The following is a 57,228-nucleotide window of genomic DNA, read 5'->3' as shown; positions in this document are numbered from 1 at the left end:
GATTTTGCGACGTTTGCTTATTTGGCGGATGTGTTTATTCTTCCGCACGCGCGAGGCAACGGCCTTGGAAAAGCATTGGTACAAGAAATGATTCGCTATCAGCCGATTCAACACGTACGAAAAATTTTATTGGCAACAAAAGATGCTCACGGTTTGTACAGTCAGTACGGATTTAAAGAAGTTAAAAATAAGCAACTGTTTATGCAAATTTTTAAAAAAGGCATGTACGAGCGGGCGCTTTATTCGGAAGAAAATAAAATACTACCTGGAAAAGAGGGATAGGTATGGCTGAAGAGTTACGTAAAAGCGTATTTAATGAAGAGTTGATTACCTACTTGAGCGACGCTTTTTCACGTGAAAGGAGTTCATTTGATCAAAAAGCATTTCATGAGCTGGTTTTTCAACAGGACTGGGAAGACTTAGGGCTGAAAGAGCGCATGAGAAGAATTACGCTTTCCATGCATGAAGTGCTGCCGGCGGATTATGAAGAAGCACTTCATATTTTATATAAAGCAGCTCCAACGGTAGGAGGGCTTCAAGGCACGATTTTTCCAGATTACGTGGAACTATACGGATTAAACGCTTGGGAAGCTTCCATAAAAGCACTCGCGTTTTTTACGCCGTTTTCCACATCAGAATTTGCGGTGCGTCCGTTTTTAATTCAAGATACAAATCGAATGCTTGCGCAAATGATTGAGTGGGCGGGAGATGAAAATCATCATATTCGCCGATTAGCAAGCGAAGGGAGTCGTCCTAGACTTCCATGGGGGCAATCAGTACCTGCGTTAAAGCAGGAGCCGAAGCAAACGCTGCCGATTTTAGAACAGTTAAAATGCGATGAATCGCTATATGTCCGCAAAAGCGTAGCCAATCATTTAAATGATATTTCTTACATAGAGAAAGACTGGATGCTTGATGTGATAAAAAGCTGGTACGGAAAAGACGCTAAAACCGACTGGATTGTTAAACATGCGTGCCGTTCACTGCTGAAAAAAGGAGATCCTGAAGCCCTTTCTCTTTTTGGCTATGGAGATGACCCAGGCGTAATTGTCACAGGCCTTGGCTTACATCCCCATACGATTACAATCGGTGATAGCATCGACTTTTCATTTGAACTATCCGTGGAAAAAAACATGCCGCTTCGCATAGAGTACGGAATTCATTACGTAAAAGCAAAAGGAAACCGCACTCAAAAAGTCTTTATGCTGAAAAATGTTCAAGCAAAAGCAGGCCAAACGCTTACAGTCACAAAAAAGCATGCGTTTAAAGATTTAAGTACACGAAAACATTACAGCGGTACGCATTCGCTTTCTGTTATTGTAAACGGAGTGGTAAAAGCAGAAGCGGATTTTGTGATCGAGTAGCTCTTTCCTGATGGAGAGAGTTTTTTTATATTTCTATGGAAGGAAGCTCTTGCAAAGCATAAAGAAGGTGATGAAACTTAAGTCGATAGGTTGCTGCCGCTTTACTTATCTGCAAAATTGTTCATAAAACATCCATTTAAATTCCTTTTATGGTATATTAATCCTTAAGGAGTGGTAAAGTGAAGAAGTTTATTATGGGCATATCGAGTGCTTTATTAGCAGTATCATTGGTAGCGTGCTCAAACTCTGCTAGCAAAGAAGAGGACGGCTATAGCATTCAAAAAGTGAAAGTTAAGATAACGGATGATTCGAATCTAATTGGAAAAATCGGTATAGAAGATGATAAAGGAAAAATGGTCGACGTAAAACCAAAAGCGCTCTATTATGAATTTAAAATGAAACAGCAGGGCCAGCATAAATTCTATCAAAATGATAAAGACGAAATAGAAGCTAAAATTATACCGAATGAAGATTTAAAGAAAGCATCTATCAATACGGTAGGCGTTAACGTATTTGATGAGAAGCATGATCAATTCGGCACAGGTATGGGAATTGAAGAGTTTAACTATATGAAAAAAGGAAAAGTCGATGTGCACTACGACCTGGGAGCGACTGTTAAAAACAAAGAAATGCCTCTGGTTCCTTCCAATCAGAAATTAAAAGAGCTCCAAGAGGCTGCGAGGCATGGAAAGCTCGTCATCACAAGAAATAACAAAGAAATTGGTCGATATGATTTAGAAACGCTAGAATCTGTAAAGAAATGATTAATAGCTGCATGGAGTATGTGCAGCTAAATTACGGATAGTGCGGGCTCAATGAAGGGCTAAAGTTTATAGCAGTTCATACATAAAAGAGAGGCTGGGCCAAATGTATTTTAGCCGTAGTGGAAAATGAACCATTGATTAACATGTTTGAAGAGTGGTTTGTTTTTTTCTTATGGTGAATATAGTTTGGTGTGTTTCGTTTCTTCTAGTAGTTGATTGGAGGGCAAAGCGAAGACTCCTGCGGGAAAAGCGGGACAGGTGAGACCCCGCAGGAGCGCAAGCGACAAGGAGGCTCATCGGCCGCCCGCGGAAAGCGAAGCCTTGCACGGAAATTAACAGCGGTCGAACAAGAGGTCAGAATTGTTAATCCAGATTATTTGTCTTCAGGTTGAATTAATTTTGTTATGTCTCAATCCTTTTTTATATAAATACACTCATTTGATACACCAAATTAGTCAAAAAGGTTCAGCGCCCCTATCTTGAAGTTATTTCCTTAAACGGTATAATTATTTATGTAACATTTTAAATATTTAAAAAATTTAAAATGTCTAATCAAGGGGATGGGGAGGAGTAAATGTATGAAAAAAACTGTAAAACGAACAGCGGTGCCGGCGATTTTGTCGATTGGATTATTGCTGTCGCCGCTTGGGGTACAAGCTGATATGCCTTATTACGGAAAAGACTATAGTCAGCCGGAAAACATTAAAGCGCTTTATCCAGAAATAAAGGTGAATGAAGCAACGCCGGCATTTACAAAAGGACAAGACGCATTTACGACGCAAGAAGAAATGATGAGCTATGTTCAAAAGCTTGCTCATAAAAGTCCGTATGTAAAACTGAAGATTATCGGTAAATCACAGCAAGGACGAGACATTCCGGCACTGTACTTTTCAAAGGAAAAGAAATTTGCTGATGGAAAGACATCCAAAAAGCCAACGATTTGGCTTCAAAGTCAAATTCACGGAAATGAACCGGCAAGCGGTGAATCCGTACTCGCCGTTGCGACGCGTTTGACAGAAGACTTTGGAAAAGATGTGTTAAATAAAGTGAACATCGTCATTGTACCGCGCATTAATCCAGACGGATCTTATGCATTCAAGCGTCAGCTAGCGAATAATTTAGATGGAAACCGCGACTACATAAAGCTTGAAAGCCCGGAAGTGCAGAGCGTACGAGCTGAATTTAACCGTTTTTCACCAGAAGTCGTGATTGACGCTCATGAATATACGCCATATAGCAGCGGGCTTAAAAATATCGGTAAAGAAGGCGTGTGGAAGTGTCACGACATTTTACTGCAGTCTGGTCGAAACTTAAATATTCCGCAGAATATTCGAGACGTGTCCGATGAGCTGTTTGTGAACAGTACGCTTACAGCCATTGAAAAGCAAGGGTATTCAGGAGAAGTATACTATACGTCTCAAGTGAATAAACAAGGGCAGCTTGAAGTAGAAGAAGGCTCAGTTGAACCGCGAATCGGCCGAAACTCATTAGGTCTGTATCCGTCGTTTTCATTTTTAGTGGAAAGCAGAGGAATCGGCATTGGCCGAGAAGATTTTCCGCGGCGAGTGAGTGCACAAATTGCTACGCAAGAAAAGCTGATTACGCAAACAGCCGCTCACGCCAAACAAATTAAAGCGCTGATTGCAAAAGAAAAAGCGGCGCTTGTCAAAAAAGGCAAAAATGCAAATGACCATGATCCAATTGTGGTGAACAGTGAAAATAAAAAAATACCAAACTCCACGGTAGAAATGGTTGATGTGGAAAGCGCGTCTGTTAAAGAAATTCCTGTGACGTACTACAGTGCAAAGAAAGCAACGCCGACGCTTGTCCGCGAACGCCCCACTGCTTATCTTTTAAAACCAGGACATGAAGAGTTAGCAGCAAAACTGCAGGGACAAGGCGTAAAAGGCTTCAAGTTAACGAAAGAAACGGCTCTTTCAGTAGAAGCGTATTCGGTCAGCAGCCGCATTGAAAATGAAGCCTACGAAAACAAACCAAATGTAGACGTACAAACAATCGTTAAGCCAAAAACAGTAACGTTTCCAAAAGGAAGCTACGTCTTTTTAACATCTCAGCCGCAAAACAATTTATTGTCTCTATCGCTTGAGCCGGAATCCGTGGACAGCTTCACAACGTTTGGGTATTTGCCTTCAGAAGTAGGACAAGAACTTGATGTTTACCGGTTTACGCGTTCCATTGAAAAATCGCCTTTGCAAAAAGAATCCCGTAAATAATGAAAAAGCGTGGAGCCTGGCTTCACGCTTTTTATATTGAGATTTTTAAGAAGAAACCCATTCTCCGCCGTTTACATGAAGCGTTTGCCCTGTGACAAACCGTGAGTCATCGCTTGCGAGATACACGTAGGTCGGAGCAAGTTCAAACGGTTGTCCCTGGCGTTCCATCGGATTGTCTACTTGCGTTACTTGATCAGCTGAAAAGCTTGCTGGAATGAGAGGTGTCCAAATGCGGCCCGGAGCTACTGCGTTTACGCGAATGCCGTCTTTAATCACACTATTGGAAAGCGCTCGAGTGAAACCAACAATGGCTCCTTTGGTTGCCGTGTAGTCAATTAACTGCTCATAGCCTTTATACGTCACAATTGAAGCGGTATTAATAATTGAGCTGCCGGCTTTTAAATGCGGCAGAGCGGCACGCGTCGTGTAAAAGTGCGAGTAAATATTCACTTTAAACGTATGATCAAACTGCTCATCAGTGATATCTAAAAGACTCATCTGCTGAAACTGAACGCCTACGTTATTGCACAAAATATCAAGCTGACCGAACGCTGCTACCGCTTTTTCGACGATGTCTTTACAGTGCTGTTTGTCCCGCACGTCGCCGGGAAGCAGCACACATTTTTGACTGAGTTCTTCAATCCGTTTTTTCGTACGATTCGCGTCTTCATGTTCATCTAAATAAGCAATCGCAACGTCTGCTCCTTCTTTGGCAAAGGCGATGGCAGCGGCAGCTCCGATTCCGCTGTCACCGCCTGTAATGAGAGCAACTTTCCCTTTTAATTTGCCGCTGCCATTGTAATGCGGATTTTCGATAATGGGGCGCGGAACCATCAAACTTTCTAACCCGGGCTGGCGAAGCTGCCGCTGTTCAGGCACCGTAATCGGAACGTCTTCATAGCGCGTAATTTTTCCGTAATTCGGCTGCATCGGATACCCTTGCTTGTCCTGATAAAATTCATTGTTTGGACACATAAAACAACCTCCTCAAAAAGCATTACTCTTTCACTCTATGACATAGATCAATCTCTCATGCATACGTATAAAGAGTGTAGAATGCGAGAAAGAAGGGGAGTTCATGCGATATTACTACAGTGAAGAAGTGAAGCTATTGCTGATGGACGGGTCAAATCAGACGGTGAAAGTAATCTATAACTCGGACCCTCAGCCTCTTATGATGCCGCTTTTAGGACCTCGTCCGCCTTTTTATGTAAACCCGCGCTATGAGAAGTATCTTCCTGTTTTATAGTACAAAGAGCCCTTCTGCATGAAGGGCTTTTACTTTGACATTCTCTTTTATTTTCCGCGCGATTGATCACGTGATTCATGGCGATTTTTTCTTTTTCTAGAGAGGAAATAAATAAAAAAGCCGATTAATACGAGAAACGTGATAAGCAAAATACTGGTAGGAAAGTAAAGAGAGCCTATGTGAATTCCCAAATAATTTAACATCGTTATAACTTCCTTTCTTGATAAAAAATGGTTTATTTTACTAAATACCCTTATAACCTATTAGAAAACGTTTCAGCTCTTTTATACCTTAGTAGGGAATCGACTGGCTCTGGGCGCCAATGACCACGATATGTCCTTGTTTCATCTCTTCTTTATACCGGTTTGCTTCTTGATTAGATAAGCCGAGAGAAGCCATTTTTGAAAGCAGCTCATCTTCTCTTGAAAGAAGCATGTTCACCGCTGTTTCAAAAATACCTTGCTCTGCCATTCTATACTTTTTTGTATGTGTGGCCTCCGTTAATTCGTGAGCCCATTCTTTATCGTAGGCCAGCAGGTAAATATCTTTGCTTGTAAATCCTTTCTTTAAAAAAGAATGGATGACGCAGGTTGCTTCCTCTTGGTTTTGTGCTACTTGAATGTGTTTCATACACCAACCAAACCTCCTCATAAAAGATATTTCTGAAATACATCTTCTACTTCTCATGTAACCTTTGTTTCCAACTTTAAACTTGTTTTCTATGAATTTTCCAAGATAGTAAAAAAGAATGGAAGCATAATAAATTTTAAAAAAGATGTTTGAACTTCAAAACAGAAGGCTAAACGTAGACTATACTAAAAAGTTCCATCAAAAATAGGAGGAGATTAAAATGAATTTACAAGAACAACAAACACAAGGTCAGCCCCAACAAACGCAAGACCGCCAGCCGGGTATCGAAAGTGAGATGAATCCTCTCCCTATTTATGAGGATGACAATTACATTGGTACAGGAAAATTAAAAGGAAAAGTAGCGCTGGTTACTGGAGGAGACAGCGGAATTGGACGAGCTGTATCCATTGCTTATGCGAAAGAAGGAGCAGACGTAGCCATCGTTTATTTAAACGAACATAGCGATGCGGAGGAAACAAAAGCCCGCATTGAAGAAGAAGGTGTAAGATGCCTGCTGATTGCAGGAGACGTAGGAGACGAATCGTTCTGTAATGAAGCGGTAGAAAAAACAGTGAGTGAGCTTGGAAAGCTTGATATCCTTGTGAACAATGCAGGGGAGCAGCACCCAAAAGAAAGCATTAAAGAAATTACGAGTGAACAGCTTGAACGAACGTTCAAAACGAACTTTTATTCATATTTTTATTTTACGAAAAAAGCGCTTGATTATTTAGGAAAAGGCAGTGCGATCATTAATACAACGTCAATTAATCCTTACCGTGGAAATCCTCAGTTGATCGATTATACTGCGACAAAAGGTGCAATCAACGGCTTTACGCGCAGTATGGCGCAAGCGCTTGTCAAAGACGGCATTCGCGTTAATGCTGTCGCGCCGGGACCAATCTGGACACCGCTTATCCCGTCTACTTTCTCAGGTGATAAAGTAGGAGAATTCGGTACAGATACGCCGATGGGCAGACCTGGGCATCCTGTGGAGCACGTAGGCTGCTATGTGCTGCTAGCTTCAAATGATTCATCTTATATGACGGGTCAAACGCTTCATGTCAACGGCGGAGATTTCATGAACACATAATTGCTTCACCTATATAAAGGAGGAGAAAAAGATGGGAGAACGCCAGAAAAGATCTATTTCAAATACACCAAAAAAAAGAGATGAAACGGAACAGCGTGTAACAGATCAAGACGAAACGTTATTTGAACGTTTTAAAGAAGAAGAAACGGTCGATCCTATGCCGTTGGAAGACATAAGACTTGAACAAAAAGAAGAGAAAAATAAAACCAAAACGAAAGATGAATCAGGTTCTGAAAACATTCATCATAGAAAATAAAAAACAGCCTTCTCGGGCTGTTTTTTTTGTTTGTATTCCTATATTAATGAGTGCTAGAAGCAATTACAATTTTTGAATCATCTTCTAATGCTTGAGCAAGATTCGATTTAATTCGTATATGATCAAATTTCAGTCCAAGCTGCATCGCAGTAGTAGCTAGTTCAGGACGAATGCCCGATAAAATTGATTTAACGCCGATTAAATCAAGCGCATTTATCAGCTGAAACAGCTCGTGCGCGACCATTGTATCAATCATCACAACTCCTGACAAATCAATATACAAATGAGCGATTTGCTTCTCTGCACACTGTTTTAACGTGCTTTCTAGGATCATTTTGGCTCTTGCTGTATCAATATCACCGACTAACGGTAAAAGAGCCACGTCTTTTTTAATCACAATAACAGGTGAACTTAATTCATGAATCATTTCTTGCTGAGAGCGGAGGCGGTTTGAGGCATATTCCTGCGCTTCTGTGATGAATTTCAAAATAATAATATCAAATACCCGTACTACTTTTTCATTCCACATATCGATATGCTGCTGAGTGATGTCATCATGAAGTTCTGCAAATCGGCGAATATACTCGCAGTATTGTTTGCGGACGTTCATAAATTCTTTAATAATACTTTGAATGGGGGTTCTGAGATGCTGCTGGTCTTTGGCAACTTTATTTAGCCACGTATTAAAAGATTCAAAAAAGCTTTTTTCATCTTCTATAAAGACGTTGCTAATATATAAGTGAAATTCATAGTTTTGCGCTTTTAAGCGTTGAATGACGTCAGGATCATTAGAGGTATATACGCCTTCAGAAGATTTTTTGTCCAAAGATTCATACCATTCCTCCGTCATAGTTGGTGCACTTTCTAGCAGATAAGAACGTAAAGCGATATCTTTCTTCACTGATATTCTCCTCTCAAACTGATAAAACATGCGCAGGTGCGCAACGTATTTATTATAGCATCTTTTTTATAAAGATGGATATGAAATGTATGTTTATTTTGTGTATTAGGTTTTAAGTAATTGTATATAGGGAAAAATTCTAATAAAAGGGGAAAGAGGGAAAGTATGAATACCGTGACGAGCAATCAGTGGAAATGGTATCAGTTTGATTTAGAAGAAGCCGATGGAATAGCTGATGTCATCAAAGACTATCAGTATCCAAGAGATGAATGGTTTTGCCAGCAGCTTCAAAAGAAAAATTCGAATCATATTCAAGTAGATGTAATAGGAGAAAGTGAGCTGATTTATGGTTCACTCATTTATCATAAGAAGTCGTTTGATCAAAAGGATTACGATTCATTTCATTTTTACGTTACCGAGGAGTTTATTATAACGGCAGGAATCGATTTGAAAATCCTTGAAAACACCAATCATGAACGAATGATTGAACGCATGAAGCAGGCTGCTAACACAGCGGAAAGTTTTTTTATTCTTTTAGGCGAAATTATGAAAAAACACTTAAATGGGTTTGATCAGTTTGAAAGTCATTTCAGAGAGCTTCTGTGGGAAGTGCGCCATAATAATAACATTGACGTGTTAGATGACATTCATAAAGCGCGGTACGATTTGCTTATATGGACAAATTTAATCAGTTCTGTTCGAGAAGTCACCATGGGAATAGAAGAAGCGTTTCATAAAAAAATTAACCAAACGGTCGAATATCAGCGGATGTGCAAAAAAATCGAAATTGGCTTAACGCTGATTGAACAATATCAAAAAGAATTTGACGCGTTAATTAAACTAGAAGAAGTGGTGTCTACTCATCGAGGAAATGAGATTATGAAAGCTTTAACGCTGCTGACAGCAATCAGCACGCCTTTAACGGCTTTTGGAGCCCTTTGGGGAATGAACTTTAAAGGAATGCCCGAGCTTGACTGGAAGTTTGGCTATGTCTATGCGCTTATTTTGATTGTTCTGTCGACCGTGGCCATTTATCTTTATTTACGAATGAAAGGGTGGACGGGGGATCTCTTAAAAGGAAGAAAAAAGAACTCATTTTTTAAATAAGCTTTAATAAAAGAGGTTGAGACATAACGAAATGAATCCAATCAATGCTAGAAGAACCAAAACAGATCAAACTATATTCACCATCACAAAAAAACGAACCACTCACCAACGTGTTTGATGAGTGGTTCGTTTTTCACTTGGGCTAAACTATTTTTGTCTCAGCCTCTTTGTTGTTTTTTACCCTCGCCTCCACGTCGTGGGCTCACCTGAACGAAGGCATCTTGGGAATAAATCGTTTTCTTTTAGCTTTACTTGATTGCCGTTTTCGTCGGTATAGCGACCGGTTTGCGGAACCAATTCTCCGGTTGAAAAGGCGTCATCTACGGGCTTCCACGTCGTTGATTCACGTGTGTGTGGGCAAGGTGTAAAAAGATCATCTTTTTGAAAGAGTTTAATTTCACCTTCCTCACAAATGTAAGCGCCCGATTCTGGTACAGCTTCACTCGTTCGATAAATGTTCTGTACGGTCTTCACACACATCCAACCTTTCTTTTTGATTAGTTGTATTTTAGTGTCCCTGTCGTGGCGTCCATGTACGTGCGGTCTTCTATAATATCCGAGTCGTCTAGCTTTCTAAACGGAGCGCAGTAGCATACAACACCCGTCTCGATTTCGATTTCTTGAAATCCGTACGCACGGCAAAGGTATTCACCAACATCGCTTGGAGCTGGATGCGTATCCAACTCATCTAACGCTTCATTAAACATCGCTAAAAATTCTTTTTTCGAAAATTTCTTCTCATGATGCAGTGTTACTGGGTCTCCAGAATCTGTTCCTTGTGCTAACGCGTAAAAATACATCATCTTCACTCCTTACATATATATAGTCGTGCTTTTTATGAAATGTAGAAACATTGATTGTTAGTAAGTAAATTCCCTTAAATAAACGAAATAAACGCATTTGGAAGAAAACGGTTTCTTCTTTGTCGTTATCTTAGAGAGAATCCAGTGCTATCAGCGTTTGATAGCAAGCTGCTACAGGGTGATAATCGGCTTTAGGAGCCGGGCTTTTTTTCGAGCTGTAGCGTTCGTTTTCCTGATTTAACAGCTGATACCAGCCTCCATATGTGTGATCGATAAAGTGTTTCTGACAGTAGGAGAACAGGGCGTCGTATGCTTTCCAATATCCGCTGTCTCCGGTTTTTACCCCGAGCAGTGAAGCCGCAGAAATGGCTTCGCCCATCACCCAATAGTTTTTATCCCGATCAATGACCTCTTCTTGAGGAGACAGCGCAAAGTAAAGACCTTCGTACTTAGCATCCCAGCCTCGGTTCCAGCCTTTATCAAACAAATACTTTGCACGTTCTGTCATCCAGTTTTCCGAACGGTGCCGATCAAGCCATAAAAGCAGCTTGCTCCATTCAAACTGATGTCCTGGTATAAAGCCATACGGACGAAATTCATCTTTTGTATTGTTTTTATTGTAGTCCCAATCCGGCTGCCAGTCTGTATCATAATGCTCCCAAATCATGCCGCCAGATCGTTCAGCAAGCTGCTGGGTAACGCCTTTTGCAAGCGTGTACGCTCGGTCTACGTATTTTTTATCTCTTGTTGCTTCAAAGGCAGAAAGCATCGCTTCACACATATGCATATTTGCATTTTGGCCGCGATACAAAGAAGAAGCTGACCAAGATGCGTCCCATTCGTCTCGGTAAAAGCCGTGCGCATCTTCCCAAAAGTACTTTTCCATCACGTCATATACCTGTTCAATTGTTTCTTTTGCTTCTGAAATGCCGGCTTGATACGCGATGGAAGAAGCTAAAAGAGCAAAAGCGTGGCCATATGCTTGTTTAGAATCATCTTTTACTTCTCCGTCATCGGCTATTTCAAAAAAATACCCGCCGTGCTCTCTATCATAATGGTTGTTTTGTAGAAAACGAATGCCGTGCTGAGCTGCTTCTTTGCACCAATCCGGCCCGTCTAAAAGAGCTCCTACACTGAAGATATAAATAAAGCGCGCCGTACTTACCAAGTCCTTTGAATGCGTATTGTTGACGGTGCCGTCGTCGTAGTATTCATGGATATATCCGCCGTTTGTTTTGTCAATGCAAGCGGGGTAGTAAAAATGAAGTGTATCAAAAATATGCTGTTTTAATGTGTGAGGTTCTCGAAATGCAGTTGAGGAAAAATCCGTTGCCGTGTTCATTTTATCACCATCTCAATCTATGTTTTTAGTTGTTTTTTACCCTAAGCAGGTGGGAGTAAACGTAAGGGTTTTTTTGCTGTTTCTGCTCTATTATTCTATTTTTGTTGAAAATGTATCAGTTTGGAAACAAGTTTGAAATATTTTGATATACTTTTGACACGATTATCCGGTATTCTAAAGATACGTGCTAGCTGGAACGAACAAATGTACAGAGCCTCTAGACGTCAAATGATTTTATTTAGTGTGGCTAGTTTAAGGTTTAGCTTAAACATCGGATTCTGTTTTCACTTAATCTATTAAACTGGCAACATGTATTTCTATTATATTTTGCAAATGAGGTATAAAAAATGACAGAAGTGAACAAACAAAGATTTTACAAAAAATTAGCGGTAACAGGACTTGCTTTTACTCTTGCAGGCGCAGGAACTCTAGGTCTTCATTCTTTACATTTTACGGGTGAGCCAACTGTCGCAAGCGCAGCGGAAGAAACATACACGACAACGGCGAATTTAAATATCCGAAGCGGTCCATCGACGTCCAACGCGATTATTGCAACGGTCAAACAAGGCACACAGCTAACGGTAGTTGGACAAGCAGCAAGCGGCTGGCTGAAAGTAAGCTATCAAGGCAAAACGGGCTACGTAAGCAGTGAGTATGTTAAAAAGTCAGCGAGTTCAACGACTAAAACTTATGTAACAACCGCAAATTTAAATATTCGAAGCAATCCATCGACATCAAGCGCGATTGTTGTAACGGTCAAACAAGGCACACAGCTAACGTCGACAGAACAAGCAGCGAACGGCTGGCTAAAAGTAAGCTATCAAGGCAAAACAGGCTATGTGAGCACGCAGTACGTAAAGGAATCAACGGGTTCTTCTGAACCGGCTCCGGCTCCAGCTCCGGCGGCTTCTGTCTATGTGGCGACGGCGAATTTAAATGTTCGAACAGCTGCTTCAACTGCTGGTACTGTCATGGCAACACTTAAAGCCGGCACACAGATAGACGTAACGGCTAAAGCAGCAAACGGCTGGCTGAAAATTACGTATCAAGGTAAAGTTGGCTATGTAAGCGGTCAATACGTACGAGCATTAGCTGGCATGAAAGTGGTTTCGAACCCTGAAAGTATCCAAGTTGTTGTGAATAAACAAAACAAGCTTCCGGAAAACTACGTTCCGAAAGATTTAGTATATACAACAATTCCATTTACATTCAAAGAACAAACAGAAAAGAAAAAAATGCGCAGTGAAGCAGCCGCTGCTATTGCACAGTTATTTGCAGGTGCGAAAAAACAAGGCGTTACGCTTCTTGGCGTATCGGCTTACCGTTCACATGCAACGCAAAGCGCGCTTTTTAGTTCGTATGTTCAACGAGACGGTTATGATAAAGCGGCAACTTATAGCGCATTGCCAGGCACGAGTGAACATGAAACGGGTCTTGGAATTGATGTAACAAAAGGAGACGGCACATGTGCTGCTCAAGACTGCTTTGGCGGAACAAAAGAAGCAACTTGGCTCGATGCCCACGCAGCAGAATATGGATTTATTATTCGTTATCCAAAAGGAAAAGATGCGGTAACCGGCTATAAATATGAGCCGTGGCATTTGCGATATGTAGGTAAACCAGTGGCGCAGGCGATTAAGAGTAAAGGAATTACGCTTGAAGAATATTACGGAATTAAGTAGGTTTAAAAAAGAGGCTGGAATAAAAGTAGCTTAGTTGAAGGAAGATCCGAACGGGTTTGATTCTTGATTTAGAATCAAACCCGTTCGGATCTTTTTTATTTTTGTCCATCATGTTTACCCTTCTTATGAAGGAGGGTAGGTAATGATACAAAAGAACTACTGTTTGTACATTTAAAGTTGTGTTTGTGTGCGAAAAGATCTAGTGTATATTTCATACAGAAGTGTAAAGTACAGGGGGCGTTCATCTGTGAAAAAACGAAGGAGATGCATCCTACCATGTTGAAAGATCATGTGTTTGAATTTTATTTTGATCAAATGAATGAGCTGGTTTTTTTAGCGGAAGTAAAGAACCAACATCTTTATTATAAAAAAATGAATAAAGCGGCTGCTAAGCTTGTACGATGCCAAGGAGAAGCGGGCATGCTACTAGAAAGCGTACTCCCTGAGCGGGCGTATCACTCCCTTTACCCTTACTATATGAAAGCGATGGAAACCAAAAAGCCAGTTACCTACAACGACATAAATACCTTCTCAGATGAAGCTGAAGCGTTTGAAACAACGCTTACCCCAATTTTTGATGATGCCGACAATAGTACGCACCTATTAGTAATGAGTAAAAATATCCAAAAGTTAAAAAAAGACTTAGCCCAAAGCTTGGAACAGTATAAGTCGCTTTTTATGAACCATGAAAACGCCATATGTATGATGGATTTAAGCGGTAAAATTGTTCAAGCAAATCCTGCCTGTGAGCAAATGTTCGGATACGCTACCCAGGATATCATCAACAGTTCTTACAGGCAGCTTCTAGAAGAACTGAAGATTGACGCCAGTGCTTTGCCTCTGCATCACATCATATACGACCAAAGCTACAGCAAAGAAATCCAAGCGTGGCACAAAGAAAAAGGAATGATTTATTTATATGTTACAAATGTGCCCATCATAGTGGAAAATGAATGGATTGGTATTTACTTGATTGCTCAGGACGTTACAAAGGAAAAGACAGCTGAAATAAAGCTGGAAAATACGGTGAAAGATTTAGCAAACATGAAGTATGCCCTTGATGAGTCCGCTATCGTAAGCGTCCTGGATCCATATGGAACAATTAGGTATGTCAATGATATGTTCTGTACGATATTTGGCTGTGAAAAAGAAGAGCTAATCGGACAATCATACGAGTTATTTGATGTCAGCTATGATCTTCGGGTTCTTGAAAGTATTGGCCAAGGAAAGGTTTGGAGAGGGCAAGTCAAAAGCATAACAAAAGAAGGCGTCATCGTGTGGAGCCATAAGACCATTGTTCCGCTGACAGATATTCATCACCGAATCTCAAGCTACGTGCTGATTCAAACCGATATTACTGCGCAAAAAAACCTAGAAAATCAGCTGAAATTTAAGGCATTTCATGACAGTTTGACGGGGGTGCCGAATCGAATGATGCTGCAAAAACAAATACAGTCTGCGATCGAGCAAAAGGAAAGGTTTGGCCTGCTGTTTTTAGACTGTGATAATTTTAAAGAAGTGAACGATCAATTTGGTCATGATATTGGCGATGCATTTTTAATTCAGTACACGCATCGTTTAACGTCTTGCATTCGCACATGTGACGAAGTGTATCGCCTCGGAGGCGATGAATTTGTGATCTTGCTTCGGCACATTGAAAGGCGCGAGGAAATACAGCAGATCATGGACCGAATTCACCGAGAGCTTCAAAAAGAATGGAGTATTGAATCCTGCATCTTTACAGCTACATCGACCATTGGAGCCGCTTATTATCCAGAAAACGGAGAATCGTTTCAAGAACTGCTAAAACAGGCGGATCAAGCGCTGTACGAAGGAAAACGGCAGGGGAAAAATAACGTGAATTTCTATAAAAAAACCCAATCTGTAGCCGATTCTATAGATATAGATCAAGAAAGTATTGTCTAATATAGAAAGGGATAAATATGAATAAACATAAATTAATGGTTGTTTTATCAAGCGGAGCAGTGATACTTTCTCTGCTCATACATATCATTCATCGTATTTGGCCGATGGGGATGTCCGGCATGTCTATGGAACATAATTCAACGCCAGGCGAACATGGTAAAGGGTTTGCGGTCGTAGCAGCGGAAGTTCGCAAACTTGCAGAACAATCCAATCAGTCAGCCGAACAAGTAGCAAGGCTCAGTCAGCATATTCAGCAAGAAACGTCTCAAGCCGTAGCATTCATTCAATCAGGAACTGCTAATGTGAAAACCGGTATTTTACTAGCTAACGAAGCGGAAAATGTTTTTAATCGAATCGCCGACGCATCTGCGTACGTTCAAAAACAAATTCAGCAAACGGCTGCTTCCGCACAGCAAATAGCAGCCGGATCTACACAGGTGCTCCATGCCGTCAGCGATATGACCTCTTTTGCCAACCAATCGGCTGCAAGCAGCACCAGCATTTCTTCTGCTTCCGTGCGTCAGCTGCAATCGCTGCAGATCATTGACCAGACGGCGGAATTTTTAAGTGGGTTAGTTGAAGAGCTTGGCAGCGTAACGGAAAAGTTAGCGAAGCAAGCGTGAATGAAGCAGAGTAGTGGACTACTACATAGAAGTACATGATTTTATACACTGGATTAATGTTATAAATCTACTAAAGAATTATGTACATACAAACGCTTAAAAAGTTTCTACGAACCTTTAGACCACTAAGGTTCATATCAATCCCCTCCTTTAGAAAAATAAAGCGATCTAAAAAGAGGGGATTGATGCTTTTGTCTAAAAGCTAGTGTTAGTTATTTGTTGGAGAAGGAAATCTTGCTGCTTCAAAATGTGAGCCATCTTCGGATGTGACGATTGTACCAGCTATGCTGCTTTGAACAAAAACTTCAACGCGATCTCCAGCTTCTAAATTATAAATAGTAGACACGGATACCGCATTAACAAACGGTGTGTTCCCGCCAAAGAAATCGTTATCGATCGCTATAGCGGTTGTCCCATTTACACGTATTTCTATGCGAGTTCTATAATCTAGCATCTGGTCGTTAGGAGAGAATCCAATTGTAGCAATGATAGAATATACGCCATCTTTTTTGGGGCGGAAGGTAGAAGTAATCGGGTTATATTCATTTGCTAAATCAAATTGTTCAGTTGGGAAAACTGCTTTTACAAACGTATTTGCAGGAACATTTTGAGGCATCGTTAAATTGAGCGCTCTAAATGCTGACTCCCGCGTGCTTCCTTTTTTGTCTTTATCTTCTTTACATTTAGAAGCCCAATCATGTGATTCCTCATAGAAATCTTCTGCGCGTCCATAAGTCCAAACTTGTGATTCTTCAGAGCTATCTTCTTCGTGACCGTAAGCCCAGCCGCGTGCTTCCTCAGGAGCATCTTCTTGATGTTGCTCTTTCTTATTGTTAAGGGAAGCTTTCTTCTTGTGAGGATAAGATTTTTCTACATAATATTTATCATCTTTATCATTGTAATGAAAATAATACTTTTTTATAATAATCACCCTTTCTTTGCAGTACTCTATACTGTATTCATTCATAGAAGAAATGTTTGGATACTTGTCCGACAACTTTAGAACTGTTTTTTTAATAGCTAATAGTAACTAATTTTGAACGTAGAATTAGTTGCATCATATAAAAAAACACCTCGTTCGAACAAAAGTCGAAGAGGGGTTTTTATTCGAAGAGTATTTGATTGGCCAGTCTACCCATAGCCTGTATGTAAATGTCACTCTATCAGTCAACTGGGTGTACTTTTATAGCGCTGGGTCCTTTAGCTCCTTCTTGGATTTCAAACTCTACTTTTTGTCCTTCTGACAGGTTTTTATATTCCTTACGGTCGATCGCATTGGAGTGAACGAACACTTCTTTTGATCCGTCTTCGGGTGTGATAAATCCAGATCCTTTTGATTCGTTGAACGATTTAACGGTTCCTTTATGTTTGCTCATTGAAAAATCCCCCTTATAAGTATAGAAATAAATTCTTAATAGGTTTTTACCCAAACGCTGAAATCTCAATCATTTTATGGGAGTTATGCCGATTAGAAGAGCAGGGATAAAAGCAAATAGGGAGGTCTTAACAATTTTTTCATTTCGGTTATATTTTTATATTGTGTGTGACATAACTATTGTTATAAAATGTAATCGTTAATTCTGCTAACTAAAGGAGATAAAGAAAAAAAATGAGGGATGAGTTGTTATATATAGGGAAGAAAATTATCGATAATAAACAGGAATTAGCGATACAATTTTCTGATCTGATGGACTCTGAATATAAGCGGAAGCTTGTTTACCACGAAGAAAGCGAAGTTTTAAAATGGAGAGCAGAACTCATTGAGTATTTAGGCGAGTCGTTATTCGAAGAGCACTCGGTCGTTTTAAAGAAAATCATTCAGTGGGGTACAGATATAGGAAAAGTGGCGGTGGAAAACGGACTTTCTTTGAGTCAAACGTTAAAATCGCTCGCGCTGTTTCGAACAGTGATATGGGGTGTTTTTACAGAAGAGCTGCAGCAGAAGCAGTTTGCTCCTATTACGATGCTTGATGTAAGTAAAAAAATTGATCCCATGCTTGATCAGCTTAATCATATATTTGTCGAAATCTATGAAGAACACAATACCGAAACCATAAAACGCGCTTATGCAGCGCTAGAAGAATTATCAGTTCCCATCGTTCCTCTTTCTGAAGGAATCGCTGTGATGCCAATCGTTGGACAAATTGATACGCATCGTTCGCAGCTTATTATGGAAACGGCTTTAGAAAAAAGTGCTCAGCTGCAGCTGAGTTATTTAATATTTGATATTTCAGGTGTTCTTATCGTCGATACGATGGTAGCGGACAATATTTTTCAAATTGTAAAAGCCTTACAGCTTATCGGCACTAAAACGATGATTACCGGCATACGTCCGGAAATCGCGCAAACCGTTGTTGATTTAGGCGTCGATTTTGGAACAATCAAAACAAGAGCGACGTTAGAAAAAGGTCTTGAAGAAATAGGCTTCAGTAAGCTACCAGAAAATCCGCAAAGAAACCAAAACAAATGGCCTTTCCAATAAATAAAAAAAGGAAGAGGCCTAGACAAAGTATGTTAGTTGAAGTTAAATCCGAACTATTAATCTGATTGATGGTTCGGGTTTTTTTGTTGTTAGGGTGAACGTAGGTTTCATGTATGTGGCTGCTTCTAGCTGGTGATTGAATAGCTTATATTAACAAAAAAATTAAGGGGAAGTCACAGCGTCACATGTTACATTCCTTGTAAAAATGGGTACTGGTAAAAAGAAGCATTTCAAGTGCTTTTCAATTACAGTAACCGTCTAAAATTAATTAATTGTCAATTTAGAATAACATAAATTATTTAAATACTTAGACAAACAAATGAGGAAAATATATACTTATTAGTGTTGTCAAGAAAAGATAAAGGGGAGAAACAAGGATGGATATCAAACGTCAAAACGTTGATTTTGGTAACTCAATTTTTCAAACGCTAGTGGATGGTTATTACTATGAAATTCCTACAAACGTAGTAGAAATCACAAAAGATCAGGCAGAGGGTCATTTTCCTTCAAGTGTAAATGAACCGGAATTACTTCTTCAAAATTTACTGATTTCTACAACAATTGAAGGAGCAGAAAAGTATTATTTAGTGGGAGACGCAGCAGAGAAACACGTGCTAGGCAATATCCATATTAATAAGTTACATAATAAAACTGAATCTGATATTCCTTATGTGATGTTTTTAGCTTCAATTGCTTATTACAACATACTTAAAGGAAAAGACAAAGAAGATAATCATGTGACGATTAATTATTTCTCGACTATGCTTCCGATTTGGCTGCTTAAGAAAACAAATAAATTCAGTGAAATGCAGCAGAAGATGGCCGAACGTTTTCAAGGAGAGCATACGGTTACAGTATTGACTCCCGGGTTAGAAAAAACGCTCACTGTGAACATTGAAACGAGCAAATGCCGTATTGAAAGCGAAGTGGCTCGCTGGGCGATTAAAAAAGATTTTGAATTACAAGACAGAGAAGAAGCAAATGCATTCAAACATTTTGAAACGCTAATTGTAGATTTGGGCGGAGGCACGGTTGACCTGGCACTGCTTCCTGCAGGACTTCAAGCTCCTAAAAGCAGAAATTCATTGAAGTGTCTTACGGATATTTCATATTTGAAGCATATTGAAAAGCTAAGAAATGAAAAGCTGCTTGAGTATTTTGATGATGTTCGTTCATTAGAAGAATTTATTATTGCCAATATCCATAAAGTAAAAATGGAACAAAGAGACGGCAACAGCGGAAAAAAAGTAGATCTCACGGAGCCTATTCACGCTTCACTTAGAGAATACACGCAAATTTTATTAACGAAAGTTGAAAATCTATTTCCATCGCCAAAAGATAAAGTCTATAAATATATTTATATTGGAGGCCTGGCTCCTATCCTTCAACAGTTTATTGCAGAGCAGATTGATAACATGTACGGGGAAGAAATCAGAGAAGAAAATCATCTTTTCTTGCCAGAGACACGCAAATTAAATTTATACGGTCTTGAAATTTTAAGCAGACATGAAACAAACGCAGCGGTTCATGCTTAAAAAGGGGGAGCATATATGAGACATCAACACACTCGCCTTAAGGAAGCATTAGACGATTGGTACGGTCAGCTAAGCTCCCAGGTGGCTGCGCCGTTTTACTTACTATCAAATGCGTTTCTAACAGCTGGTCATCTATCAGCAGATATGATGGGAGCGAGGGAAAAGAACGTAAGTAACAGAGATGAACGTGCAAATTTCACAATCGAAACTGCTAACATTCCGTCAGACGTGTCTTCATTTCTGAAAGAAAAACAGCAGGCAAACGAGCTGCAGGACTATATAGTGGGGCTGATACAGCAAGACTTGCAAAAAAAGAGCAAAGAAAATGAAGTCGAGACGCTCGTTCATTCACTTCGAAAAGAGCTGTTGGGCGAAATTGACTTGCTAAAACAAGAAATGAATTCACGTTTTGCTGCAAATCGTGAGGAATATGAGTCCAAGCAGGCAAACGAACTTCAAGATTATGTAGCGAAGCTTGTGGAACAAAACGGGCAGAAAGACAGCCGGGAAGAAGAGTTTCAATCGTTATTTCATTCATTGAGAACCGAGCTGTTAGGCGAAATTCATTTGCTTAAAAAAGAGCTTGGCTCAGCATCAGCTCCTTCCTATAAGCAGCTGAAAGCCGTTAGGAAGGAGGAAGAAGAAACATTTAAAGAAGGTCAGTTAATTAAAAGTGAAAAAGTGACCGGAACCATTCAAGAAGATATCGATGTAGATTTCTAAACAGAAAGTAGAGGCATGACATGCCTCTACTTTTATTATTTTTCTATTTAAAATGAGGCTGGGGCAAAAGTATTTTTGCTAAAGGAAGATCCGAACGAGTTTGATTCTTGATTGTGAATCCAACTTGTTCGGTTTTTTATTGGTATGCTGAATGTAGGTTTCATGTGTTTAAATGCTTCTAGCTGTTGATTGGAGGGCAAGGCGAAGACTCCTGCGGGAAAAGCGGAACAGGTGAGACCCCGCAGGAGCGCAAGCGACGAGGAGGCTCAGCGACCGCCCGCGGAAAGCGAAGCCTTGCACGGAAATTAACAGCGGTCCAATGTAAAAGCTTTAGCGTATAAATTATAAAGCTCTTTTGTTTCTTTTTAGCTTTTTTCGAAAGTATAAGCACATATCGAATGTAGCGATGGTACAAATACTGCATTTTATTATAAACCAAAATAACGATTCGTTTATGCCAAATCCGCCAATCGAAGCTTTTAGTTCATTTAGCTGCCTGAGAATTAAATTTGTGTCGTTTTCATAGGCCACAGTAAAAGATTTAATCACAAGCATGGTCATAATGACTGCTTCTACAGATATATATAGAATTTTTCTTGCTAGTTTAAGAGAAGGATTTACGTTTGATTTGGGAATTTTATAAAAAAATTTCATCGCTCGTTTGCCTTTCAGTTATTTTAAGCTGTTTAAAAAGATTAGTTTATTCTATAATTCTTTTCTTGGCTATAAAATCCTTTATGTATAGCAAGTTTAAAAAAAGCCCCCTAGAAAAGGTAGTACACCGATGTTCTAGCGGGCTTATGGTAGTTAATGTTCTTCAGCTAAGGCATTAGCTTTTGTCACATGAACCGTACCGAATGGATGGTTTGGAGGAGCGTAGATGGAATAAAGTTTTAGCGGGGCAGTACCGATATTGGTGACATCGTGCCATGTTCCGGCAGGGATAAATATCGCATCATCATCGTAGACTTTTCGTTTAAAGGTTAGGTTGTTTTTACTTTTGCCCATTTGAACAACGCCTTGCCCTTGTTCAATACGCAGGAATTGATCAACGTTAGGGTGGATTTCTAAGCCGATATCTTCACCGGGCTTGAGACTCATTAACGTCACTTGTAAATGTGTTCCAGTCCATAAAGCAGTGCGGTACGTATTGTTTTGCTTTGACGCTTCATTAATGTTAATCACAAATGGTCTTTGTCCATAGTCCTTTAATTTACCGTTTCTTTGCTGAAAATGTTCGTTGGTGTGATAGTGGTTCGGCACATAATAACTATATGGCTGCCAGCTGTAGCACACTGGGGTCTGCCACTGATGATAATAAGGTGTATAGTGCATACTCATTCTCCTTTTCTCGTTTCATTTTTCTTTTCATCCTATGCTTTTGTCAAAACGGTTGATACCATTTGCCTTTTTGTCCGCGGTCTTTATCCACTTATTTTTTGCTGAAAATCATGTGATTACCGATTTATCCCAGCTCTTTGATTGTTTTACAGCAGTTAAAAAATACTTTCATCACTTTAATACGATAATTCATTAAAAAAATATCGTATGAAAACGTTTTATTTGATATAATTTTAGGAGATGAAAATTATTTTAAAGGGTGACGTTCATTGAAAGAAAAAAAACTTCAAGAATTAACTGAACATCTTAATAATTTATTCAACAATTTAATTCATGGATCTATCACAGAAGGTGAATTTAACGAGCTGTCCGAAGAGCTTTACAGAAAGCAAACGAGGCTGCGCTATGAGATAGAGTGTGAGAAAGGTTCGTATTACAGAGAATATTTTAAAGGCTAAGGCTTTGTATTAGACTGCTTTATAAGAAATAAGAAAAGACCTCCATTTAGGAGGCCTTTTCTTAACTTCTAGTAGAAAGTGGAGTGATACTTTCTATTTCAATAAGTATATTAATATATTTACTATATGAAAAATAAAACTGTTGAAGCTCTAAAACTCGCTATTCACCCCCCAAAACCTGTATGATAGGTTTAAGATTACCGCATATGAGATATATGTATAGTAAAAAGGGGTGATGAGCTGTGAAGTGGTATAAAGGAGTTGTCATGCAAGTCTTAATGACAGAAATCGAAACAGCAAGAGAGCATATGGTTATGTTAGGACTTACAGAAGGTCTTACAAGTCGTAATACAGTTCGAATCAGTCAAACCCTTGATTATTTATTAAATGAACTAAGTAAAGTGATGGCCGCAGATTAATCGTATTTTATATAAAAATGAAAAGAGCTGCTGACTTCACGGCAGCTCTTTATAAGTTGCCTTAACGTTTACTTTAATGTTTATGATACTATTTATACAGTTACCTCATAGCAAAGAAAATAGCGGAATCTATTATATATATCGTATAGTAGAAACCTAGAAGATGAGTTGAAAGCACCTGTGAAAAGGGAAGCTTAGATACATAAAGCAAACGCCGCACTAAGAATGGCGATGGAGGGTATAGTGGAATGGAATATCATATTAAAGAGGCCGCTGCAAAGGTAGGGCTGCCTACGCATACGCTTCGATACTACGAACAGCAAGGGCTTTTACCTTTTATAAAAAGAGATGAAAACGGAAATCGTATTTTTAGCGAGTCCGATATCGAGTGGCTGGAATTTATTATTTGCTTACGAAAAACGGATATCGCTCTTTTGGAATTACGTAAAATTGTTGAATTAACACAAGAAGGCGATGATACAATTGGATTGCGCAAGGAGATATTTGAAAAGCATAGAGAGAAAATGATGGAAAAGCAAAGAGAGCTGGACGCAGCTTTTAGAAAAGTGGAAACGAAAATTGACTACTATGATAAATTAGAACAAAAGTATCAAGAAGAGCTTTCATCTAAAGCCTAATTTACCGGTTGTTTTTCGTATTTTATAAAGAAATAAAAAGCGGGCAGCTAATAGAATTAGCTGCCCGCTTTTTTTTTACAACTTACAGTGTAGAAATGTCAATAACAAATCGATAGCGAACATCGCTGCGAAGAACGCGCTCGTACGCTTCGTCTACTTGATTTGCATCGATAACTTCAATCATAGGAGCAACGCCGTGTTCAGCCGCAAAATCAAGCATTTCTTGTGTTTCACGAATGCCGCCTACAAGTGAACCAGCAATGCTGCGACGTCCCGTGATAAGTGAGAATACGCTGTACTGATCTGGGTTAGCCGGTGCGCCAACGTTAACAAGCGTTCCATCTACGCGAAGTAATGATAAGTATTGATCCACGTTCAGATTAGCCGATACCGTGTTTAAGATAAGATCAAAGCGACCCGCTAATTCAGTAAACGTCGCTTCATCACTTGTTGCAAAATAATGATCTGCGCCAAAGCTTAGCGCTTCTTCTTTTTTATTGTTAGAACGGCTCAATACCGTCACTTCAGCACCCATTGCGTGTGCAAATTGAATCGCTACATGTCCAAGACCGCCCATTCCCACGATCGCCACTTTTTTGCCAGGACCAGCATTCCAGTGCTTTAACGGAGAAAATGTTGTAATCCCGGCACATAGAAGAGGACTTGCTGCATCCATACTTAAATTATCAGGAATACGAACAACGAATCCTTCTTTTACGACGATTTTTTGGCTGTAGCCGCCGTATGTACGGTTTCCATCGTAATCTAATGAATTATACGTTTGAACGACGCCTTTTGTACAGTATTGCTCGTCCCCGTTCATACAGTACTCGCACTCTCCGCAAGAATCAACGAAACATCCAACGCCTACGCGATCGCCAACCTTGTATTTTGTTACGTTTTCGCCAACCGCTTCAACTACTCCTGCGATTTCGTGACCAGGAACCATCGGGAACATCCCGCCGCCCCACTCATCAAATGCACTATGAATATCAGAGTGGCAAATACCGCTAAATTTAATATCAATTAAAACGTCGTCTGCTCGCAGTTCTCTGCGTTCAATTGTCGTGTTCTCGAATTTTGCCTTTGCGTGCGGCGCACTTAAAACACGTGATGTTGTTGTATGTTGATGATAATTACACATAAGTAAAAACACAATCCTTTCATATTAAACATAACCAGTTGCTAATACACTTGCATTCACTGACTACGCTTGATGTATTTAAAAACTACAATACTAGCTTAAACGTTAAAGTCGACTTTAAAGCAAGGCCTTTTTGAAAAAAGTTTCTTTCTATGACTTTATGAAAAAAGGAAAGGAAGGAATAGCATGGCAGCTTTCTATCTTTGTTTAGTTAAAAGAAATTCTTCAAGGGTGCAAGCGGCAGCTTGTTCATCAACTCCATTTGTCAGCAGTGTTATTTCATCTCCTTTCTTAACAGCCAAAGCCATTACCTTCATGATGCTTTTTCCACTTACACATTTTCCGTCTTTCGCAAGAAAAATATCACTTTGAAACGAACACGCTTGGCGTACAAACAAAGCTGTATGTCTCGCTAGAAGTTCACCGGAAAGCTGCACCGTCATTCTTTTAATTAGCATAGTGTTTCCCCTTTTTTGTAGTTTAAAAACTATAAAACTAGCTTAAACGTTAAAGTTAACTTTAAGGCAAGAGGTAATTTGGATAAAAAGTGGAAAGGGAAGAAAGGATAAGCCTACTGTTAATGCACATAGTGATTCTGTTGTTAGTACGAGGGAATGTGAACGAAGTGTAAGGCCGATTTTAAAGGAGAGTTCTCGTAAATCTTTTTGTTAGATGAGCAAAACACGTAAGAAGAGACCCTAAAAAAGAAAGAAAAATGATGAAATACTAAGCAAATGAGAAGATGTGCCTCTTTTAACAGATATGTGTACGTTTTCATGCGGAATGTTTCCGTTTCCACTGACTTTGTCAAACAGCAGACAATTGTTGATAATAGAGCTATATAAGAGCCAAAGGGGACGATAAAATGAAAAAATCTATTTCAAAAGTAGAGAAGTTCATAACTGAATTTAAAACGTCAATGACAAGCTACGGAGAAGCAATTATAAAAGTAAAAGGAAACTGATTCTAAAAAGATGCAGGTTATTTTTTATAAATCTATTCCATAAATTCATACTAAATAATCATACTATTAAAATAAGAAATATATCTTTGTTCATAAAAGCTTTGTCTATTGTTGAAGTAACAGTAGATAAAGCTTTTTGTGTGGTTACATAAATGGATATGATATCTTTTATAACTAGCATTTTTAGAAGGAACAAGCTTTTAGGCAGTTGCAGTGTATAAAAAATTCTGAAATTTTATTATTGACTGAAAGCGTTTTTAATATTAATATTAATTCAAACTTAACCAATATTTAACCAACACATAACAAAGGAGTTTTTTTATTTACAAATGAAATCGATTTCATTTGTAAAGTTATAAGATTGGTAAGTTTTATCACTATCTGTTGCTAGTGAGGCAGCATTACACAATAAGGGGAAAAGAGGAATCAAAATGGGAAACGAAAATATTCTGTGGGGAATTGCTCCAATCGGGTGGAGAAATGATGATATTCCTGAAATTGGTGCAGAAAACACATTGCAGCATCTGTTAAGCGATATCGTCGTAGCGGGCTTTCAAGGAACGGAAGTGGGAGGTTTTTTTCCTGAACCGAGCATATTAAACAAAGAGCTTGAGCTGCGAAATTTAAGAATTGCAGGTCAATGGTTTAGCAGTTTTATCATTCGTGATGGGATAGAGGAGACGTCAAATTTATTTCACAAACATTGTCAGTATCTGCAGGAAGTTCATGCTGATGTGGCGGTCGTATCTGAGCAAACTTACAGTGTTCAAGGGATTGAAAGAAATGTTTTCGCTGAAAAACCTTATTTCAGTGATCAAGAATGGGAAGCTTTATGTGCAGGATTAAATGAGTTGGGAAAAATCGCAGCAGAATACGGTTTACGTCTTGTCTATCATCACCATATGGGAACAGGTGTACAAACATTAGCTGAAATTGATCGGTTAATGGAAGGAACGGACGCAAATCATGTTCATCTTTTATATGATACGGGACATATTTATGTTTCTGACGGAGACTATATGGAGCTATTACATAAACATATAGATCGTATAAAACACGTTCACTTTAAAGATGCAAGAAGAAAAGTGCTGGAGCAGTGCAAAAAAGAAGGAAAGTCATTTTTACAGTCGTTTCTAGCCGGTATGTTTACCGTGCCGGGTGATGGGTGTGTAGATTTTACAAACGTGTATAAAGCGTTAGTTGATTACAATTACAAAGGATGGATTGTAGTGGAGGCGGAACAGGATCCTTCTATTGCACATCCATTGGAATATGCTTTAATGGCCCGAAAGTACATTAACGAAAAGTTAGTTATTCATTCTTAAAATAAGACGGGGGAATTAGCATGGGTAAACAGGGAAATCAACATTCATTTTTACGTACGATCATTTTAGTTTCTACGTTTGGTGGACTGCTTTTTGGATATGATACAGGAGTTATTAACGGGGCCCTGCCTTATATGTCTGAATCTGATCAATTGAATCTCAACTCTTTTACTCAAGGTCTTGTAACGAGCGCTCTGTTATTTGGTGCTGCGTTTGGTGCGGTAGTAGGCGGCAGGCTAGCAGATTATAACGGGCGTCGTAAAACGATTCTGTATCTTGCCATTCTATTTTTTGTTTCCACAATTGGATGTACAATTTCGCCAAACGCAGCCGTTATGATTCTTTGCCGTTTTCTATTAGGACTTGCTGTAGGGGGAGCATCTGTTACCGTACCGACATATTTAGCAGAAATGTCACCAGCTGAAAGCCGGGGGAAAATGGTAACTCAAAATGAACTTATGATTGTTACTGGTCAACTTCTTGCCTTTACGTTTAACGCGATTATAGGAAATATGCTAGGAGAAAACCCTCACGTTTGGCGATATATGCTGCCAATCGCTGCCATTCCAGCTGTCTTTTTATTCTTTGGCATGCTTAGAGTACCAGAAAGTCCGCGCTGGCTTGTGTCAAAAGGGAAAAATAACGAAGCGCTAACGGTTCTTCAAAAGATACGGGAAAGTAAAAGAGCCAAATCAGAGTTGCAAGAGATTGAGAGCGCTTACGAACAAGAAGCAAAAATGGAAAAAGCAACATTTAAAGATCTAACAACTCCGTGGGTTCGAAGAGTCGTTTTCCTTGGTATTGGAATTGCTGTTGTACAGCAGATTACCGGCGTAAACTCCATTATGTATTACGGCACTGAAATTTTAAAAGACGCAGGTTTTCAAACAGAAGCTGCTCTTATTGGAAATATCGGAAATGGAGTCATCTCCGTTTTAGCCACGTTTGTAGGAATTTGGCTGCTAGGTAAAGTTGGACGCAGACCAATGCTTATAACAGGATTAGTAGGAACGACTACTGCCCTGCTGCTGATTGGTATATTTTCTCTTGTATTTGAAGGGTCCGCGGCACTTCCATATATCGTATTAGCACTAACGATTACGTTTCTCGCGTTTCAGCAAGGAGCTATATCTCCGGTAACGTGGCTAATGCTTTCAGAAATTTTCCCTTTACGATTAAGAGGCTTAGGGATGGGGGTTACCGTATTTTGTCTGTGGGGAATTAACTTCCTTGTAGGTTTAACGTTTCCTGTTTTATTGGCCAGCATTGGCTTATCCACTACGTTTTTTGTCTTTGTTGTACTCGGCATCGGAGCGATTTTATTTGTTAAAAAGTTTTTGCCGGAAACAAAAGGGCTTACACTTGAAGAACTGGAACAAAGGTTCCGTAGCTATGATAATGAAGACGCTGACGTCATGAATGACAATAAAATTATTTAAGTAAAGAATGGAGAGAATCATTATGAAACTATGTTTTAACGAAGCAACAACATTAGAAAATTCAAATCTTGTAAAGGACCTTGAATATTGCAACAAGCACGGATATGATTATATCGAAATTCGCACAATGGATAAACTCCCTGAGTATTTAGAAAGTCACTCAATGGATGATTTAGCGCAGTTTTTTAATACAAATCATATTAAACCACTAGCGCTGAACGCTTTAGTTTTCTTTAATAACCGCAGTGAAAAAGAGTACCAGGAAGTGATAGAAGAGTTTAAGAGTATGCTAGAAACCGCTCAAAAGATAGGCGTTCCCTATATCGTAGCCGTTCCTTTAGTAACAGAACAAAAAATCGTAAAAGCAGAGATTAAAAATAGCTGCGTACAAGTGCTGAATGAATTATCGGAATTGGCTGAACCTTACGGAGTTAAAATCGCCGTTGAGTTTGTAGGTCATCCTCAGTGTACGGTTAATACGTTTGGTCAAGCGTATGACATTGTGCAAACTGTAAACCGCGATAACGTAGGATTAGTACTTGACTGCTTCCACTTCCATGCCATGGGATCAAAACTAGAAGACTTAAAACAAGCGGATATTTCTAAAATATTTATCGTTCATATTGATGACACGGAGGATTTTCCTATTGGCTTCTTAACAGACGAAGACCGAGTATGGCCAGGTCTAGGAGCAATCGATTTAGATGCTATTTTCTCAACACTAAAAGAAAAAGGCTATAATGACGCGGTATCTGTAGAGCTATTCCGACCTGAATATTATCAATTAAACGCGGAAGAAGCAATTAAGACAGCTAAAGCGACAACCGTTAAGGCTATCTCGGAATACTACAGTTTTCAAACAACAAAATCATATTCATAATAAGGAGTGTCAGTCAGTGACGTTAGTATCTTCAAAACTAGTATCAATGAAAGATATGCTTCATGCCGCTAAAAAAGGAAACTATGCGGTTGGTCAGTATAATATTAACAGCCTGCAGTGGGCACAGGCTATTTTACAAGCTGCCGAAGAGGAAAAAGCGCCTGTCATTGCAGCTGTTTCAGACAGGCTTGTGGACTATTTAGGCGGATTTAAAACCATTGTAGGCATGATCGAAGGTTTGTTAGAGGAAATGAATATTACTGTTCCTGTCGCGCTTCACTTAGATCACGGTATGAGTGTAGAAAGGTGTAAAAAAGCTATCGACGCTGGATTTAGCTCGGTCATGTTTGACGGTTCTCATTACCCGATTGATGAAAATATTGTCATGACTAAGCAAGTAGTAGACTATGCTGGTGCTCAATATGTCTCAGTTGAAGCTGAAGTCGGAACAGTCGGAGGGATGGAAGACGGACTTGTTGGCAACATCGTGTACGCTGATCCTGGTGAATGTCTGCGTCTTGTAAAAGAAACGGGAGTCGATGCTTTGGCGGCCGCTTTAGGATCAGTTCACGGACAGTACCAAGGTGAACCGCAGCTGGGCTTTGATGAAATGAAGGAAATAGCTGACTTAACAGATGTACCGCTGGTTTTACACGGCGGTTCCGGTATACCAAACTATCAAATTCAAAAAGCAATAGCTTTTGGACACGCGAAAATTAATGTGAACACCGAGTGCCTTCAGGCCTGGACGCGTGCGGTTCGTCACACGTTGGAAAGGGACAGTGACGTGTATGATCCCCGAACCATTCTTACACCGGGAAAAAAAGCGGTAATGGCGACTGTAAAAGAGAAAATGAGAGAGTTTCATACAAGTCATAAAGCTTAATAAAAAAGAGGCTGGAATAAAAGCATTACAGTTGAAGCAAGATCCGAACGATGAATGGAGATTCTTGATAGAAAATCCAGCTCGTTCGGATTTTTTCTTTGATAGGGTTTTAATCGATTGAGTTGCTTCTAGCTGATGATTGGAGGGCAAGGCGAAGAGGCTCAGCGGCCGCACGCGGAAAGCGAAGCCTTGCACGGAAATCATCAGCGGTGTAACAAGCGATCCCTACTAGCTTATGTATCTAACTTATTTGTCTTTAACTGGAAATGATGGAGTTATGTCTCAATCTCTCTTTGTTTTAACAGCTACTCTTCTAGAAAACGCCTTTTGTAAAGGTTATAATAGTAAGTAACAAAAAAGCGAAAAGAAAGATAAACGGGGGAGGTAGAAATGTTAAAAACGAAGCGAATTCAACAAATTCAAGAGTATGTTTTTGAACATGAATCTGTTTCATTAGATGATTTGGTTTCGGTGTTTGAAGTCTCCAAAAACACGATTCGACGCGACGTTCAAAAGTTAGTGGATGAAGGGCATATTAAAAAAGTATATGGCGGAGTAGCCGTTAATCATGTGAAGCTTGAATCATTTAATGAAAGACAAACAAGAAATCAGTTTCAAAAGCGTTTGATTGCCAAAACGGCAGCTCAGTACGTAGAAGACGGAGACGTGATCTTTATTGATTCAGGAACCACCACGTTAGAAATGATTGAATTTCTAAAAGACAAATCGATAACGATTGTTACAAATAGTTTGGATGTTATAGTAAAAGCCTTGCCTTTTGATGCGTTAAAAGTAATTTCTACAGGCGGCTATCTTGAGCGTGAAACTCAATCATTTTCAAGCTTTAACCATGCCAATCCTGTAAAGAATTACAACTTTGATAAAGTATTTATGGCTTCTACGGGTATTTCCATATCAAATGGCGTTACGAATTCATCGCCCGTTGAAAGTGAAATCAAAGAAACGGTCATAAAAAGAAGTACAAAAGTGTTTTTATTAGCAGATCATACAAAATTTGATAAGTATGCAATGATTACGTATTGTCAGTTGCATGAAGTGGATTATTTAATTACAGATAAAGTGGACGTCAGCTATCAGCACTATGCAAAAGAAAATGAGATTACATTTGTCCTTGCGGAAGAATAAATGTTTTTGAGTGATTATACATATGCTTAGACTTAGAGCCCGTAGGCATACTAAAGAAGTATGCCTTTTCTTTTTTGTTTACTGTAATCGCTCCTCTAGAAAGCGATTACAGTAAACAAAAAGATAAACTAACAAAATTTTTAAAAAAGTGTTTACAAAGTAAACTGAATATTATAAACTAGGTTCATAGATAAGAAAGCGCTTTTAAAATCAGATGAAATCGATTTCATTAAACGAAGCTACATGTATAATAAAATTGGTTTTACAGGTAAGACAGAGTATGGAAAAATGATGGGAAAGTTAAGGATGGAGTTTGAAAAATATTTTTTTAACACCAAATGAAATCGATTTCATTTGAAAGTGGAATTTATGATGAATTTTCGAGCTTTTCTCCATCTTTAAGCGTTAAAAAGTGCAGGGGCTGAAAGTATTTGTCTCATCGCTAAATAGCAGCTGAAACAAAGGAAAGAGCTAGGAAGTAAAAGGATAGAACCTCATTTATCACACCAAATGAAATCGATTTCATTTAAAAATGTGAAAAAAGGGTAGAAAAATCAATCTGATGGTGATTAATTTCAGAAGATAAGGTAGGAAGGTATATGAAAACGATAAGGTTAACAACTAGTCAAGCTTTAGTAAAATTTCTAAATCAGCAATATGTAGAGTTTGATGGGAAAAAAGAGCGTTTCATCAAAGGAGTATTCACCATTTTTGGACATGGAAATGTGGTGGGGATCGGGCAAGCGCTGCAGGAAAACCCAGGCGAGCTTGAAGTGTATCAAGGCAGAAACGAGCAGGGGATGGCTCATGCTGCAGTAGCTTTTGCAAAACAAAAACATCGAAAGCAAATCATGGCCTGCTCTTCTTCCGTTGGCCCAGGTTCAGCGAATATGGTTACATCGGCTGCGACAGCTACTGCAAACAATATTCCGGTGCTGCTTTTGCCAAGCGATGTGTTTGCAACACGCCAGCCGGACCCGGTACTTCAACAAATTGAACAAACGCACGATTTATCTCTTTCTACAAATGATGCTTTCCGGTCCGTCAGCAAGTACTGGGATCGAGTTAGTCGTCCAGAACAGCTGATGTCGGCTATGATCAATGCGATGCGTGTATTAACAGATCCGGCAGATACAGGAGCCGTTACAATCGCGCTGCCGCAGGATGTACAAGGAGAAGCGTGGGATTTTCCAGAAAGCTTCTTCCGCGAGCGTACCCATCTTATTGAACGCCGCGAGCCTTCGCAAGAAAGTATCAGAAATGCAGTGAAGCTGATTAAATCAAAGAAAAAGCCTCTTCTTATTTTTGGCGGCGGCGTTCGTTATTCAGAGGCTGCGGATGCATTTGCTGCATTTGCTGAAAAGTTTCATATTCCATTTAGTGAAACACAAGCTGGAAAAAGCGGGCTTGAAAGCAATCATCCTTTAAATCTAGGAGGAGTTGGCGTAACGGGTAACAGCGCTGCTAACAAAATAGCGCAATCAGCGGATTTAATTATTGGCGTTGGTACACGTTTTACAGATTTTACAACTTCTTCAAAGCTGTTTTACGCTGAGACGGATGTATTAACTATTAATATTTCTGAATTTCACGCATCAAAATTGGAGGCTACTAAAATTGTCGCGGATGCCAAAGTGGGTCTTGAAGCTCTTTCGGCTGCATTAGAAGGCTATAAATCAGGCTATGAAACTGAAATTGAAGAAGCCAAATCAGAGTGGAATCAAGAGCTGACTCGTTTAAAAAATATTGCATACACAGGCGAAGAATTTATTCCGGAAATTAAAGGGCATTTTGATCAAAGCCTGTCGGAGTATAAAGATAGCCTAAGCACCGAACTTGTCCAAACGACTGTGCTAGGTAAAGTAAACGAACTAATTGCACCTGATTCTATTATTACATGTGCAGCAGGAAGCCTTCCGGGTGACCTTCAGCGCATGTGGATCTCAAATGAACGTAATACGTATCACCTTGAATACGGATATTCATGTATGGGCTATGAAATTGCGTCTGCCTTGGGGGCTAAGATGGCTGAGCCCGATAAAGAAGTGTATGCGATGGTAGGAGACGGAAGCTACTTAATGCTTCATAGTGAGCTGGTAACGAGCATTCAAGAAGGAGTTAAAATAAATATTGTTCTTTTTGATAATTCCGGCTTTGGCTGCATCAACAACTTGCAGATGGATAATGGAATTGAAAGCTTTGGCACAGAGTTCCGCGTTCGTAACCCGAGGACGGGGCAGCTTGATGGAGATATTATGCGCATCAACTTTGCTCAATCTGCAGCTGCGTACGGCGCCAAAACATACGAAGTGTATACAATGGAAGAGCTTGAATATGCCGTTGAAGATTCAAAAAAACAAAGTGTTAGTACATTGATTGACATTAAAGTTCTTCCAAAAACAATGACGGACGGCTACGATTCTTGGTGGCATGTAGGAGTAGCATCCGTATCTGAAAGCTCAGATGTTCAAACGGCGTTTGAAGGCAAAGAAAGCCAGTTGCAAAAAGCAAGAAAATATTAATCTTTTAAAAAGCTAGAATATACAGTTTGCTTGATTAAAGAATGTCCTTAGCATAAACGTGGTAAAAAATAAGAAATAGAAAGGTGTGGACAGTAATGGCTGATTTAATCGTACCGACAAAAACAGCTGACAGCGATGGTAACGTACTAAGCATCACGCCGAAATCTGCGGGATGGAAGTACATTGGCTTTGACGTTTACTCATTAAAAAAAGGTCAAACACTTAAAAAGAACACGGAAAATCAAGAGGTTTGTATTGTAATCTTGACCGGTAAGTCCAACGTTTCTACGAAAGAAGAAAAATGGGAAAACATCGGACAGCGAATGAATATCTTTGAAAAAATTCCTCCGTACTCCGTATATGTATCGAATGATGATCACTATGAAGTAGAAGCTGTAACCGACTTGGAAATTGCGGTATGCGCAGCGCCTGGAAAAGGTACATACCCTGCTCGTTTAATTGCACCGCAGGATGTGGGCGTAGAGCATCGCGGAGCAGGAAATATCGCGAGACAAGTCCATAACATTCTTCCAGAACAAAAGCCGGCTGATAGTCTGCTGGTAGTGGAAGTGTTTACGCCGGAAGGAAACTGGTCAAGCTATCCTCCTCATAAGCACGATCAAGACAACTTGCCGCATGAATCGTATTTAGAAGAAACGTATTACCATAAAGTCAACCCAGGACATGGATTTGCAATTCAACGAGTATATACGGACGATCAATCTCTAGATGAAACAATGGTCATTAAAGATGGAGATGCAGTCTTAGTTCCTAAAGGCTATCACCCGGTATCTGCGCCTCCAGGTTATGAAGTTTATTATTTAAACGTCATGGCTGGTCCTGTTCGAACATGGAAATTTAATAATAGCAAAGATCATGAATGGATTATGGAAGAAAAATTAGCATTAAAGTAAGGAGACGACGTGAGCATGAGTTATTTAACATTTGATTCACAAAAGCGATTTGACCTTCTTGCAGTAGGAAGGCTTTGCATCGACTTAAATGCAAATGAATTTAATCGCCCGATGGAAGAAACGATGACGTTTACAAAATACGTAGGAGGATCTCCTGCTAACATCGCTATTGGTCTTTCTAGGCTTGGAATGAAGACAGGCTTTATTGGAAAAGTGTCAAACGATCAAATGGGCCGCTTCAGCACCAGATATTTAAACCAAAATAACATTAACACAGAAGGCATTGTAGTTGATCAAACAGGAGCCGTAACGGGACTGGCCTTTACTGAAATTAAAAGTCCTGAAGAGTGCAGCATCCTGATGTACCGTGATAATGTGGCAGACTTAAAGCTCCATCCAACAGAAGTTTCTGAAGAGTATATTAAGCAATCAAAAGCGCTGCTTATCTCTGGAACAGCTCTTGCTAAAAGTCCTTCAAGAGAAGCCGTGTTTCTTGCTCTTGAATATGCGAGAAAACATAGCGTAGTTGTATTCTTTGACGTTGACTATCGCCCGTATACGTGGGAATCAGAAGCTGAGACTGCCGTCTACTATAATTTAGCGGCAGAAAAATCAGACGTGATTATCGGTACGCGAGAAGAATTCGATATGATGGAAAAGCTTTTAAATTATGAAGAATCAAATGATCAAGTTACAGCTGAACGATGGTTTTTCCATCATGCTAAGATTGTTGTAATCAAGCACGGAGGAGAAGGCTCGATTGCTTATACAAAAGACGGCCAGTCTCATCGAGGCGGCATCTTTAAAACAAAAGTGCTGAAAACATTTGGAGCTGGCGACTCCTACGCATCTGCCTTTATCTACGGGTTAATGCAAGGGTTTACAATTCCTGAAGCGATGAGATTTGGCGGTGCTTCTGCTTCCATCGTTATTTCAAAACACAGTTCTTCAGATGCGATGCCAACTGTAGAAGAAATTAAGCAGTTTATGGATACAGCTGAAGAAGTTCTGCAGCAAGCGTAATCAAAAATTGAGAGGAGAATGAACATGACACAAACAACAGTAAAAACAGTAAAAAACTATATTGGCGGCGAATGGGTAGATTCATCTACAAGTCTAACAGAACCAGTTTATAACCCTGCAACGGGTGAAGTCATTGCAGAGGTTCCTCTTTCAACAAAAGCAGATGTAGATCAAGCGGTACAAGCTGCGAATGAAGCCTTCAAAGGATGGGCAAAAACTGCGGTGCCAAAACGTGCGCGTATTCTATTTAAATATCAGCAGCTATTAGTAGATAACTGGGACGAGTTAGCGAAACTTGTGACGCTTGAAAACGGAAAAAGCTTTAATGAAGCGCGCGGAGAAGTACAGCGCGGAATTGAATGCGTAGAATTCGCAGCCGGTGCTCCTACGTTGATGATGGGTAAACAGCTTCCTGATATTGCAACTGGCATTGAGTCTGGCATGTATCGTTATCCAATTGGTGTTATTGGCGGGATTACGCCGTTCAACTTCCCGATGATGGTTCCTTGCTGGATGTTCCCTCTGGCGATTGCTTGCGGTAATACATTTGTATTAAAGCCGTCTGAGCGAACGCCGCTTTTAGCAGCAAGATTAGTAGAATTATTTGAAGAAGCTGGATTGCCAAAAGGCGTATTAAACATTGTAAACGGCGCGCATGATGTGGTAAATGGCCTTCTTGAACATAAATTAGTGAAAGCCATTTCGTTTGTAGGTTCACAGCCAGTAGCTGAATATGTGTATAAAAAAGGTACGGAAAACTTAAAGCGTGTTCAAGCATTAGCGGGTGCTAAAAACCACTCAATCGTATTAAACGATGCGGACTTAAACGTAGCAACAAAACAAATTATCGGAGCTGCTTTCGGTTCAGCAGGTGAACGCTGCATGGCAGCATCTGTCGTAACGGTGCAAGAAGGAGTGGCAGATGAATTAATTTCACGACTTGTTCAAGAGTCAAACAACATCGTCATTGGAAACGGATTAGAAAAAGATGTTTTCTTAGGACCAGTGATTCGTGAAAACCATAAAGAACGTACACTTAGCTATATTGAATCTGGTGTAGAAGAAGGAGCTCGTTTAGTTCGTGACGGCCGTGAAGATCATGCGGTAAAAGATAACGGCTATTTTGTTGGACCAACTATTTTTGATAACGTTACACAAGAAATGAAAATCTGGCAAGACGAAATCTTTGCACCGGTGCTTTCTATCGTGCGTGTAAAAACGTTAGAAGAAGCAATTGACGTTGCCAATAACTCTCGATTCGCAAACGGAGCTTGCATCTATACAGACAGCGGCGCAAGCGTACGTGAGTTCCGTGAAAATATTGAGTCAGGCATGCTAGGAGTGAATGTAGGGGTGCCGGCACCTATGGCGTTCTTCCCATTCTCAGGCTGGAAAGACTCTTTCTACGGCGATCTTCATGCCAACGGCACAGACGGCGTAGAGTTTTACACAAGAAAGAAAATGGTTACGGCACGCTACTAAGAATTCACTTATCGTACTATGGGATACTAGCGACATTTGCTAGTACCTCGTAGTACAATCGTATAAAAAAATAAAAGTCGTTTTTTTCGCAGTAACAAAATGGAAGTGATTAGTTGAGTGCTATACGTACCGTCAAAGATAAGTATCTTTTTGCAGCCGTTTCATTTATCTTTTGGTTCTCGCAGTTTATTTACGTACCTATTTTGTCTCCTTATATGGAAGGGCTAGGAGGCAAGTATGCCTTTATTGGTTTAGTGTTAAGCAGCTATGGACTCATGCAGCTATTATGTCGCCTTCCGCTCGGGATCTTTTCAGACTTTGTGAAAATGAGAAAACCTTTTGTTATCTTTGGCATGATAGCCAGCATGTCAAGCTGCCTGCTATTTTCGTTGACCGATAGCTTAATAGGGGTGTTTATATCACGCTGCTTGGCTGGATTGGCAGCGGCAACGTGGGTTGCCTTTACGATTTTATATTCAAGCTACTTTGAACGTGAAAAAACGACTCGTGCTATGAATATCATTTCGTTTATAGTAGTTTTGGCTCAGCTTTTGGGTATGAGTTTAAGCGGTTACATTGTAAGTGAGTGGGGATGGCACGCTCCGTTTTGGATAGGGACGATTTTGAGTGTCATAGGCGCTGTTCTTTCTTTTTTCATTTACGAGCCCAAAGAGAACGTAAAGAGATCGCCTATAAAGCTTAAAGAATTAATGAGGGTAATAAAAGAGCCGTCGCTATTAAAAATTTCACTGCTGTCTATTCTAGCACACAGCCTTATTTTCACGACCATGTTTGGTTTTACTCCTGCGTACGCATTAAGCGCAGGATTTAAAGAGAGCGAGCTGAGTTTGATTGTCTTTTCCTTTATGATCCCTCATGCAGCTGCTCCTCTTATTATGGAAAAGCTATTTGTTTGGCGCTTTGGAAAATGGAGCATCTTAAAGGCCGCTTTTTTTCTGGCTGCATTCTTTACCTGTATGATTCCTATGACGGAAAATAAACTTTTGCTTTGTATCATTCAAAGCGTGAACGGGTTTTCATTAGGATTAGTGTTTCCTCTTATGCTAGGAATGTCTATTGAAAGAATAGATGCAGAAAAAAGAGCTACGGCGATGGGAGGCTATCAAGCGCTGTATGCGTTAGGGATATTCGGAGGTCCCTTTGTTGCAGGAATATTAAATTCTTGGATGGGACTTAAAGCAGGCTTCTTTTTTGCAGCAGCCTTAGGGTTAACCGCTACTGTTTTTGCAGCGGCATGGGATAAGAAAGAAGCGTCATATAAAGTTTTTAAAACAAAATAAAACGTATGTTAGCAAGCATCTATTTCTATTTTTAAAGTTCACATATTAAAGGAGGCCATAGATTATGGTGTTGAAAATTGGGGTTATTGGAACAGGAGCAATCGGACAAGATCATATTAGAAGAATTACCAATACATTATCAGGCGGAAAAATCGTTGCGGTTACGGATGTAAACCAAGAACAAGCAAAAGCTGTTGTAAAAAATCAAAACTTAGATGCGGTTGTTTATGATGACGGACATGAGCTGATTAAGTCGGAAGATGTAGATGCAGTGGTTGTTACGTCTTGGGGACCGACGCACGAAGAGTTTGTGCTAGGAGCGATTCAAGCTGGAAAGCCTGTATTTTGCGAAAAGCCGCTTGCTACAACGGCAGAAGGCTGCAAAAGAATCGTTGACGCTGAAATTACACACGGCAAGCCATTGGTGCAAGTTGGCTATATGCGCCGCTATGACACAGGTTATCGAGCTTTAAAGAAAGTGATTGAAAGCGGACAAATTGGTGAAGCATTAATGGTTCACTGCGCACACAGAAACCCTACGGTACCTGATACATATACAGGCGATATGTCAATCGTTGATACGTTCATCCACGAAATTGACGTTTTGCGCTGGTTATTAAATGACGATTACGTATCGGTTCAAATCGTGGCACCGAGAAAAACGAGCAAGGCGCTTGAACATTTGCAAGATCCAATCATGGTGCTGCTTGAAACAAAGCAAGGCGTTCGAATTGATGCCGAGGTCTTTGTAAACTGTCAGTACGGCTATGATATTCAATGTCAAGTAGTAGGAGAAACAGGAATCGCTAATTTACCTGAGCCTTCAAGCGTCGTGTTACGCAGTGAAGCAAAAAAATCTACTGAGATTTTAGTAGATTGGAAAGATCGATTCATTGACTCTTACGATACAGAGCTGCAAGACTGGATTGATTCAACGCTTAAAGGCGAAGTAAATGGACCAACTGCTTGGGACGGTTATGTTGCGGCCGTTACTTCAGATGCTTGCTTAGAAGCAAAAAAATCAGGAAATATTGTTCCTATTTCGTTAGGCGAGCGTCCTGATTTCTACCATAAAACGTTAACCGCAGTAGGCAAAATGTAATTGTAAAAACGTTTTGTTTACAAAACAGCTTAATTAAAACTTAGGGGATGGGCACGTCTAGTGTGCATAAAAGAAAGGGGAGCTTTACAGTGCGTTTAGCATATGATCCGTCACATTATCGTGACAATACAAGTTTAAAAGATACGATTGATACAGTTGCAAGATTAGGTTATGAATACGTAGAGTTATCTCCGCGCAAAGATTTTATTTGGTTTTATGAATACCCAAAAGTTGATAAACAGCGTATAAAAGACTTAAAAAGATACTGTGCCGATGCTGGGGTGAAAATTTCTTCTGTACTTCCGGTGCAGCAGTGGTCTTCACCAAATGAGCAGGATCGCGAAGCGGCAGTAAGGAACTGGAAGCGTACAATTGAAATTACTTCTGAGCTGGGAGTAGATTTAATGAACAGTGAATTCAGCGGCGACAAAAGCCGACCTGTTGAAAGTGAAGCTGCTTTTGTTAAATCGATGGAAGAGCTGATGCCGATTTTTGAAAAAGAAGGAATTAAGCTTAACCTCCAATCGCATCCAAATGATTTTATCGAGTTAAACACAGAAGCTATTGCAATGATTCGTGCGCTGGACAAAGACTGGATTAAATTAGTTTATTCTGTTCCTCATGCTTTCTTTTATGACGATGGCATTGGCGATGTAGCAAAGCATATTGATGAAGCAGGTGATTTGCTTGCACACGTTCTGATTGCTGATACGCTTAACCATAAAGCAGCGTTTGGACTTCGCTATATTGTAAATCCGCCTGATGCAAAGGTAACGATTCACCAGCATTTAAATCCTGGTGAAGGAGAAATTGATTTTGACGCACTGTATCGCAAATTAAGAGAAATTAAATTTGACGGCATCGTAACAAACTCTGTATTTGCCTACCCTGATCGACCAGAATGGTCAAACGAAGTAACGTTAAAGTCAATTACAGAAGGATTAAAGATTAAAGAAGGTCTAAACATTTAACGTGATCTACTGAAGTGATGCGAAGCATAAAAAGATATGTTTTGCATCACTTTTCATGGTTTATGCTTGAAAGAAGATCAGAACTTGTGGGCATAGCTAGTTTAAAATAGCCTTAATTGTTCTATTCGGCCCCCATCATGATGATAAAGAGAGGCTTTATTATGCTAGTAATGTATAATAAAGATAGATGCAAAACGGATAGAACTTTTTATTATAAAATGTTAATTACTACAGATAAAGGTGAGTGAACGTATGTCAGTTAAAATGAGTGATGTGGCCAAACTAGCTAATGTAGCTCCAGCTACTGTCTCGCGAGTTCTTAGTCAGCCCCACCTAGTAAGCAAAGAAACGCAGGAAAAAGTTCTAAAAGCCATTGAAGAATTAAATTATCAGCCCCATATCATCGCAAGACAGTTTAGAAAAAAAGAAACAAAAACCATTTTAGTAGTGGTTCCTGATATTACCCACCCGTTTTTTTCTGAAGTTCTTAAAGGAATTCAGCATACGGCCATCAAAAGCGGCTACCGAGTGATTTTAGGAGATACAGAAAATGACATTGAGCGAGAAGGAGAGTTTGTTGATTTATTATTCCAAAAGCAAGCGGACGGCATGATTCTTCTAACAGCCCGCATGGATAAAGACAGAATTGAACAAGTCTCCAGACAGTTCCCTACGGTTCTTGCGTGCGAATATATTGATGGCTTAGATATTTCTACCGTATCTATTGATAATATTAGCGGCGCGCGAAAAATAACGGAGCATTTAATCAGCCTTGGGCATACCAAAATTGCGCATATCACTGGTCCTATGAATGTTATCTTAAGCCGTGATCGATTAAAAGGGTACCGCCAAGCGATGATTAGTCACGATCTACCCGTGGATTCCGCTTTTATTCAAGAAGGAGATTTTAGCTTAGAGTCCGGTTATCATCAAATGATTCGACTATTATCGTTAGAACAACGCCCAACTTCCGTATTTGTCTTTAACGATGAAATGGCGATTGGAGCGATAAAAGCCGCAAAAGACAGCGGTTTAAAAGTGCCTGAAGATATAGCTGTAGTAGGGTTTGATAACTCAAAAATGTCGGATATCATTGAACCTCATATTACAACGATTGAGCAGCCTAAATATGAAATTGGGAAAAAAGCGATGGAATTATTGCTTGGGTTAATGAGCGGAAAAGCGTTAGAACAAAAAAAGTTTGTATTAAAAGATGAACTAATCGTAAGAGAGTCTTGCGGAAGTAAATCTACAGTGAAAAATTTTATACAACTTGAAGGCCCAGCTAAGAAAATTAACTAGTGCTGTTTAAACGCTTTGCTATGAGGTTTTTTGCTGAGAAGTAAACAAGAGAGACCATCATCTTTGTCTTCTCTTGTTTACAGCAAAGCGGAAGGAATACTCTGATAAAAAAGAGAAGGTGACTTTAGTGAGGATTAAGGGAACAGTATTCAAAAAAAGAACATATCCAAAGCATCACTATAAAAGAATGGATCACCTGTCTTTTTTAGAGGTGAAAGATAACATCTCCTTTGATGGCGATGTGCTGAAAATCATTCCTGTTCTTAGTCAAAAATCAATGGAATGCTGGAATATCGGAGATGAAATTGATGTGGAAGGTGAAATGAAGTACATTCGCATCATTACTTCATTAGGAAAACTCAGCCTTCTGCCCGTCCCTGTGTTTATCGTAAAAACAATTAAAGAAATAAAACCTTCTCCGATAACTAGTTAAGCTGTCAGACATAAAAAGGCTGGTCATCGTCATCAATCATGATCATATTTTAATGGGATTTAAATTCTGAAATTTCTTATAAATTATAGGTTCCTTCAGATAAGAAGGAGGTGGAGCGTGTGGCAGCTAATCTTATCGCGGGGAAAATTTCTTTAAATGAACGTGTCCATCGTACACAAGGAAACGGAATGTCTTTTCATGTTCATTATTGGGGAGTTATGCCCAAGCACTATGATAATGTCCCTCATAAACATTCTTTCTTTGAGGTGTGTTACGTGCTTGAAGGACAAGGAACTTACATAGACAACGGGCGTCCCTATCCGGTAAAAGAAAATACAATATTCCTTTCAAGGCCCGGGATATTACACCACATAAAAAGCGATACGGGTCTTTTTCTTTTGTATGTAGGCTTTGAACTGATTGAATCAGAATCAACTGAAAAATGGATCACACTAATAGAAGAAGCTAAACGATGTTCTGAAGTAGTAGCAGATGTAAAAGAAGATGGAACTGCTCCGTTCATTTGGAAGTCTCTTTTGAATCATGCCGCAAAAGGAGAAGATGCTTTTTTTGAAGAAATACTGATAAATTTAGCTCATTCTCTTCTTCTTTCGCTCATAAATACGTTTGTTTTGCCTTTAAATTATCATCAGAAAGCTGTTCAAAAGACATCTTCTTTAACCCTTAATCTTGCAAAATTATATATTAAAGATAATCTAGCCAATTCTATTAAACTTACGGATACAGCGACTCATTTACATCTATCTAGCCGTCATCTGTCTCGTCTCTTTAAAACTGAATTAGGTGTCAGCTACTCGGAATATGTACAAAATGAAAGAATTCAAAGAGCTGCGATACTGCTCAAAACAACTGATTTGTCGATTAGAGATATTGCTCAAGAAACAGGGTTTCCCGACGTTCACTACTTTACACGTGTTTTTACTGCTTCGATGCGCAGCTCACCAGGACGTTTTCGTTCTCTATATACAAAATTAAAAACAACTGCATATAAAGATTAGTCAACTCTTCTTTGCTTACATGTGTCCCGAGCAGAGGAGAGCTATTTTTATGAAATAAAATTAATGAGGATTCAAACATGTCCTCAAAAGATAAAAAGTAGTCTTTTTAAAACAAAGACGATTAAGATTCAAGATTATATAATAACAGCTATACTTTATTAAAATTAAATAAAAGCGTTTACAATCTCTGTTTTTAGCTTGTTGAGATTAAAAGCTGCAGACGGTATTTTAGGAGGAGAAGACGATGAAATTATCTTATGTAACAGACAGTTTAGGACATTTGCCTTTTGAAGAAATGTTAGATGTAATAAAAGAGATGGGGATTGATACGATCGAAATGACCACAGGGGGTTGGTCGCCAGCACCTCATTTGAGACTAGATGAATTAATAGAAAGTAATGATAAAAGAAGTGAATTTTTACATGCATTAGAAAAGCGTAACATCAAACTTTGTGCGTTAAACTGTTCTGGGAATCCTTTAGATCCAGGTGAACTGGGAAGAGAACATCGGGAAGTAACGGATAAAACATTTGAACTGGCAAAATTATTAGGTGTAAAGAAAGTGATTATGATGAGCGGATTACCAGCTGGAAGTCCTGAAGACAAGATTCCAAACTGGATTACGTATACAGTAAGCTGGCCACCAGTGTTAAAAGAGATTTTAGATTATCAATGGAATGAAGTAGCCATCCCCTACTGGAAAGAGCTCGTTAAGAAAGCTGAAGCCTGCGGTATCGAAAAAATCGCTCTTGAGAACTTCAGCTCTCAACTAGTCTATAACCCTGAAACGTTATTTAAACTTCGTAATGCGGTAGGACCTATTGTAGGATTAAATTTAGATCCAAGTCACTTAATCTGGATGGGAGCGGATCCTATTTTGTCAGCTAGAGAACTAGGAGCAGCCATTCATCATGTTCATGGAAAAGACGTGCGCCTTGAGAGACATCTATCAGGAGTGAACGGAGTGATGGAAACAAAAGAAGTGACGGATGTAGCAAATAGAGCCTGGAATTACGTGGCCGTAGGCTGTGGTCAAGATTTACAGTGGTGGAAAGAGTTTTTCTCTGTTGTTAAGATGATGGGCTATGATGAAGAAGTTTCTTTAGAAATGGAAGATTTAACAATGTCAGTTGAAGCAGGGGTTCGAACTTCTATTGAGGCATTAAAACAAACGCTTAGCTTTTAATTTAAAGGAATTTCCACGCTCTAACCAGAAAAATAATATATATTGTTTTCTGGAGGAATATGATGAAAGAGCTAAAAAGGTTAGAACCGCTGCAAGCAGCTACACAATTCATTTTTAAACATTACCCTAACTGTCAAGGCGCATTGCTCGCTGGAAGCGTGGTGAGAGGAGAAGCTACGCGCACGTCCGACCTCGATCTTGTTATTTTTGATGAGAGTTTTATTTCTTCTTTTAGGGAGTCCCTCATTGAATTTGGATGGGCAATTGAAGTTTTTGCTCATAATCTGACTTCATACCAAGCCTTTTTTAAAAGCGACTGTAAGAGGGCTAGACCTTCACTGCCAAGAATGATTTCCGAGGGAATTATTTTAGCGGATAAAGGAGTAGTGCAGTCTATAAAAAAAGAAGCTGCACAATTACTTGAAAAAGGCCCTGAAAAATGGTCGGAAGAGACGATTAGATTAAAAAGGTATTTTATAAGCGATGCCTTAGATGATTTAATTGGTTCTTCAAATAAAGGTGAATCACTTTTTATTGCTAACACGATCGCTTACATAACGCACGAATTTGTTTTAAGAACAAACGGTCATTGGATCGGGGATTCTAAATGGATTGTTAGGTCTTTGAATGACTATAATGAACGCTTTAGTAAAGAGTTTGTAGAGGCATTTGATACCTTTTATAAAACAGGAAATAAAGATAAAGTAATTCAACTGGTGGATAAAGTGTTAGAACCACATGGGGGCCGGCTGTTTGAAGGATTTTCACTGGGGAAATAGAGGTTGAATCAGTAGCCTTGTTAGAACCCCGCTACTATTGCTTGCTAGTAGCGGGGTTTGTTTTTTATGAATATTCACGTATGCTTAAAGAGTTTGCCCGTTATCAATCGTAAACACTTGGCCCGTCACAGACTCTTGCTTTAACTGAAACAAAATAGCATCTGCGATATCTTCAGGAGAAGAAATGCGCTGAAGATGTAGATTGCCTGCAAGCTGATACATTTTATCTTCGTTGCCAGCCCACCACCTTGTGTCGACTGCACCAGGAGAGATGCAGTTTACTCGAATATGGGGTGCGAGTGCAATTGCTAACGATTTTGTCATCGTATGAATTGCTGCTTTTGTTGCGGCATAGGGAATAGATGAGCCGATTCCAGTTGTACCGGCGACACTTCCTACATTAACAATCGCCCCTGACTTTTGCTTTTTTATATGTGGAACGGCTGCTTTTACACAGTGAAACATGCCTTTTACGTTTACATCATATAAAGAGTCCCATACGTCATCAGTTGCAGACTCTAAGTCATTCATCGGGATTTGAGCTGTAATACTAGCATTATTCACTAATCCATCTAACCGTCCGAATCGTGTAATGGTTTGATGAATCATTTTATTCACTTCGTGCTCGTTGGCTACGTTCGCTTTAAAAGCAAACGCGATGCCTCCTTTTTCAGTAATCTCTTCCACAACTTTTTTCGCTTCTGTTTCTGAGTTGCTGTAGTTTATTACAAGTTTTGCGCCTTTATCGCCCAGCTTTAAAGCTGTTGCTTTGCCTACACCAGTGCCGCCGCCGGTAATAATAAATACTTTATTTTTAAAATCGTTCATTTCTCTTAACCTTCCTTTCTCTCAACATCTTTTATTATATCTTCGATAGAAAAAAGGATATAATAGGTAATACTAAGAGAGGTATCATTTAAAATGATATCAGCGGAGGAATTGAAATTGGAAAGCCAAGACTTACGAATTTTTAAATGTGTGGCAGAAGAAAAATCATTATCAAAAGCTGCGGAAGTATTAGGGTATGTTCAACCGCATATCAGCCAGCGAATAAAAAATTTAGAGGAAGAGTTAGGTACTAAATTACTGACACGTACAAATAGAGGAGTTGCGTTAACGGATGAAGGAGAAGCTTTGTTTAACTATGCCCAGCGTATTTTACTGTTAATGGAGGAAGCTAAAGCAGAAGTTAATCCGAATAAGTTTAAAAGATCCTTAATCATTGGCGCCTCGCAGACCGTCTCTGCTATTAAAATTCCTTCTTTATTCTCATCTTTTCTGAAAGAGCACCAAAATATTGAAGTTAAAATAAAAACAGACAGAAAGCAAGTCTTACAAGAAATGCTTTCGTACGGGGAAATTGACGGACTTTTTCTTAGCGGTACCTATAACGAGGCTCAGTTTGAAACGGTTTATCACTATGCAGAAAAAATGGTGCTTATCTTACCTAAGGATGAAGATATAGAAGAAAAAGCCCCACCAACGCTACTCCTCAATAGTGATGTAAACTGCATTTATAGAAACAGACTATTAGCGTTTTCAAAAGAATATCATACACATAAAGCCAACATGATGGAATTTGATTCATTAGAAGCTATTTTACAAGGCGTCCGCGATAGACTTGGAATGAGTGTAGTCCCGGCTAGCGTAGTAAATTCTCGTGGCGATATAAAAAGCATTCAATATCAAGAGCTTCCAGAAGACGTTCATATTGATTTTGTAGTAAAGAAAGGGAAGCAGCGCTCACAAAGTCTTAAAAAGTTTAGTCGTTTTTTAGAAAGCCTATAGATTCTGTCTTTAGGAAACGTGATGTCTTCTTTTTTCCAGTACATTAAAAAGAACCCTTAATGCCTGAAATGCGCTTCAAGGGTTCTAGCTTTCTTATATTCCAAAGATTATGCAGCTAATTTTCTACATTCATCCGCGCATTTCAAGCAGGCCTCTGCACATTTTTGACAGTGGTCATGATCGTGTTTCTTACACTCGTTACCGCATTTTTCGCAAATTTCAGCGCAAACTCCCGCTAGTTCAGCAACGAAAGGCGTTCCTCTTTCTAAAGCTTGTTCCAAATATCCGCAGATATCTGCACATTCTCGGTCAAAACGGATACAGTCCACCATCATCCCTACATTTTCTTCCTTTAGGCAAGCATCAAAACATTGGTTGCAGGCACTCATACATTCATGCAGCGTTTGAATAACAGTTTGATAATTTTCGTTAGACATTGTAAAATTCCTCCTTATTTTTTCTTCTCTCTATTACATTAGACTATAGTTTAGTTTAGTAAACATAATAAACATAAGAGTGCTGTAAAACTTATTAAGTAATGAGCAGTCTCTCTTTTTACGTTTAAATATAGGGGTGGAGGGTATGTGGTTGATAGATAAATCTTAAAGGAGTGTAGCACATGAGCTGGCTAGAAATACTTTCTTATATCGCTATTGCAATCGGAATTATTCAATTTTTAGTTATTACAATCGACGTGATTAGGCATCCGCAGATGATGTTTGTGATGAACATTGTGTGGCCTATTACGGGCCTATATTTTCCTGTGGCCGGGATATGGTTTTACTTCAAATTAGGCCGTAAAGATAGAAAAAAACACGATCATGCTCATCATTCCTCTGATCATATGCATGATAACCATGAGGGGCATCATCACGAGCACCATCATAGTAAGAAGCCTTTTTGGCAAAGTGTTTTTGTATCTACGACCCACTGCAGCAGCGGGTGCTCGGTCGGAGATTTAATTGGCGCACCAATCGTATTTTTAACAGGATGGACGATTGCCGGAAGCGTACTTTTTGCAGATTACGTAGTGGAATTTATTCTTGCTTATATAGCGGGAATTGCTTTTCAATACTACGGCATGAGTATGAAAGATAATAGCTCAAAAGAGGAGCTGAAAAACGCGGTAAAAGCAGATACGTGGTCGCTTATTGCCTTTGAAATCGGCATGTTTGGCTGGATGGCTTTATCACATTATGTCTTTTTTACACAGGCACCCAAACCAGACAGCGCGGTCTTTTGGTTTATGATGCAAATCGCCATGATTATTGGCTTTTGTACGAGCTATCCTGCTAACTGGGTACTTGTTAAAAAAGGGGTAAAACATGCGATGTAATTTCACTTGGAGCTGCTGCCATTGATATTCTATAGATTTAAACTTTAAGGATGGGGCAGAATAACATGAACTTCAAGTTTCGTAGAAGAAAGGAATTCATTCTAACTTAACAGGAGGAGATTGGATGTTTGATTACACGGTAAAAACCTCGAAAAGCCTAGAAGAAGCGATTAGTTCTCTAGAAGAAAACTTAAAAAGCGAAGGGTTCGGTGTTTTGTGGAATTTCGATTTAACTGCAAAGCTACAGGAAAAAGGGCAGGACTTTCATACACCGTTTACAGTATTAGAAGTGTGTAATCCGAAAGAAGCTCAGCGTGTTCTTTCGCAAAATCTTTTAGTAGGATACTTTCTCCCTTGTAAAATGGTTGTATATCAAGATGAAAGTGAAACAAAGATTGGCATGCCTAGGCCTACGGCTATGATTAATATGCTTCATAATGAAGAGCTCCAAACACTAGCAGAAGACATCGAAACAAGATTAATACGCTGCATTGATCAATCTGTATAAGTCCTGTGATTCCGAGAAAGAAAATAACAAAACAAAAAGATACCTTTACGTAAGGTATCTTTTTGTTTTCTAACTTTATTAGGGTATGAGGAGTGGAAACGAAATTTTTGATACATGAATAATTTGCTTTCAGATGCCTAATCTAAAAGCAGACTGTAATAAAAAGGATGATATTATGAATTTTATCTGGCAATCTGTAATCTTGATTTTAACGGGAATCTTATTGTTGAGAATAGCGGGAAGAAAATCGATTGCTCAAATGACGCTCGCTCAAACGGTCGTTATGATTTCCTTAGGTACCATCATTGTACAACCTATTGTTGAGAAAAGTATGCTAAAAGCCATTGGCGGGGCAGCAATTTTTGTTCTTGCTATTTTAGTTTTAGAGTACTTACAATTAAAGTTTAATGGGTTTGAAAAATTTCTGACAGGTAAATCTAAAATCGTTATAAATAATGGTCAATTAGATACTAAGCAGCTTAAAAAATTACGTTTAACCGCCGATCAATTAGAAATGAGATTACGAAATGCAGGCATATCAAACATAAAAGATGTTAAAACCGCCACAATTGAACCAAATGGACAGTTAGGATACGAACTTCAAGAAGATGCAAAACCTTTGACTGTAGGTGACTTTAAACAGTTGATGGAATTATATATGTCATCTTTTTCTCAAACCAGCGCGCCTGCGCAAGATTTACATAACAAAGTGTCTTCTAAACCTTCTTCAGATATATTTGAAGAAATTAATCACCATTCTAAACCGAATCCTAAATATCTTCAGTGATATAGCCACTAAAAAAAGACGGCCTTTTTACCGAATGAAAGGACGTCTTTTTCACATGTGCTTTAGTTATCTAAGTAACGGTACAAAGTCGTTTTGCTTATACCTGTAGCTTCTGTGATTTGAGCAATCGTATAGTTTTTACTCCAGTACATATCAAGCGCTCGGTGGACGTTATAGTCAGGTTTTTTTGGCCGGCCGCCGCTTTTTCCTTTTGATTTTGCTTCTTGAAGACCGGCTTTTGTGCGTTCACTGATGACGTCATGTTGAAATTCACCAATACGTTTAATGGTACTGAAAAAGGCTTTTCCTTGTTCGGTGGATGTATCAACGTCATCCAAGATCGATACAAAGTGAACATGATTATCTGAAAGATACTCAATTAATTCAATGAGGTGCCGAGTGGAGTCTGCGATACAGTAAAATTTATACACAACGACTGTATCGCTTGGCTGGAGTGAAGCTACCATCTCATCGAATTCTACTCTTTTTTTTATGGAATTTGTTTTTTCATGATAAATTTTATCGCAATTAAAAGGCTGCAACGCCTGTAACTGTTTGTCCAAGTTTTCATCTTCGCTATATGGACGGGTATAACCAATAATCACTACACCATCTCCTGCATGGATTGTTTATTTATATTTACCTATTGTACCAAATTCCTTCCGCTCATAACATTTCTTTTCAGTATAGAAAGAAGTATAGTTCCAAAAAAGATCGTTTTTGGAACAAAAAATGATAGACATTTTGGTTTAGGTCTGCTAGAGTTTTAGTTGTTCACAACGTCTCGGCTTCTATGAGAGTTGGAAGCCACTTATAAAAGAAAAGCGAGGTGTAATATGGATAAAGAGACTATTAAACAGATTCGAAAAAGCTACAATTTGAATCAGCGGAATTTCGCTGAAAGAGTAAACTGAAGTTTTTCACTCATTGCATTAGTGGAAGTTGGAAAAAGAAGAGTCACACAGGACTTGGAGAATAAAGTGAAAAAAGCGTTTGGGTTAAATGAGGAAAAAATAAAGGAGCTGATTGCTTCAATTTAATAAGAGCGTAGTTAAAAAATGTAACGAAACGTTTCATGTACGTGAATATAATTTTTGAGGAAGATAGGATATGTTGGGCTGTTTTCACTCATTTTTTTATATATTAAAAGTACCATAAACGTTCCATTTAGGTGCTGTTTATTTTCTATTTTACTACTTTTATTGTTCAAAATCTAGAAAAGCGTACAGTAAACGTTTATGACTATAGAGAGAAAGGTGTTTTTTGTTATCATGTTCAATAAATTAAAAGTGGAGTGGTTTGGCAACGTGAAAGGAGATATCCTTTCAGGTATTGTCGTAGCGCTTGCGCTCATTCCTGAAGCCATTGCTTTTTCCATTATTGCCGGGGTAGATCCGATGGTAGGATTACACGCATCTTTTTGTATCGCCGTTGTGATGGCCTTTGTAGGAGGGCGTCCTGCGATGATTTCAGCAGCTACCGGCGCGATGGCCCTGCTGATGGTAACACTAGTAAAAGAACATGGAATGGAGTATTTATGGGCAACGACTATTTTAACGGGTGTGATTCAACTTCTGTTTGGCATTTTTAAGATTGCTCGCTTTATGAAATTTATTCCGAGGTCCGTGATGGTCGGGTTTGTGAATGCACTAGCTATTTTAATTTTTATGGCACAAGTTCCGCACTTCGTAGGAATTTCAACGATGACGTATGTGTTTGTGGCGTTAACTCTTGTCATTATCTACGTGTTACCGCGCTTTACAAAAGCAGTGCCATCTCCATTAGTAGCCATTGTCGTCATGACAATTGTAGCTATTTTCGGAGGATTTAATTTGCGTACAGTAGGAGACTTAGGAGAAATCACAAAGTCACTGCCGATCTTTTCTATTCCTAACGTTCCATGGAATATGGAAACATTGTCCATCATCTTTCCAACAGCGCTAGGGCTGTCTATTGTTGGATTAACGGAATCGCTGCTGACGGCATCGATTGTGGACGATATGACAGATACGTCTAGTAATAAAAACCAGGAAAGCAGAGGGCAAGGAATTGCGAATATCGTCGTTGGTTTCTTTGGCGGCATGGCTGGCTGTGCGATGATCGGTCAAACCGTTATTAATGTAAAATCAGGCGGACGCGGTCGTTTATCAACGTTTGTAGCAGGGATATTTCTTATGTTTCTCATTTTGGTGCTAGGGGACTGGGTTGTCAAAATTCCAATGGCTGCACTAGCAGGCGTCATGATTATGGTATCGATCGGAACATTTGACTGGTCTTCACTTCGTACGCTCACGAAAGTCCCTTTAACAGATACCCTCGTGATGCTTGTGACGGTAATTACGGTTGTAGCAACACATGATTTATCAAAAGGAGTTATTGCGGGTGTTATTTTAAGCGCAGTTTTCTTTGCTGCAAAAATTTCAAAGCTAGACGTATCAGCAAAGAAATCGGAAAATCGAACGGTCTATAAGGTAAAAGGTCAGCTGTTCTTTGCCTCTGTAGAAGACTTTGTTCATTCTTTTACGTTTACAGAAAAACAAGATCAAATTTTGATTGATTTTTCAGAAGCGCATATTTGGGATGACTCAGCCGTAGCGGCTATCGATAAAATTGTACTGAAGCTAAAAGAACAAACGTCTGCTGAGGTGAAGCTGACAGGTTTAAATGATGTAAGTGAAGAATTACTTCAAAGATTAGCGACTTACAACAAGTCAAATGCAAGAGCATCAGCTCATTGATAGGGGGACAATGAATGTATCAAAAAATCTTGTTAGCTGTAGATGGATCAGAACATTCAAAAAGAGCCGCGGAGCATGCGATACAAGTTGCTTCTTTCATACCGCAATCAAAAGTAGAAATTATTTCGGTTATTGACTTATCAAAGGCGAAAACCGAAATTTTACACGGAGAGCTGAAACAAAAAAGACAGCAAGCGCTCGAAGAAATAAAGAGCTGCTTTGAAAAGAAGCAGATAGCGCATCAGCTTAAAATAGAACGCGGCGACCCGGGGCCAACCATTGTAGCCTACGCCAATAAAAACAACTTTGATCTGGTTGTAATAGGAAGCCGAGGCTTAAATTCTCTTCAAGAAATGGTGCTAGGCAGCGTCAGTCATAAAGTAGCTAAACGAGTACACTGTCCGGTTATGATTATTAAGTAAACGAACGTAGTTATTGTAGGTGCAAATCGCAGATAATTTGTACCTTTTTTGCGATGAAATATAGAAGTTAACGTTTATACATCATTACTGACATGCATGATACTTTTTATCGTATACACATACTCGTAATGATCTGCCAAGGACTTTTGCTTTTGAAAAAAGAAATAGTTTATAAAAAAACAAAAGGAGTAGATTCTATGAAAATTTCCTTTTCACATTCTATAGAAAACGTTGAGTGGTCGAGGATGAAAGAAATTTACCGTTCTGTCGGGTGGAAGAACCATGATGAAGAAAAAATCAAAAAAATATTTCAAACAAGCAGCGTAGTAGCGATTGCTTATGATGAAAATAAAATAACAGGGTTTGGCAGAGCTCTTTCAGACGGTGTGTTTAATGCTGCGATTTATGATGTTGTGATTGATAAGGACTATCAAAACAAAGGAATTGGACAGCAAATTACAGAAAACCTGCTGGCTCAGCTTAAGGATATTTCCTGCGTTCATCTTGTTTCCACATCAGGAAATGAAGAGTTTTATAAAAAAGCAGGGTTTCGTAAAATGAAAACCGGTATGGCTCGTTATTTAAATCCTTCTTTAGCGGAAGAATATTTAGAATAAGCTATGGCTAAGACTGCTGTTTATATAAATTAAGTCTATATGTCATTACAATAGCATCTTTCTTTTTATCTAAAACGACTATTATTTATCAAAAAAAACATAAAATTTATTGTTTTTCGATAAAAAATCATTGATTTCCTTATATATACATGGTAAATTAATCCTAACAATAGTTATGGAGGATGTTTACATGAAACGAACAAATGGTTATCGAATTCTTTTTTATCTGGTCAACACTTTATTTTTGTTTAATATTTTTGTAGCAGGTATTATGGGAATAATGGTTATTTACCTTCAGTTTGACGACTCAATCTTACAGAACTCATCTTTTAATTTATCATTAGGAAAAGGATTGTTTGATGTTAAGCTGAACGAAATTCCGGATACAAAATTAGTCCAAATTTGGATTGTAGCCTTATTGATTTCTTGTTTTTTATCGATTGCAATGCTTTGGAATTTTAAAGTATTATTTAAAAATGCAGCTAAAGGAATTATCTTTGTTTCAAGTAACACAAAAGCCATTTTTGCAACAGGTATTATCTTTTTAATAGGATCATTCGCTGCTGGAATTCCTAAATTTTTTATAGCAGCTAAATTAGCTCCTTTGTTAAACCTTAAACATGGAACTATTACTATTTCATACTCAATAGATGGTATTCTGTTTATAGCAGCCGTTTTTATTCTTCTTTTAGGAGCATTCTTCAAAAAAGCAGTTGCAATTGCTCAGGAAAGTGAACTTACTATATAGGAGGTCAGAGATGATTAGAGTCAACTTAGATGTCATGATGGCCAAAAGGAAAATATCTTTAAATGAGCTAGCAGATCGAGTAGGGATTACCAAAAGCAATCTTTCTATCTTAAAAACTGAAAAAGCAAAGGCCATACGCTTCACTACGCTGGAAGCCATTTGTGAAGTGCTAGACTGTCAGCCAGGTGACATTTTAGAGTATGTGCCAGATGAATAAAAAAGAGGGCATAGAGAAAATCTATGTCCTTTTTTCTTTTTGGTGTTGAGACTATGGAATCTGTATATTTCTATTTAATAATATATGGTAGTATTTTCTTTAGTTAGGAGGTATTTGAAATGAGTATATCAAAAGAAAATAAACCGATTTTATTAACTCTTATTTTGCTGGCAGCTGCGTTTGTAGTGTTTTTTGCGAATCGGATATTCCCATCAAATTCAATTTTTCCAAGTAGAAGCGGCGATTTGACTATTCCCCTATGGCTGTTTTTTGCGATAGACGTTGGTTTTATTGTGGCACTAGTTTTAGGAATCCGAACGAAAAAGCCGAGCGTTGTGTGGTTCAGCATTATCGCAAACAGCATCTTTTTTGTTTTGCTTTCTGGCTTAATTTTTTTACTAGCAATTGCAAATGGCATTTCTGAACCGTAAGCCTTTGATTAACTAAAAATTTTATAGATTGCAATAGTAAAAGCTTTCTTAATTAGGAGAGCTTTTTTATTTTTGTAAATAAAAACCACAACTTTTTTTAAAAAATTACGTCTAAGTAACGAATACTAGTTAAAAGGATGGTCAGGACATTGGAAAATACGAAAAAAGAAGAGATTGAGCGTTGGTATGACGAACATAGTGACGCCTTATTAAAATTTATTTTGATGCTTGTAAAAGATTATCAGCAAGCTGAAGATTTGACCCATGAAACATTCGTAAAAGCTTATCTTTCCTATGATTTATTTCAGCAAAACGCCAGTGAAAAGACGTGGTTATTTCGTATTGCCCATAATGTAACGATTGATTATTTTCGAAAACAAAAGCCTACTAGTCTTTTAAAAGATTTTCTTCTTTCGAAAAAGGATCATGCTCGTTTACCTCAAGAAATGATTGAGCTTAAGGAAACTTCTCTAGAACTTTATCAAGCGTTAGGAAAACTCAAAGATTCACATCGTAAAGTTATTTTACTGCGCAAAGTTCAAGGTTTTTCCGTTAAAGATACAGCCACCATTTTAGGCTGGTCTGAAAGCAAAGTAAAATCAGCGCAGTTCAGGACAATTCCTGCTTTAAGAAAGCAGTTAGTAAAGGATGGATACGTATATGAAGAAACCGTTTAATTCTTATATAGATGACAATTCTCTAGAAAAATTGAACGAGGAGTTGATTTGGAAATCAACGAGGAAACAAAAGCATAAACAAAGGCTCTTAGAAACAATTGATCAATTAGAATCTTCACCACCTGTAAAGTCTAAAAGAAATCTATTTTCTATCAAACAAAATCACTTTGTAAGAAATATTGTATATTGTGGTATAGCCCTTTTTCTTTTGAGCGGTGCATTCATTAGTTCAGCATTTGTTTCTCCAGCAATGGCGCAAGTGGCTGCTAAAATCCCTTATTTAGGACAGATTTTTAAGCAAAAGCCTGTAGCCGATGTATTGTATCAAGAGCTTGAGAAAAAGGGATATAAAACGGCTAGTGTCGGACAGACCTATTATGGAGGAAAAAAAGAATTAGTTGTATCGGTAGAAGGGTCGGAGAAGTATTTTAATAAGGTACGAGAAGACATAACTGATATTGCAACCAATATTTTGTCCAAAAGGCAATATGATGCCTATACGTTTAAAATCGAAAGAATGGAGCCGTATGTCTATCCGGAACCGAATGCACAAGAGAAAAAAATTGAAAAGATTCAAACTGATATTTCTACAGAATTGGAGAAGCATCATTATGACTTTTTAATAGCTAACGTTAGTTTTAGCTCTCCGCCAACAGTAGAGCTGGAAATTCCTAATACAGAAAAGAGAGTGGAAGAAATAAAAACCATTATTCGTGCTGTTCTGGCTGAAAATAAAGCAGAGAATGCTTCTATAAAAATAAAGAAAATAAACCTTAAGAAACGTGACCAAGACAATCGATGGGGAACTATTGTTACGGATGTGGGTGAAGACTTATTAGGGAAAGAGAAATATCATGTCAAGATGGTAGGCTATTCTGTTCATCCCGAACCACAATTATTTATCTACACTTCATTAAGCGTTTCCGAAGATAATAAGAAATTTGCCGATGAACTTAAAGGAATTATCGATGAATTTCTTGAAACAAAAGAAATGAAAAATAAAGTGAAAGGTGATTCTTACACAGTTGTGATTTACGGAAAAGGGAATAAGAAACTAAACTAAACACAGCGCTTAAATATTTCTCTATACCTGCTCCTTAATAACAGATATCTTGAAAGGTTGATAGACGATGATGATAGGCGGTTCTTTACTTATTGCACTGCTGCCAGGTGTACTTATACTCGTGTTAACTTGGCTATTCAGAAAAATGAAATGGAACAAGGTCATTAGAATGAACCCTTCAATACTAACCCTTATGGCTGCGGCTGTTCTTTTTTATATTGGTTATGTAGAAGTAAGAGGCTTTAAAGGTGCGGTCTATTTGTTTTTATCCATGTTTTTGCTTTTATTTGCAGTGGTATCCTATATCGTAGCTAAAAAAACTGTACAATAATTTTTATAAACTTTATAAATTCTTTATAAATCCCTCCTATACTACGTGTAGGGGGGATTTAAGATGAAAAATATTATTTTAGAGGTAAAGAGCGTTTCAAAAAAAGTAAGACGACGTCACTTAGTAAAAGAAGTATCGTTTCAAATTAACGAAGGGGAAATATGTGGACTGCTAGGGCCA

The 57,228-nt window shown here is 38.9% G+C and carries 64 protein-coding genes and 1 pseudogene (2 of these 65 running past the window's edge); 51 read left to right on the top strand and 14 right to left on the bottom strand.

Annotation, left to right across the window (positions count from 1 at the left end; all coding sequences use genetic code 11):
• The 5 genes from N178_RS04910 to N178_RS04890 all read left to right on the top strand — a co-directional run.
• Window positions 1-282, top strand: the 3' portion of a protein-coding gene (locus N178_RS04910; RefSeq protein ID WP_045290960.1) for a GNAT family N-acetyltransferase. The gene continues 201 nt to the left of window position 1, outside the view; only the last 282 of its 483 coding nucleotides appear in the window; the start codon falls outside the window, past its left edge; its stop codon occupies window positions 280-282.
• A 2-nt stretch (window positions 283-284) separates the two neighbouring features.
• Window positions 285-1,364 (top strand): DNA alkylation repair protein, encoded by a 1,080-nt coding sequence (locus N178_RS04905; RefSeq protein WP_045290958.1) that lies wholly within the window; start codon window positions 285-287, stop codon window positions 1,362-1,364.
• Window positions 1,365-1,543: 179 nt separating this feature from the next.
• Entirely contained in the window at window positions 1,544-2,128 is a 585-nt protein-coding gene (locus tag N178_RS04900; protein WP_045290956.1) for a hypothetical protein, read from the top strand.
• Between the two features lie 212 nt (window positions 2,129-2,340).
• Complete coding sequence (locus tag N178_RS04895) at window positions 2,341-2,520, top strand: hypothetical protein (RefSeq protein ID WP_045290954.1); 180 nt, start codon at window positions 2,341-2,343, stop codon at window positions 2,518-2,520.
• A 186-nt stretch (window positions 2,521-2,706) separates the two neighbouring features.
• Window positions 2,707-4,362, top strand: coding sequence for a M14 family metallopeptidase (locus tag N178_RS04890; protein WP_045290952.1), 1,656 nt, complete (start codon window positions 2,707-2,709; stop codon window positions 4,360-4,362).
• 45 nt (window positions 4,363-4,407) lie between these two features.
• On the opposite strand, the gene N178_RS04885 is transcribed toward N178_RS04890, so the two are convergent.
• The gene (locus N178_RS04885) at window positions 4,408-5,337 is read right to left on the bottom strand and encodes an SDR family oxidoreductase (RefSeq protein WP_045290950.1); all 930 of its coding nucleotides are present in this window, start codon (window positions 5,335-5,337) and stop codon (window positions 4,408-4,410) included.
• A gap of 103 nt (window positions 5,338-5,440) precedes the next feature.
• Here N178_RS04885 and N178_RS26920 point away from each other — a divergent pair, with 103 nt between their 5' ends.
• The gene (locus N178_RS26920; RefSeq protein ID WP_169746655.1) at window positions 5,441-5,611 is read left to right on the top strand and encodes a hypothetical protein; all 171 of its coding nucleotides are present in this window, start codon (window positions 5,441-5,443) and stop codon (window positions 5,609-5,611) included.
• A gap of 291 nt (window positions 5,612-5,902) precedes the next feature.
• On the opposite strand, the gene N178_RS04880 is transcribed toward N178_RS26920, so the two are convergent.
• A complete protein-coding gene (locus N178_RS04880) occupies window positions 5,903-6,241 on the bottom strand; it encodes a YflT domain-containing protein (RefSeq protein WP_045290948.1) in 339 nt (112 codons plus the stop codon).
• 220 nt (window positions 6,242-6,461) lie between these two features.
• On the opposite strand from N178_RS04880, the gene N178_RS04875 reads away from it, so the two are divergent.
• Together N178_RS04875 and N178_RS04870 are read left to right on the top strand one after the other, a co-directional pair.
• Entirely contained in the window at window positions 6,462-7,331 is an 870-nt protein-coding gene (locus N178_RS04875; protein WP_045290946.1) for an SDR family oxidoreductase, read from the top strand.
• A gap of 31 nt (window positions 7,332-7,362) precedes the next feature.
• Window positions 7,363-7,587, top strand: a complete 225-nt coding sequence (locus N178_RS04870) for a hypothetical protein (RefSeq protein ID WP_028409498.1) — start codon at window positions 7,363-7,365, stop codon at window positions 7,585-7,587.
• 43 nt (window positions 7,588-7,630) lie between these two features.
• On the opposite strand, the gene N178_RS04865 is transcribed toward N178_RS04870, so the two are convergent.
• Window positions 7,631-8,488 carry an STAS domain-containing protein gene (locus tag N178_RS04865; protein ID WP_045290945.1) on the bottom strand — a complete coding sequence of 286 codons (858 nt, stop codon included), beginning with the start codon at window positions 8,486-8,488 and terminating at the stop codon, window positions 7,631-7,633.
• Window positions 8,489-8,653: 165 nt separating this feature from the next.
• Here N178_RS04865 and N178_RS04860 point away from each other — a divergent pair, with 165 nt between their 5' ends.
• Window positions 8,654-9,595, top strand: coding sequence for a magnesium transporter CorA family protein (locus N178_RS04860; protein WP_045290944.1), 942 nt, complete (start codon window positions 8,654-8,656; stop codon window positions 9,593-9,595).
• Window positions 9,596-9,772: 177 nt separating this feature from the next.
• On the opposite strand, the gene N178_RS04855 is transcribed toward N178_RS04860, so the two are convergent.
• The 3 genes from N178_RS04855 to N178_RS04845 all read right to left on the bottom strand — a co-directional run bounded on the left by N178_RS04855 (window position 9,773) and on the right by N178_RS04845 (window position 11,740).
• A complete protein-coding gene (locus tag N178_RS04855) occupies window positions 9,773-10,075 on the bottom strand; it encodes a hypothetical protein (protein WP_224357816.1) in 303 nt (100 codons plus the stop codon).
• A gap of 17 nt (window positions 10,076-10,092) precedes the next feature.
• Window positions 10,093-10,398, bottom strand: a complete 306-nt coding sequence (locus tag N178_RS04850) for a hypothetical protein (protein WP_224357817.1) — start codon at window positions 10,396-10,398, stop codon at window positions 10,093-10,095.
• A gap of 130 nt (window positions 10,399-10,528) precedes the next feature.
• Complete coding sequence (locus N178_RS04845) at window positions 10,529-11,740, bottom strand: AGE family epimerase/isomerase (RefSeq protein ID WP_045290938.1); 1,212 nt, start codon at window positions 11,738-11,740, stop codon at window positions 10,529-10,531.
• A 347-nt stretch (window positions 11,741-12,087) separates the two neighbouring features.
• Between N178_RS04845 and N178_RS27980 the strand changes: the two genes are divergently transcribed.
• The 3 genes from N178_RS27980 to N178_RS04830 all read left to right on the top strand — a co-directional run bounded on the left by N178_RS27980 (window position 12,088) and on the right by N178_RS04830 (window position 15,971).
• A complete protein-coding gene (locus N178_RS27980; RefSeq protein ID WP_045290936.1) occupies window positions 12,088-13,422 on the top strand; it encodes an SH3 domain-containing protein in 1,335 nt (444 codons plus the stop codon).
• 276 nt (window positions 13,423-13,698) lie between these two features.
• The gene (locus N178_RS04835) at window positions 13,699-15,348 is read left to right on the top strand and encodes a sensor domain-containing diguanylate cyclase (protein ID WP_045290934.1); all 1,650 of its coding nucleotides are present in this window, start codon (window positions 13,699-13,701) and stop codon (window positions 15,346-15,348) included.
• Between the two features lie 17 nt (window positions 15,349-15,365).
• Window positions 15,366-15,971 carry a methyl-accepting chemotaxis protein gene (locus tag N178_RS04830; RefSeq protein WP_045290932.1) on the top strand — a complete coding sequence of 202 codons (606 nt, stop codon included), beginning with the start codon at window positions 15,366-15,368 and terminating at the stop codon, window positions 15,969-15,971.
• 208 nt (window positions 15,972-16,179) lie between these two features.
• On the opposite strand, the pseudogene N178_RS27975 reads toward N178_RS04830, so the two are convergent.
• A pseudogene (locus tag N178_RS27975) lies at window positions 16,180-16,659 on the bottom strand (hypothetical protein); the annotation flags it as partial.
• Between the two features lie 475 nt (window positions 16,660-17,134).
• The gene (locus N178_RS04820; protein ID WP_045290928.1) at window positions 17,135-17,347 is read right to left on the bottom strand and encodes a cold-shock protein; all 213 of its coding nucleotides are present in this window, start codon (window positions 17,345-17,347) and stop codon (window positions 17,135-17,137) included.
• Between the two features lie 233 nt (window positions 17,348-17,580).
• Here N178_RS04820 and N178_RS04815 point away from each other — a divergent pair, with 233 nt between their 5' ends.
• From N178_RS04815 to N178_RS26915, 4 genes are all read left to right on the top strand, one after another.
• A complete protein-coding gene (locus N178_RS04815) occupies window positions 17,581-18,453 on the top strand; it encodes an STAS domain-containing protein (RefSeq protein ID WP_045290926.1) in 873 nt (290 codons plus the stop codon).
• Between the two features lie 377 nt (window positions 18,454-18,830).
• Window positions 18,831-19,988 (top strand): ParM/StbA family protein, encoded by a 1,158-nt coding sequence (locus N178_RS04810; RefSeq protein ID WP_045290924.1) that lies wholly within the window; start codon window positions 18,831-18,833, stop codon window positions 19,986-19,988.
• Between the two features lie 15 nt (window positions 19,989-20,003).
• Complete coding sequence (locus N178_RS04805) at window positions 20,004-20,711, top strand: hypothetical protein (RefSeq protein WP_045290922.1); 708 nt, start codon at window positions 20,004-20,006, stop codon at window positions 20,709-20,711.
• Window positions 20,712-20,896: 185 nt separating this feature from the next.
• Window positions 20,897-21,052, top strand: a complete 156-nt coding sequence (locus N178_RS26915) for a hypothetical protein (RefSeq protein ID WP_169746650.1) — start codon at window positions 20,897-20,899, stop codon at window positions 21,050-21,052.
• A 466-nt stretch (window positions 21,053-21,518) separates the two neighbouring features.
• Here the strand turns inward: N178_RS26915 and N178_RS04795 are convergent, their stop codons facing one another.
• Entirely contained in the window at window positions 21,519-22,046 is a 528-nt protein-coding gene (locus N178_RS04795) for a cupin domain-containing protein (RefSeq protein ID WP_045290918.1), read from the bottom strand.
• Window positions 22,047-22,321: 275 nt separating this feature from the next.
• Between N178_RS04795 and N178_RS04790 the strand changes: the two genes are divergently transcribed.
• The 3 genes from N178_RS04790 to N178_RS04780 all read left to right on the top strand — a co-directional run bounded on the left by N178_RS04790 (window position 22,322) and on the right by N178_RS04780 (window position 23,567).
• Window positions 22,322-22,510: a hypothetical protein gene (locus tag N178_RS04790; RefSeq protein ID WP_028414680.1), complete on the top strand. Its 189-nt coding sequence runs from the start codon at window positions 22,322-22,324 to the stop codon at window positions 22,508-22,510.
• A gap of 242 nt (window positions 22,511-22,752) precedes the next feature.
• The gene (locus tag N178_RS04785; RefSeq protein ID WP_223260221.1) at window positions 22,753-22,929 is read left to right on the top strand and encodes an aspartyl-phosphate phosphatase Spo0E family protein; all 177 of its coding nucleotides are present in this window, start codon (window positions 22,753-22,755) and stop codon (window positions 22,927-22,929) included.
• 248 nt (window positions 22,930-23,177) lie between these two features.
• Window positions 23,178-23,567, top strand: coding sequence for a MerR family transcriptional regulator (locus N178_RS04780; protein WP_045290915.1), 390 nt, complete (start codon window positions 23,178-23,180; stop codon window positions 23,565-23,567).
• A gap of 82 nt (window positions 23,568-23,649) precedes the next feature.
• On the opposite strand, the gene N178_RS04775 is transcribed toward N178_RS04780, so the two are convergent.
• Entirely contained in the window at window positions 23,650-24,711 is a 1,062-nt protein-coding gene (locus tag N178_RS04775) for an NAD(P)-dependent alcohol dehydrogenase (RefSeq protein WP_045290913.1), read from the bottom strand.
• Between the two features lie 197 nt (window positions 24,712-24,908).
• A complete protein-coding gene (locus N178_RS04770; RefSeq protein WP_045290911.1) occupies window positions 24,909-25,169 on the bottom strand; it encodes an HPr family phosphocarrier protein in 261 nt (86 codons plus the stop codon).
• Window positions 25,170-26,106: 937 nt separating this feature from the next.
• Between N178_RS04770 and iolE the strand changes: the two genes are divergently transcribed.
• The 18 genes from iolE (at window position 26,107) to N178_RS04685 (ending at window position 45,385) form a co-directional block, all read left to right on the top strand.
• Window positions 26,107-27,000 carry a myo-inosose-2 dehydratase gene (iolE, locus tag N178_RS04765; RefSeq protein ID WP_045290909.1) on the top strand — a complete coding sequence of 298 codons (894 nt, stop codon included), beginning with the start codon at window positions 26,107-26,109 and terminating at the stop codon, window positions 26,998-27,000.
• Between the two features lie 20 nt (window positions 27,001-27,020).
• Window positions 27,021-28,439: a sugar porter family MFS transporter gene (locus N178_RS04760; RefSeq protein ID WP_045290907.1), complete on the top strand. Its 1,419-nt coding sequence runs from the start codon at window positions 27,021-27,023 to the stop codon at window positions 28,437-28,439.
• A 22-nt stretch (window positions 28,440-28,461) separates the two neighbouring features.
• The gene (iolI, locus tag N178_RS04755) at window positions 28,462-29,319 is read left to right on the top strand and encodes a 2-keto-myo-inositol isomerase (protein WP_045290905.1); all 858 of its coding nucleotides are present in this window, start codon (window positions 28,462-28,464) and stop codon (window positions 29,317-29,319) included.
• Between the two features lie 46 nt (window positions 29,320-29,365).
• Entirely contained in the window at window positions 29,366-30,205 is an 840-nt protein-coding gene (gene fba, locus N178_RS04750) for a class II fructose-1,6-bisphosphate aldolase (protein ID WP_045291063.1), read from the top strand.
• Between the two features lie 135 nt (window positions 30,206-30,340).
• Complete coding sequence (locus N178_RS27780) at window positions 30,341-30,475, top strand: hypothetical protein (protein ID WP_272946318.1); 135 nt, start codon at window positions 30,341-30,343, stop codon at window positions 30,473-30,475.
• Between the two features lie 120 nt (window positions 30,476-30,595).
• Window positions 30,596-31,351 (top strand): DeoR/GlpR family DNA-binding transcription regulator, encoded by a 756-nt coding sequence (locus N178_RS04745; RefSeq protein ID WP_013084173.1) that lies wholly within the window; start codon window positions 30,596-30,598, stop codon window positions 31,349-31,351.
• Between the two features lie 599 nt (window positions 31,352-31,950).
• Entirely contained in the window at window positions 31,951-33,873 is a 1,923-nt protein-coding gene (gene iolD, locus N178_RS04740; protein ID WP_045290903.1) for a 3D-(3,5/4)-trihydroxycyclohexane-1,2-dione acylhydrolase (decyclizing), read from the top strand.
• A 95-nt stretch (window positions 33,874-33,968) separates the two neighbouring features.
• Complete coding sequence (iolB, locus tag N178_RS04735; RefSeq protein WP_045290901.1) at window positions 33,969-34,787, top strand: 5-deoxy-glucuronate isomerase; 819 nt, start codon at window positions 33,969-33,971, stop codon at window positions 34,785-34,787.
• Between the two features lie 15 nt (window positions 34,788-34,802).
• Entirely contained in the window at window positions 34,803-35,810 is a 1,008-nt protein-coding gene (gene iolC / locus N178_RS04730; protein ID WP_045290899.1) for a 5-dehydro-2-deoxygluconokinase, read from the top strand.
• A 24-nt stretch (window positions 35,811-35,834) separates the two neighbouring features.
• Window positions 35,835-37,292 (top strand): CoA-acylating methylmalonate-semialdehyde dehydrogenase, encoded by a 1,458-nt coding sequence (locus N178_RS04725; protein WP_042452462.1) that lies wholly within the window; start codon window positions 35,835-35,837, stop codon window positions 37,290-37,292.
• 113 nt (window positions 37,293-37,405) lie between these two features.
• A complete protein-coding gene (locus N178_RS04720; RefSeq protein ID WP_045290895.1) occupies window positions 37,406-38,593 on the top strand; it encodes an MFS transporter in 1,188 nt (395 codons plus the stop codon).
• Between the two features lie 64 nt (window positions 38,594-38,657).
• Entirely contained in the window at window positions 38,658-39,695 is a 1,038-nt protein-coding gene (iolG, locus tag N178_RS04715; RefSeq protein WP_045290894.1) for a bifunctional inositol 2-dehydrogenase/D-chiro-inositol 1-dehydrogenase, read from the top strand.
• Between the two features lie 89 nt (window positions 39,696-39,784).
• Entirely contained in the window at window positions 39,785-40,666 is an 882-nt protein-coding gene (locus N178_RS04710; protein WP_045290893.1) for a sugar phosphate isomerase/epimerase family protein, read from the top strand.
• A gap of 252 nt (window positions 40,667-40,918) precedes the next feature.
• Entirely contained in the window at window positions 40,919-41,968 is a 1,050-nt protein-coding gene (locus tag N178_RS04705; RefSeq protein ID WP_045290891.1) for a LacI family DNA-binding transcriptional regulator, read from the top strand.
• Between the two features lie 127 nt (window positions 41,969-42,095).
• Complete coding sequence (locus N178_RS04700) at window positions 42,096-42,401, top strand: hypothetical protein (RefSeq protein WP_045290888.1); 306 nt, start codon at window positions 42,096-42,098, stop codon at window positions 42,399-42,401.
• Window positions 42,402-42,520: 119 nt separating this feature from the next.
• On the top strand, window positions 42,521-43,420 hold the full coding sequence (locus tag N178_RS04695; protein ID WP_045290887.1) for an AraC family transcriptional regulator: 900 nt from the start codon (window positions 42,521-42,523) through the stop codon (window positions 43,418-43,420).
• A 244-nt stretch (window positions 43,421-43,664) separates the two neighbouring features.
• Window positions 43,665-44,606 (top strand): sugar phosphate isomerase/epimerase family protein, encoded by a 942-nt coding sequence (locus N178_RS04690; protein ID WP_045290886.1) that lies wholly within the window; start codon window positions 43,665-43,667, stop codon window positions 44,604-44,606.
• A 62-nt stretch (window positions 44,607-44,668) separates the two neighbouring features.
• Window positions 44,669-45,385: a nucleotidyltransferase domain-containing protein gene (locus tag N178_RS04685; RefSeq protein WP_045290884.1), complete on the top strand. Its 717-nt coding sequence runs from the start codon at window positions 44,669-44,671 to the stop codon at window positions 45,383-45,385.
• An 84-nt stretch (window positions 45,386-45,469) separates the two neighbouring features.
• Here the strand turns inward: N178_RS04685 and N178_RS04680 are convergent, their stop codons facing one another.
• On the bottom strand, window positions 45,470-46,213 hold the full coding sequence (locus N178_RS04680) for an SDR family NAD(P)-dependent oxidoreductase (RefSeq protein WP_045290882.1): 744 nt from the start codon (window positions 46,211-46,213) through the stop codon (window positions 45,470-45,472).
• 117 nt (window positions 46,214-46,330) lie between these two features.
• Between N178_RS04680 and N178_RS04675 the strand changes: the two genes are divergently transcribed.
• Window positions 46,331-47,173: a LysR family transcriptional regulator gene (locus N178_RS04675; RefSeq protein ID WP_045290879.1), complete on the top strand. Its 843-nt coding sequence runs from the start codon at window positions 46,331-46,333 to the stop codon at window positions 47,171-47,173.
• A 107-nt stretch (window positions 47,174-47,280) separates the two neighbouring features.
• Here N178_RS04675 and N178_RS04670 read toward each other — a convergent pair whose 3' ends face one another.
• Window positions 47,281-47,610 carry a four-helix bundle copper-binding protein gene (locus N178_RS04670; protein WP_045290877.1) on the bottom strand — a complete coding sequence of 110 codons (330 nt, stop codon included), beginning with the start codon at window positions 47,608-47,610 and terminating at the stop codon, window positions 47,281-47,283.
• Between the two features lie 182 nt (window positions 47,611-47,792).
• On the opposite strand from N178_RS04670, the gene N178_RS04665 reads away from it, so the two are divergent.
• The 3 genes from N178_RS04665 to N178_RS04655 all read left to right on the top strand — a co-directional run bounded on the left by N178_RS04665 (window position 47,793) and on the right by N178_RS04655 (window position 49,804).
• Window positions 47,793-48,509, top strand: a complete 717-nt coding sequence (locus tag N178_RS04665; protein WP_045290875.1) for a DUF4396 domain-containing protein — start codon at window positions 47,793-47,795, stop codon at window positions 48,507-48,509.
• Between the two features lie 124 nt (window positions 48,510-48,633).
• Window positions 48,634-49,017 (top strand): DUF302 domain-containing protein, encoded by a 384-nt coding sequence (locus tag N178_RS04660; RefSeq protein WP_028414671.1) that lies wholly within the window; start codon window positions 48,634-48,636, stop codon window positions 49,015-49,017.
• A 175-nt stretch (window positions 49,018-49,192) separates the two neighbouring features.
• Window positions 49,193-49,804 carry a DUF421 domain-containing protein gene (locus tag N178_RS04655; RefSeq protein WP_045290871.1) on the top strand — a complete coding sequence of 204 codons (612 nt, stop codon included), beginning with the start codon at window positions 49,193-49,195 and terminating at the stop codon, window positions 49,802-49,804.
• Window positions 49,805-49,866: 62 nt separating this feature from the next.
• Here N178_RS04655 and N178_RS04650 read toward each other — a convergent pair whose 3' ends face one another.
• Window positions 49,867-50,409, bottom strand: coding sequence for a recombinase family protein (locus tag N178_RS04650; protein ID WP_045290869.1), 543 nt, complete (start codon window positions 50,407-50,409; stop codon window positions 49,867-49,869).
• A gap of 666 nt (window positions 50,410-51,075) precedes the next feature.
• On the opposite strand from N178_RS04650, the gene N178_RS04645 reads away from it, so the two are divergent.
• From N178_RS04645 to N178_RS04600, 10 genes are all read left to right on the top strand, one after another.
• Window positions 51,076-52,542 (top strand): SulP family inorganic anion transporter, encoded by a 1,467-nt coding sequence (locus tag N178_RS04645; RefSeq protein ID WP_045290867.1) that lies wholly within the window; start codon window positions 51,076-51,078, stop codon window positions 52,540-52,542.
• 14 nt (window positions 52,543-52,556) lie between these two features.
• Window positions 52,557-52,964 (top strand): universal stress protein, encoded by a 408-nt coding sequence (locus tag N178_RS04640; RefSeq protein WP_028409472.1) that lies wholly within the window; start codon window positions 52,557-52,559, stop codon window positions 52,962-52,964.
• A 197-nt stretch (window positions 52,965-53,161) separates the two neighbouring features.
• On the top strand, window positions 53,162-53,581 hold the full coding sequence (locus N178_RS04635; protein WP_045290865.1) for a GNAT family N-acetyltransferase: 420 nt from the start codon (window positions 53,162-53,164) through the stop codon (window positions 53,579-53,581).
• Window positions 53,582-53,771: 190 nt separating this feature from the next.
• Window positions 53,772-54,329: a DUF2975 domain-containing protein gene (locus N178_RS04630; protein WP_045290863.1), complete on the top strand. Its 558-nt coding sequence runs from the start codon at window positions 53,772-53,774 to the stop codon at window positions 54,327-54,329.
• Window positions 54,330-54,339: 10 nt separating this feature from the next.
• Window positions 54,340-54,546 (top strand): helix-turn-helix domain-containing protein, encoded by a 207-nt coding sequence (locus N178_RS04625; protein ID WP_045290861.1) that lies wholly within the window; start codon window positions 54,340-54,342, stop codon window positions 54,544-54,546.
• A gap of 119 nt (window positions 54,547-54,665) precedes the next feature.
• Window positions 54,666-54,977, top strand: a complete 312-nt coding sequence (locus N178_RS04620) for a hypothetical protein (protein WP_045290859.1) — start codon at window positions 54,666-54,668, stop codon at window positions 54,975-54,977.
• 149 nt (window positions 54,978-55,126) lie between these two features.
• Window positions 55,127-55,654 carry an RNA polymerase sigma factor gene (locus N178_RS04615; RefSeq protein ID WP_052942373.1) on the top strand — a complete coding sequence of 176 codons (528 nt, stop codon included), beginning with the start codon at window positions 55,127-55,129 and terminating at the stop codon, window positions 55,652-55,654.
• Window positions 55,638-56,717, top strand: a complete 1,080-nt coding sequence (locus N178_RS04610; RefSeq protein ID WP_045290855.1) for a DUF4030 domain-containing protein — start codon at window positions 55,638-55,640, stop codon at window positions 56,715-56,717. Before N178_RS04615 ends, N178_RS04610 begins: the two co-directional genes overlap by 17 nt.
• A gap of 67 nt (window positions 56,718-56,784) precedes the next feature.
• Window positions 56,785-57,048, top strand: a complete 264-nt coding sequence (locus N178_RS04605) for a hypothetical protein (RefSeq protein ID WP_045290853.1) — start codon at window positions 56,785-56,787, stop codon at window positions 57,046-57,048.
• Between the two features lie 63 nt (window positions 57,049-57,111).
• On the top strand, window positions 57,112-57,228 hold the 5' portion of the coding sequence (locus N178_RS04600; RefSeq protein ID WP_045290851.1) for an ABC transporter ATP-binding protein. The gene runs 609 nt beyond the window's last position; the window shows 117 of its 726 coding nt (coding positions 1-117); its start codon is at window positions 57,112-57,114; its stop codon lies beyond the right edge, outside the window.

The organism is Priestia aryabhattai B8W22, assembly GCF_000956595.1.
GTDB lineage: Bacteria > Bacillota > Bacilli > Bacillales > Bacillaceae_H > Priestia > Priestia aryabhattai.
The sequence above is the reverse complement of the archived record's forward strand: the minus strand, read 5'-3'. Positions and strand labels throughout refer to the sequence as shown.

Excerpts from the sequence above, each read along its gene's own strand:
- N178_RS04905 (WP_045290958.1), top strand. The coding sequence starts at position 285 with ATGGCTGAAGAGTTACGTAAAAGCGTATTTAATGAAGAGTTGATTACC.
- N178_RS04890 (WP_045290952.1), top strand. The coding sequence starts at position 2,707 with ATGAAAAAAACTGTAAAACGAACAGCGGTGCCGGCGATTTTGTCGATT.
- N178_RS04885 (WP_045290950.1), bottom strand. The coding sequence starts at position 5,337 with ATGTGTCCAAACAATGAATTTTATCAGGACAAGCAAGGGTATCCGATG.
- N178_RS26920 (WP_169746655.1), top strand. The coding sequence starts at position 5,441 with ATGCGATATTACTACAGTGAAGAAGTGAAGCTATTGCTGATGGACGGG.
- N178_RS04880 (WP_045290948.1), bottom strand. The coding sequence starts at position 6,241 with ATGAAACACATTCAAGTAGCACAAAACCAAGAGGAAGCAACCTGCGTC.
- N178_RS04875 (WP_045290946.1), top strand. The coding sequence starts at position 6,462 with ATGAATTTACAAGAACAACAAACACAAGGTCAGCCCCAACAAACGCAA.
- N178_RS04870 (WP_028409498.1), top strand. The coding sequence starts at position 7,363 with ATGGGAGAACGCCAGAAAAGATCTATTTCAAATACACCAAAAAAAAGA.
- N178_RS04860 (WP_045290944.1), top strand. The coding sequence starts at position 8,654 with ATGAATACCGTGACGAGCAATCAGTGGAAATGGTATCAGTTTGATTTA.
- N178_RS04855 (WP_224357816.1), bottom strand. The coding sequence starts at position 10,075 with ATGTGTGTGAAGACCGTACAGAACATTTATCGAACGAGTGAAGCTGTA.
- N178_RS04850 (WP_224357817.1), bottom strand. The coding sequence starts at position 10,398 with ATGATGTATTTTTACGCGTTAGCACAAGGAACAGATTCTGGAGACCCA.
- N178_RS04845 (WP_045290938.1), bottom strand. The coding sequence starts at position 11,740 with ATGAACACGGCAACGGATTTTTCCTCAACTGCATTTCGAGAACCTCAC.
- N178_RS27980 (WP_045290936.1), top strand. The coding sequence starts at position 12,088 with ATGACAGAAGTGAACAAACAAAGATTTTACAAAAAATTAGCGGTAACA.
- N178_RS04835 (WP_045290934.1), top strand. The coding sequence starts at position 13,699 with ATGTTGAAAGATCATGTGTTTGAATTTTATTTTGATCAAATGAATGAG.
- N178_RS04830 (WP_045290932.1), top strand. The coding sequence starts at position 15,366 with ATGAATAAACATAAATTAATGGTTGTTTTATCAAGCGGAGCAGTGATA.
- N178_RS04820 (WP_045290928.1), bottom strand. The coding sequence starts at position 17,347 with ATGAGCAAACATAAAGGAACCGTTAAATCGTTCAACGAATCAAAAGGA.
- N178_RS04815 (WP_045290926.1), top strand. The coding sequence starts at position 17,581 with ATGAGGGATGAGTTGTTATATATAGGGAAGAAAATTATCGATAATAAA.
- N178_RS04810 (WP_045290924.1), top strand. The coding sequence starts at position 18,831 with ATGGATATCAAACGTCAAAACGTTGATTTTGGTAACTCAATTTTTCAA.
- N178_RS04805 (WP_045290922.1), top strand. The coding sequence starts at position 20,004 with ATGAGACATCAACACACTCGCCTTAAGGAAGCATTAGACGATTGGTAC.
- N178_RS04795 (WP_045290918.1), bottom strand. The coding sequence starts at position 22,046 with ATGCACTATACACCTTATTATCATCAGTGGCAGACCCCAGTGTGCTAC.
- N178_RS04780 (WP_045290915.1), top strand. The coding sequence starts at position 23,178 with ATGGAATATCATATTAAAGAGGCCGCTGCAAAGGTAGGGCTGCCTACG.
- N178_RS04775 (WP_045290913.1), bottom strand. The coding sequence starts at position 24,711 with ATGTGTAATTATCATCAACATACAACAACATCACGTGTTTTAAGTGCG.
- N178_RS04770 (WP_045290911.1), bottom strand. The coding sequence starts at position 25,169 with ATGCTAATTAAAAGAATGACGGTGCAGCTTTCCGGTGAACTTCTAGCG.
- iolE (WP_045290909.1), top strand. The coding sequence starts at position 26,107 with ATGGGAAACGAAAATATTCTGTGGGGAATTGCTCCAATCGGGTGGAGA.
- N178_RS04760 (WP_045290907.1), top strand. The coding sequence starts at position 27,021 with ATGGGTAAACAGGGAAATCAACATTCATTTTTACGTACGATCATTTTA.
- iolI (WP_045290905.1), top strand. The coding sequence starts at position 28,462 with ATGAAACTATGTTTTAACGAAGCAACAACATTAGAAAATTCAAATCTT.
- fba (WP_045291063.1), top strand. The coding sequence starts at position 29,366 with ATGAAAGATATGCTTCATGCCGCTAAAAAAGGAAACTATGCGGTTGGT.
- N178_RS27780 (WP_272946318.1), top strand. The coding sequence starts at position 30,341 with ATGATTGGAGGGCAAGGCGAAGAGGCTCAGCGGCCGCACGCGGAAAGC.
- N178_RS04745 (WP_013084173.1), top strand. The coding sequence starts at position 30,596 with ATGTTAAAAACGAAGCGAATTCAACAAATTCAAGAGTATGTTTTTGAA.
- iolD (WP_045290903.1), top strand. The coding sequence starts at position 31,951 with ATGAAAACGATAAGGTTAACAACTAGTCAAGCTTTAGTAAAATTTCTA.
- iolB (WP_045290901.1), top strand. The coding sequence starts at position 33,969 with ATGGCTGATTTAATCGTACCGACAAAAACAGCTGACAGCGATGGTAAC.
- iolC (WP_045290899.1), top strand. The coding sequence starts at position 34,803 with ATGAGTTATTTAACATTTGATTCACAAAAGCGATTTGACCTTCTTGCA.
- N178_RS04725 (WP_042452462.1), top strand. The coding sequence starts at position 35,835 with ATGACACAAACAACAGTAAAAACAGTAAAAAACTATATTGGCGGCGAA.
- iolG (WP_045290894.1), top strand. The coding sequence starts at position 38,658 with ATGGTGTTGAAAATTGGGGTTATTGGAACAGGAGCAATCGGACAAGAT.
- N178_RS04705 (WP_045290891.1), top strand. The coding sequence starts at position 40,919 with ATGTCAGTTAAAATGAGTGATGTGGCCAAACTAGCTAATGTAGCTCCA.
- N178_RS04690 (WP_045290886.1), top strand. The coding sequence starts at position 43,665 with ATGAAATTATCTTATGTAACAGACAGTTTAGGACATTTGCCTTTTGAA.
- N178_RS04685 (WP_045290884.1), top strand. The coding sequence starts at position 44,669 with ATGAAAGAGCTAAAAAGGTTAGAACCGCTGCAAGCAGCTACACAATTC.
- N178_RS04680 (WP_045290882.1), bottom strand. The coding sequence starts at position 46,213 with ATGAACGATTTTAAAAATAAAGTATTTATTATTACCGGCGGCGGCACT.
- N178_RS04670 (WP_045290877.1), bottom strand. The coding sequence starts at position 47,610 with ATGTCTAACGAAAATTATCAAACTGTTATTCAAACGCTGCATGAATGT.
- N178_RS04665 (WP_045290875.1), top strand. The coding sequence starts at position 47,793 with ATGAGCTGGCTAGAAATACTTTCTTATATCGCTATTGCAATCGGAATT.
- N178_RS04660 (WP_028414671.1), top strand. The coding sequence starts at position 48,634 with ATGTTTGATTACACGGTAAAAACCTCGAAAAGCCTAGAAGAAGCGATT.
- N178_RS04655 (WP_045290871.1), top strand. The coding sequence starts at position 49,193 with ATGAATTTTATCTGGCAATCTGTAATCTTGATTTTAACGGGAATCTTA.
- N178_RS04645 (WP_045290867.1), top strand. The coding sequence starts at position 51,076 with ATGTTCAATAAATTAAAAGTGGAGTGGTTTGGCAACGTGAAAGGAGAT.
- N178_RS04640 (WP_028409472.1), top strand. The coding sequence starts at position 52,557 with ATGTATCAAAAAATCTTGTTAGCTGTAGATGGATCAGAACATTCAAAA.
- N178_RS04635 (WP_045290865.1), top strand. The coding sequence starts at position 53,162 with ATGAAAATTTCCTTTTCACATTCTATAGAAAACGTTGAGTGGTCGAGG.
- N178_RS04630 (WP_045290863.1), top strand. The coding sequence starts at position 53,772 with ATGAAACGAACAAATGGTTATCGAATTCTTTTTTATCTGGTCAACACT.
- N178_RS04625 (WP_045290861.1), top strand. The coding sequence starts at position 54,340 with ATGATTAGAGTCAACTTAGATGTCATGATGGCCAAAAGGAAAATATCT.
- N178_RS04620 (WP_045290859.1), top strand. The coding sequence starts at position 54,666 with ATGAGTATATCAAAAGAAAATAAACCGATTTTATTAACTCTTATTTTG.
- N178_RS04610 (WP_045290855.1), top strand. The coding sequence starts at position 55,638 with ATGAAGAAACCGTTTAATTCTTATATAGATGACAATTCTCTAGAAAAA.
- N178_RS04605 (WP_045290853.1), top strand. The coding sequence starts at position 56,785 with ATGATGATAGGCGGTTCTTTACTTATTGCACTGCTGCCAGGTGTACTT.